The 52308-nt window shown below is 30.0% G+C and carries 48 protein-coding genes, 5 riboswitches and 1 other annotated feature; of the genes, 8 read left to right on the top strand and 40 right to left on the bottom strand.

Annotation, left to right across the window (positions count from 1 at the left end):
- Window positions 1-35: 35 nt before the first annotated feature.
- From B3J31_RS12180 to B3J31_RS12140, 9 genes are all read right to left on the bottom strand, one after another.
- Window positions 36-551: a hypothetical protein gene (locus B3J31_RS12180; protein WP_346867816.1), complete on the bottom strand. Its 516-nt coding sequence runs from the start codon at window positions 549-551 to the stop codon at window positions 36-38.
- 1 nt (window position 552) lies between these two features.
- A complete protein-coding gene (locus B3J31_RS12175) occupies window positions 553-954 on the bottom strand; it encodes a DUF4430 domain-containing protein (RefSeq protein ID WP_346867815.1) in 402 nt (133 codons plus the stop codon).
- A 404-nt stretch (window positions 955-1358) separates the two neighbouring features.
- On the bottom strand, window positions 1359-2930 hold the full coding sequence (locus tag B3J31_RS12170) for a putative ABC exporter domain-containing protein (RefSeq protein ID WP_346867814.1): 1572 nt from the start codon (window positions 2928-2930) through the stop codon (window positions 1359-1361).
- Window positions 2930-3637 (bottom strand): ABC transporter ATP-binding protein, encoded by a 708-nt coding sequence (locus B3J31_RS12165; RefSeq protein ID WP_346874019.1) that lies wholly within the window; start codon window positions 3635-3637, stop codon window positions 2930-2932. The genes B3J31_RS12170 and B3J31_RS12165 overlap by 1 nt, the downstream gene beginning before the upstream one ends.
- A 240-nt stretch (window positions 3638-3877) precedes the next feature.
- Window positions 3878-4858, bottom strand: a complete 981-nt coding sequence (locus B3J31_RS12160; protein ID WP_346867812.1) for a cation transporter — start codon at window positions 4856-4858, stop codon at window positions 3878-3880.
- A gap of 275 nt (window positions 4859-5133) precedes the next feature.
- Window positions 5134-6408 (bottom strand): hypothetical protein, encoded by a 1275-nt coding sequence (locus B3J31_RS12155; protein WP_346874018.1) that lies wholly within the window; start codon window positions 6406-6408, stop codon window positions 5134-5136.
- 38 nt (window positions 6409-6446) lie between these two features.
- Window positions 6447-7502 carry an HD-GYP domain-containing protein gene (locus tag B3J31_RS12150; RefSeq protein WP_346874017.1) on the bottom strand — a complete coding sequence of 352 codons (1056 nt, stop codon included), beginning with the start codon at window positions 7500-7502 and terminating at the stop codon, window positions 6447-6449.
- A gap of 685 nt (window positions 7503-8187) precedes the next feature.
- Window positions 8188-8364, bottom strand: a riboswitch (cobalamin riboswitch).
- Between the two features lie 168 nt (window positions 8365-8532).
- Window positions 8533-10200, bottom strand: coding sequence for an ABC transporter permease subunit (locus tag B3J31_RS12145; protein ID WP_346874016.1), 1668 nt, complete (start codon window positions 10198-10200; stop codon window positions 8533-8535).
- A gap of 25 nt (window positions 10201-10225) precedes the next feature.
- Window positions 10226-11170, bottom strand: coding sequence for an ABC transporter ATP-binding protein (locus B3J31_RS12140; protein WP_346874015.1), 945 nt, complete (start codon window positions 11168-11170; stop codon window positions 10226-10228).
- Between the two features lie 460 nt (window positions 11171-11630).
- Between B3J31_RS12140 and B3J31_RS12135 the strand changes: the two genes are divergently transcribed.
- Entirely contained in the window at window positions 11631-12053 is a 423-nt protein-coding gene (locus tag B3J31_RS12135) for a hypothetical protein (protein ID WP_346867807.1), read from the top strand.
- Window positions 12054-12544: 491 nt separating this feature from the next.
- Window positions 12545-13972 (top strand): alanine/glycine:cation symporter family protein, encoded by a 1428-nt coding sequence (locus B3J31_RS12130; protein ID WP_346867823.1) that lies wholly within the window; start codon window positions 12545-12547, stop codon window positions 13970-13972.
- A 150-nt stretch (window positions 13973-14122) separates the two neighbouring features.
- Here B3J31_RS12130 and B3J31_RS12125 read toward each other — a convergent pair whose 3' ends face one another.
- A complete protein-coding gene (locus B3J31_RS12125) occupies window positions 14123-14689 on the bottom strand; it encodes a folate family ECF transporter S component (RefSeq protein ID WP_035133778.1) in 567 nt (188 codons plus the stop codon).
- A gap of 57 nt (window positions 14690-14746) precedes the next feature.
- Window positions 14747-14842, bottom strand: a riboswitch (THF riboswitch).
- A gap of 132 nt (window positions 14843-14974) precedes the next feature.
- Complete coding sequence (locus B3J31_RS12120) at window positions 14975-15118, bottom strand: hypothetical protein (RefSeq protein ID WP_156964350.1); 144 nt, start codon at window positions 15116-15118, stop codon at window positions 14975-14977.
- A 194-nt stretch (window positions 15119-15312) separates the two neighbouring features.
- Between B3J31_RS12120 and B3J31_RS12115 the strand changes: the two genes are divergently transcribed.
- Complete coding sequence (locus tag B3J31_RS12115; protein ID WP_346867806.1) at window positions 15313-16239, top strand: DUF6414 family protein; 927 nt, start codon at window positions 15313-15315, stop codon at window positions 16237-16239.
- A 186-nt stretch (window positions 16240-16425) separates the two neighbouring features.
- Here B3J31_RS12115 and B3J31_RS12110 read toward each other — a convergent pair whose 3' ends face one another.
- Both B3J31_RS12110 and B3J31_RS12105 read right to left on the bottom strand, forming a co-directional pair.
- A complete protein-coding gene (locus tag B3J31_RS12110) occupies window positions 16426-17280 on the bottom strand; it encodes a DegV family protein (protein ID WP_346867805.1) in 855 nt (284 codons plus the stop codon).
- Between the two features lie 119 nt (window positions 17281-17399).
- Entirely contained in the window at window positions 17400-18788 is a 1389-nt protein-coding gene (locus B3J31_RS12105; RefSeq protein WP_346867804.1) for a PLP-dependent aminotransferase family protein, read from the bottom strand.
- A 204-nt stretch (window positions 18789-18992) separates the two neighbouring features.
- Between B3J31_RS12105 and B3J31_RS12100 the strand changes: the two genes are divergently transcribed.
- Window positions 18993-19766, top strand: a complete 774-nt coding sequence (locus B3J31_RS12100) for an ECF transporter S component (protein WP_346867803.1) — start codon at window positions 18993-18995, stop codon at window positions 19764-19766.
- 136 nt (window positions 19767-19902) lie between these two features.
- Here the strand turns inward: B3J31_RS12100 and B3J31_RS12095 are convergent, their stop codons facing one another.
- From B3J31_RS12095 to B3J31_RS12035, 13 genes are all read right to left on the bottom strand, one after another.
- Window positions 19903-20094, bottom strand: a complete 192-nt coding sequence (locus B3J31_RS12095) for a hypothetical protein (RefSeq protein ID WP_150844735.1) — start codon at window positions 20092-20094, stop codon at window positions 19903-19905.
- 28 nt (window positions 20095-20122) lie between these two features.
- Window positions 20123-21112, bottom strand: coding sequence for a dipeptide ABC transporter ATP-binding protein (locus B3J31_RS12090; protein ID WP_346874014.1), 990 nt, complete (start codon window positions 21110-21112; stop codon window positions 20123-20125).
- Window positions 21090-22112 carry an ABC transporter ATP-binding protein gene (locus tag B3J31_RS12085; RefSeq protein ID WP_346874013.1) on the bottom strand — a complete coding sequence of 341 codons (1023 nt, stop codon included), beginning with the start codon at window positions 22110-22112 and terminating at the stop codon, window positions 21090-21092. Before B3J31_RS12085 ends, B3J31_RS12090 begins: the two co-directional genes overlap by 23 nt.
- Before the next feature lie 9 nt (window positions 22113-22121).
- Window positions 22122-23039, bottom strand: coding sequence for an oligopeptide ABC transporter permease (gene opp4C / locus B3J31_RS12080; RefSeq protein ID WP_150844738.1), 918 nt, complete (start codon window positions 23037-23039; stop codon window positions 22122-22124).
- Window positions 23040-23053: 14 nt separating this feature from the next.
- Window positions 23054-24037 (bottom strand): ABC transporter permease subunit, encoded by a 984-nt coding sequence (locus B3J31_RS12075; RefSeq protein WP_150844739.1) that lies wholly within the window; start codon window positions 24035-24037, stop codon window positions 23054-23056.
- A gap of 77 nt (window positions 24038-24114) precedes the next feature.
- Complete coding sequence (locus B3J31_RS12070) at window positions 24115-25842, bottom strand: ABC transporter substrate-binding protein (protein WP_346874012.1); 1728 nt, start codon at window positions 25840-25842, stop codon at window positions 24115-24117.
- Window positions 25843-26340: 498 nt separating this feature from the next.
- The gene (gene thiD, locus B3J31_RS12065) at window positions 26341-27120 is read right to left on the bottom strand and encodes a bifunctional hydroxymethylpyrimidine kinase/phosphomethylpyrimidine kinase (protein ID WP_346866939.1); all 780 of its coding nucleotides are present in this window, start codon (window positions 27118-27120) and stop codon (window positions 26341-26343) included.
- Window positions 27121-27202: 82 nt separating this feature from the next.
- Window positions 27203-27844 (bottom strand): thiamine phosphate synthase, encoded by a 642-nt coding sequence (gene thiE, locus B3J31_RS12060; RefSeq protein ID WP_150844742.1) that lies wholly within the window; start codon window positions 27842-27844, stop codon window positions 27203-27205.
- A gap of 72 nt (window positions 27845-27916) precedes the next feature.
- Window positions 27917-28025, bottom strand: a riboswitch (TPP riboswitch).
- A 270-nt stretch (window positions 28026-28295) separates the two neighbouring features.
- Window positions 28296-28757, bottom strand: a complete 462-nt coding sequence (gene ribE, locus B3J31_RS12055; protein ID WP_150841834.1) for a 6,7-dimethyl-8-ribityllumazine synthase — start codon at window positions 28755-28757, stop codon at window positions 28296-28298.
- A 202-nt stretch (window positions 28758-28959) separates the two neighbouring features.
- The gene (locus tag B3J31_RS12050; RefSeq protein WP_346874011.1) at window positions 28960-30162 is read right to left on the bottom strand and encodes a bifunctional 3,4-dihydroxy-2-butanone-4-phosphate synthase/GTP cyclohydrolase II; all 1203 of its coding nucleotides are present in this window, start codon (window positions 30160-30162) and stop codon (window positions 28960-28962) included.
- 27 nt (window positions 30163-30189) lie between these two features.
- A complete protein-coding gene (locus B3J31_RS12045) occupies window positions 30190-30846 on the bottom strand; it encodes a riboflavin synthase (protein WP_346866945.1) in 657 nt (218 codons plus the stop codon).
- On the bottom strand, window positions 30831-31940 hold the full coding sequence (gene ribD / locus B3J31_RS12040) for a bifunctional diaminohydroxyphosphoribosylaminopyrimidine deaminase/5-amino-6-(5-phosphoribosylamino)uracil reductase RibD (protein ID WP_346874010.1): 1110 nt from the start codon (window positions 31938-31940) through the stop codon (window positions 30831-30833). The genes B3J31_RS12045 and ribD overlap by 16 nt, the downstream gene beginning before the upstream one ends.
- A 321-nt stretch (window positions 31941-32261) precedes the next feature.
- Window positions 32262-32377, bottom strand: a riboswitch (FMN riboswitch).
- A 191-nt stretch (window positions 32378-32568) separates the two neighbouring features.
- On the bottom strand, window positions 32569-32799 hold the full coding sequence (locus B3J31_RS12035; RefSeq protein WP_150841831.1) for a hypothetical protein: 231 nt from the start codon (window positions 32797-32799) through the stop codon (window positions 32569-32571).
- A gap of 244 nt (window positions 32800-33043) precedes the next feature.
- On the opposite strand from B3J31_RS12035, the gene B3J31_RS12030 reads away from it, so the two are divergent.
- Both B3J31_RS12030 and B3J31_RS12025 read left to right on the top strand, forming a co-directional pair.
- Window positions 33044-33253, top strand: coding sequence for a cold shock domain-containing protein (locus B3J31_RS12030; protein ID WP_150841830.1), 210 nt, complete (start codon window positions 33044-33046; stop codon window positions 33251-33253).
- A gap of 212 nt (window positions 33254-33465) precedes the next feature.
- Complete coding sequence (locus B3J31_RS12025; RefSeq protein WP_346874009.1) at window positions 33466-34248, top strand: 3'-5' exonuclease; 783 nt, start codon at window positions 33466-33468, stop codon at window positions 34246-34248.
- Window positions 34249-34251: 3 nt separating this feature from the next.
- Here B3J31_RS12025 and B3J31_RS12020 read toward each other — a convergent pair whose 3' ends face one another.
- The 6 genes from B3J31_RS12020 to thiS all read right to left on the bottom strand — a co-directional run bounded on the left by B3J31_RS12020 (window position 34252) and on the right by thiS (window position 38809).
- Entirely contained in the window at window positions 34252-35085 is an 834-nt protein-coding gene (locus tag B3J31_RS12020) for a deoxyribonuclease IV (RefSeq protein WP_150841828.1), read from the bottom strand.
- A gap of 159 nt (window positions 35086-35244) precedes the next feature.
- Window positions 35245-35835 (bottom strand): thiamine phosphate synthase, encoded by a 591-nt coding sequence (locus B3J31_RS12015; RefSeq protein ID WP_346874008.1) that lies wholly within the window; start codon window positions 35833-35835, stop codon window positions 35245-35247.
- Window positions 35820-36923 (bottom strand): 2-iminoacetate synthase ThiH, encoded by a 1104-nt coding sequence (gene thiH, locus B3J31_RS12010; RefSeq protein WP_346874007.1) that lies wholly within the window; start codon window positions 36921-36923, stop codon window positions 35820-35822. The genes B3J31_RS12015 and thiH overlap by 16 nt, the downstream gene beginning before the upstream one ends.
- 39 nt (window positions 36924-36962) lie before the next feature.
- Window positions 36963-37733 carry a thiazole synthase gene (locus tag B3J31_RS12005; RefSeq protein WP_346874006.1) on the bottom strand — a complete coding sequence of 257 codons (771 nt, stop codon included), beginning with the start codon at window positions 37731-37733 and terminating at the stop codon, window positions 36963-36965.
- A 1-nt stretch (window position 37734) separates the two neighbouring features.
- Window positions 37735-38541, bottom strand: a complete 807-nt coding sequence (gene thiF / locus B3J31_RS12000) for a sulfur carrier protein ThiS adenylyltransferase ThiF (protein WP_346874020.1) — start codon at window positions 38539-38541, stop codon at window positions 37735-37737.
- Window positions 38542-38614: 73 nt separating this feature from the next.
- Window positions 38615-38809 carry a sulfur carrier protein ThiS gene (gene thiS, locus B3J31_RS11995; RefSeq protein ID WP_150841825.1) on the bottom strand — a complete coding sequence of 65 codons (195 nt, stop codon included), beginning with the start codon at window positions 38807-38809 and terminating at the stop codon, window positions 38615-38617.
- A 215-nt stretch (window positions 38810-39024) separates the two neighbouring features.
- Window positions 39025-39123: riboswitch (TPP riboswitch) on the bottom strand.
- Window positions 39124-39268: 145 nt separating this feature from the next.
- Between thiS and B3J31_RS11990 the strand changes: the two genes are divergently transcribed.
- On the top strand, window positions 39269-39418 hold the full coding sequence (locus B3J31_RS11990; RefSeq protein ID WP_167402733.1) for a hypothetical protein: 150 nt from the start codon (window positions 39269-39271) through the stop codon (window positions 39416-39418).
- 85 nt (window positions 39419-39503) lie between these two features.
- Here the strand turns inward: B3J31_RS11990 and B3J31_RS11985 are convergent, their stop codons facing one another.
- Entirely contained in the window at window positions 39504-40397 is an 894-nt protein-coding gene (locus B3J31_RS11985) for a LysR family transcriptional regulator (RefSeq protein WP_346874005.1), read from the bottom strand.
- 120 nt (window positions 40398-40517) lie between these two features.
- On the opposite strand from B3J31_RS11985, the gene B3J31_RS11980 reads away from it, so the two are divergent.
- Window positions 40518-41708, top strand: coding sequence for a coenzyme F420-0:L-glutamate ligase (locus tag B3J31_RS11980; protein WP_150841823.1), 1191 nt, complete (start codon window positions 40518-40520; stop codon window positions 41706-41708).
- Between the two features lie 122 nt (window positions 41709-41830).
- Here the strand turns inward: B3J31_RS11980 and B3J31_RS11975 are convergent, their stop codons facing one another.
- The 7 genes from B3J31_RS11975 to B3J31_RS11945 all read right to left on the bottom strand — a co-directional run bounded on the left by B3J31_RS11975 (window position 41831) and on the right by B3J31_RS11945 (window position 52036).
- Window positions 41831-43483: a glutamine--tRNA ligase/YqeY domain fusion protein gene (locus B3J31_RS11975; RefSeq protein WP_346874004.1), complete on the bottom strand. Its 1653-nt coding sequence runs from the start codon at window positions 43481-43483 to the stop codon at window positions 41831-41833.
- Between the two features lie 380 nt (window positions 43484-43863).
- Window positions 43864-44118: a binding site (T-box leader), on the bottom strand.
- 69 nt (window positions 44119-44187) lie between these two features.
- Complete coding sequence (locus B3J31_RS11970; RefSeq protein WP_346874003.1) at window positions 44188-44601, bottom strand: hypothetical protein; 414 nt, start codon at window positions 44599-44601, stop codon at window positions 44188-44190.
- A gap of 143 nt (window positions 44602-44744) precedes the next feature.
- Window positions 44745-48239, bottom strand: a complete 3495-nt coding sequence (locus B3J31_RS11965) for an AAA family ATPase (RefSeq protein ID WP_346874002.1) — start codon at window positions 48237-48239, stop codon at window positions 44745-44747.
- Window positions 48226-49452: an exonuclease SbcCD subunit D gene (locus tag B3J31_RS11960; RefSeq protein WP_346874001.1), complete on the bottom strand. Its 1227-nt coding sequence runs from the start codon at window positions 49450-49452 to the stop codon at window positions 48226-48228. Before B3J31_RS11960 ends, B3J31_RS11965 begins: the two co-directional genes overlap by 14 nt.
- A gap of 16 nt (window positions 49453-49468) precedes the next feature.
- Window positions 49469-50032: a histidine phosphatase family protein gene (locus B3J31_RS11955; protein ID WP_346866927.1), complete on the bottom strand. Its 564-nt coding sequence runs from the start codon at window positions 50030-50032 to the stop codon at window positions 49469-49471.
- 204 nt (window positions 50033-50236) lie between these two features.
- Window positions 50237-51730, bottom strand: a complete 1494-nt coding sequence (gene panF / locus B3J31_RS11950) for a sodium/pantothenate symporter (protein WP_150841817.1) — start codon at window positions 51728-51730, stop codon at window positions 50237-50239.
- 15 nt (window positions 51731-51745) lie between these two features.
- Window positions 51746-52036 carry a DUF997 family protein gene (locus B3J31_RS11945; protein WP_150841816.1) on the bottom strand — a complete coding sequence of 97 codons (291 nt, stop codon included), beginning with the start codon at window positions 52034-52036 and terminating at the stop codon, window positions 51746-51748.
- Window positions 52037-52308 lie beyond the last annotated feature (272 nt).

Raw genomic sequence — 52308 nt, 5'->3', positions numbered from 1 at the left:
AAAGTTCTTTTTTATATTTTTAAATCTATCTATCCTCAAAATTTAGTGCCTAAATTATATTTTGCTACTAAATTCTTCAATAAATTATATATCCTTTTTCCAAGCATTAACATAATAAAATAATTACCTACCATATGAATTAAATCATAGGGTATTCCATTTATCCAATAAGTTAAAGCAAAGGTTGTAGATACTGTAAAGATATATGGTATTGAATACAGTGCTCCAAAAAACATTCCAAACACACCGGATATTATACTCCAGCCTAAAAAATTTTCTTTAATTATTTTTCTAAATAACAGCACTACTAGTACTAGCATAGGCCAAACAATCCAGTATCCAAACCACCAAGTTCCCATTCCACTAACAAGACCTAGCAAAAAATTAAATACCACTACAACTACCAACGCTCTTCTGCCTAATACTAAAGTATATATTACCAGTAAAAAGGATACTGGTTCTATATTAGGTATTCCACTCATCATAACTTGTAACACAAGCATTAGCGCTCCAAGTAATGCCAATATTATCAAATCTTTAGTTTTATACATATTACCAACCTATTGTAAGTATAAGTTCTATCTTATCACCATCTTTTATAGCAGTATCATCTATACCAGTTTGAGAATTTTCTCCATTTATTTTTAGATTCCACCACTCTTGCTTGTTAGCATCAGCATTTAGTCCATCTACTCCAGTTATAAATCTAGTAGCTTGAGATGTATCAGCTACAATTATCTTCATTTCATCTAGTGCCTTTCCTAGAGTTTCTGCATTGGTTTTATGTGTATAAGTTTTTTCATGCTTATCCTTTTCACTTAAAACAGTAACTTCTATAGTTTTATCTCCCTCAACTTTTTGCTTTGCATTAAAGTTTTTGTAGATAAAAAATCCACCAATTGCAATAATTATAACTATTAAAGAAATTATTATTGACTTCATATTTTTTTTCATAGCTTCTCCTCCTAATAAATAAAATAACTCTCCTTCGTTAGAGAAAGAGAGATTTTCATGACTACTATTAGCCTTATCTCTATGTAAAAACTCCATTTCCATGCTATCATATATGTTTTATAAAATCAATGTATTCTGATTCAAATCCTAGTATGCATATAAAATATTTAATATGCATACTAGGATTTGATATTTTATAAATACTTGATATTCTTAAAACTTTTCATAAATATACATGTATCACATAAATAAGTACTGTACTATTCTATTCAGATTACATGGTTATTATGATAAAAACTTTATTATAATTATACTTTCATACTTTTCAAAATAGTTTTTCACAGAAATCTAACATTTATCATATCTTATATATACCTGAATAAATTGAACAATTATAAATTTACTTATACTAAATTCTGTTCTATATCATTTAATATATTCTGACATGACAATATAATTATAAAAGATATAAACAAATTCCATAAAAATGTAACTAATATTGAAATTACACCAACATCAAATATACTTGCTACAATTACAGAACCTATAATTCCTGGTAGTGCAATTATTATCAATGCTAGTATTGTTAAAAACATTAATAAGCCTTTCCCTGTAACCTGTTTGAATATTTTTTGAGACAATACATCTCCTGCTATAAATAACATTCCAAATCCCAATCTTGCTATTATGCATACTAATATTTCTATAGGTGAAGAACCTAATATGATTCCTGCAATAACAAATAGTATAATTCCATCTATTAAACACTTTATTAAGTTTTCAGAAACTATATACATCAATTTTTTAAGTGGACTTTCAGGAATTAAATATACGTAATGCATTTTTAGTTCTCTAACCCAGCGCCCTGCAAAAGTCATAAATAATTGAATATATGTGGCCATAGCAAATGTAGCTATTATACTTCCTATGTCCTTCATTGTTAATGTAAATATGACCACAACTACTATTTGAATTAAAGTAGTATTGTCTAAAAAGAATTTTCCTGCTCTCCTATTTTCTAACATATGCTTGAAAAAGAATACAGAAGCTCCTCTTCCTTTATTTATTCCAACATTTTTTAATTTTATCTTCTTAGTATCTTTAACTTCTACTATTCTGCCTTCTTTTGCATCTTCCACGCGTTTATGCATAGTTTCTGTAGCTTGAAGTACGTCTTCATAATATTCATTTTTACTTTTCATAAGAATAACTATAGTTAATACTATGCCTATAAGTGTTGCTATAATGTACATTAATGCATTAGAAGTTTCACCTATCAAAATCCCATAAATTACTCCTTTTATCCACCCTACAAAAGGAATAAATTCTAGATAACTTACATTTATCCCATTAACTATAGCTCCTATACCTCTTCCACCTTCTTTTATGTTAAATAGAATAGAAATTATTAAAGGTAATACTAGGAAATAAATTAAAATCTTTACTGCTTTCTTTTTACCTTCATCTCCGCTAGTAATTGAATAAATAGCCATAGATATGATACTACTTATGAAAACTAACATGAAATATCCTAGGAATATTACTATTACACCTAGCGGATTTACTCCATACCTCTGTTTAAGTACACCAGCTTGAAAGAGTATAAAGATGGATATAAATAAAGATGTACCTAACTGTCTTATAAGTCCATATATAAGTACTTTTTTAGATGATATAGGAGAAACAAAGAGCAAGTTTACATCAGACATTTTAAAAAATGTAGCTCCTGATGATAATCCTTGGATGATTTGAGTTGTAAATAAAAACATAAATAGTGCATATATTATTGCTCCTAGCTCCGCCATTGGACTTAAGCTATTTACATCAACATCATTAGAAGTTTTAGCTGAGGTTATAAAAACAAAAACCATTAAAGCTATCAAAATTATATATCCTATTAATTTACCAGGATGATTTTTCAAGTCCTTTATTTGATTTTTTAAGGTTGTTCTCCATAGATAAATAATTCCCTTCACTACTGATCACCCTTTCCTTCAGTGATGTGAAAGAATAATTCTTCTAATCCTTCATTAGATTTTTCAGCATCTTCTTTTACCCTTGTAGCAGCAATTTTTCCATTCATGATGATATGTGCTACATCCCAGAATTCCTTCACACTATCAATCATATGAGTACTTATTATCATTGCTACACCTTGATTTTTTAATTCCATTATCAATTCTTTTAATGCTTTAATTCCATGAGGATCAAGACCTACTAAAGGTTCATCAAAAATTATAACCTTAGGTTTTGGAAGTAATGCACAACAAATACTTACCTTCTGCTGCATTCCTTTAGAAAGCTCTTTTCCAAACTTTTGTTTTTTATCATCTAGTTCAAATATCCTTAACAGTTTTTCAGCATATTCTCTCCAGTCAGTAAGATTATAACCTCTTGCAATAAATTCTAAATGCTCTTCCACTGTTAACATATCATATAGTACAGGTACTTCTGGTATATATCCAATTATTCTTTTTGCTTCTATGGATTTATTATCAAAACCTTCTATTGATATATTTCCTTGAAATCTTAATAGTCCACATATACATTTAATAATTGTAGATTTTCCAGCACCATTAGGCCCTAAAAGTACTGCTATCTCCCCATCACCCACTTGAAAACTTATATTATCATTAGCAACAAATTTTCCATATTTCTTCGTGACATTATTTATAACTAACATGAAAATCACCATCCCTTAAAGTTTAATTTTATACTAGTTTTTTACTAAGTATAGTTATCCACATCTGCACTTGAGTTTAATTACCAATATTAACATTTTATACAATAACCATTGTAATTACAAGTATAGATAATAAAATACTAACAATTCATTCTAATACTAACTTAATAAAATGACTTTGTTAAAAATTTTATTAATAAAGTAATAGGTTTTAGAAGCTTTTCTTCTAAAACCTATTACTTACATTGACATTGTTAAATATGTTACATAACTAGCCACTATTGCCATACTAGCTAATACATAAGGTAACGAACTTGATACCTTATGTATCTCCTTTGCTTGCTCCTTTTTTATCTTTAACATACCATAAGCAACTACAGTACATATAAATCCAAATATTATTAATAAGTATCCTTGGCTGGATTGTTGATAAATAGATCCTTTTATATATAGTATATCAGCTAAAAACAATATGCAAAAATTAAATAAATTACTTCCTACAATGTTTCCAATCATAGCATTAAAATTACCCTTTTTAGCTAAAGATATAGAAGATGTTAATTCTGGAAGAGAAGTTGCAACTCCAAGGAACAATGCCCCCGCCAAGGTAACCCCTAGGTTTAACTCCTTTGCGATCATATCTGTTACTATAGTAATACCTATACTAAACACAATTAGTCCTATGCTTAAAAGTGTAAATCTCACATATATTTGCTTTACTGTAAGATTACAATTACTTTCTCCACTATCTTCTGCAGATTCATCTCCAGACATAGCCTTAACACCAAAGACATATAATATCATAATTGCTATAGAAAATATGCTTACACTAAAAAATGAAAATTCTCTTCCAATATAATTAGCAACAAACACTATTGCATAAATTACCATTAAAAGTTTCAGTGTATTCCTATGGCTTGATGTTACTACAGAGCTTTTGAATCTCTTAACTCCTACTAAAACTAATACCCCTAAAATAGTTAGGTTAAATATATTACTACCAAGAACATTACCTGAAACTAATTGTACTTCATTTAGAAATAAAGTAGATGAAATACTAGTAAATAACTCTGGAAGTGAAGTTACTGCTGCTAACATAACACCTCCAATAAAAGCTCCTGACAAATTTGTTTTTTTATCAAGCTCGTCTACATAATAAGACAATTTAATTGAAAAACCAATTACAAATGCAGCAAAAATTCCATATAAAGCGTATATCATTTTCATTCCTCCTCTGTATTTTAACAAAATAAAAGAGACTCATATTCTAATATAAGAATATAAGTCTCGTATTTTAAGATTAAACCAGAATATTAAATATCCAGGATGTTGACCTAATCCCATGAAGTCATTTAATACTTCCTGCTAACTACTCCCTTAATATATAAATTATTATATTATAACCTGTACAACGTTCTAATCATACCATTTTTTAAAAGTTATATCAACTAATTTTTTTAGATTTTGTGAATTAAATTTAACCTTTTATAAATCTTTTATTGAATTAAGTAGTAAATTATTTCTTCTAATGAAATGCCATGATAAGATTTTTTAATATTTTCAAATTTCCTTCGTAAATTTCCCTTAATATTTTCAATATATGATATGGTAAAAGGTAAGTATTTAGAAATTTCTTTTACATATTCCTTTGAAAAATAATTTTTGTTCATAACAACAGCAAAGATTGTCATTAAAATACAATTATCTTTTATTAGTTTTTTCAAATCTTCAATATTTTCCCCTTTAAAACAGGTTGCATCATCTAATACATGGATAGTTAGATTAATAAGTTTATTAACGATATTATCTAGATGATATTTTCCTGCTAGTTGAGACATTATAGTCATGTGTTTATTCTCATAATCTATCTTTACATCTTGCAAATCATCGCATAATTGAAGCAGAAATCCATACCCATAGGTAAAAATCTCCTCCTCTTTGTTTAAGCTTCCATTTATAAGATAACCATCCACAATAACAGATGCTCCTCCCTTTTCAATAGATATATCTAGCATATCTCTTTCATAGGGGTTACTTATTCCTTCTTGCTGAATAAGGCTTTTTACTTGTCCTTCATGAATTAATAATAATCCTTGAAAAACCTTGGGATAATCATTTCTATTAAAAACAGATTCTATATATTCAACTAACTTAAACACTTGCTTTTCATGAAAATTTCTTCCCTCTACCTCTTCACCACATAGTCTTTTATAAAACCTGTTATTAAATTCTTTCTTTTCTTCTATTGATATATCTAAATTATCTAAATAATTATCAGTATAGGGATATAACATACTATATCCAAAAATAGCCATGGTAAATGAAATATCTATATCCTTCATCTTTTGAAGAAGACTAACAATCCACACATTTCTCATAGCTTGACCAATATCTTCATAATTCATTTCATTATCAAAAACCTTGCACTGATTTATAAATACTTTAGTGGTTGCAAAAAACTGATCCTTCATTTTTTTATCTATGGTTCCTAGCTTAAATAATTCTTCTCCCAATATCATATTTTCAAGATAAGAGTTACTACTTTTCTTCCACAATTCTCTATTTTCTTCTTCAGAAGGAAACCTTTCAATAATTTTGATAAATTCATCAATAAATTTCTCAAAATTTTTCTCATACTTTTTCTTTCTAATATATCCATTAGCTTCTAAGGGAATATCTACAGATGTAGGCATACTCCACCATATTTCTCTATATAAATTTTTTAAAACCTTAATATTTTCCATATAGCTTTCACCTACATTACTATTCATTCTAATCATCTCCTTAGATACCATTTACTTTACAAATACTACACTATAGTACTTATGATTGTTAAATTTATAATATTCTTTAAATCAATCTCATAAGGACTAATTTTATTATTGTATTCATCCTTCACAATTCTTACTACTGGTCTATCTGGGAACCCATTATTTTGACTTACCACATACCCAAATAAATTATTTGATAAATATACAGGACATCCTAATGGGTAAACTGCAAATGTATCTTTAAACAACTTAATTATTTCAGGATCAAAACTTGTATATGTCTCTGCTAAAATTAATTCATAAGCTTCTCTAGGGTCAAATTTTTTTCTATAGCATCTATCTGATGTTATGGCTGTAAACACATCACATATAGAAATGATTTTTGCAAATTGGGATATTTCATTATCTTTTAATCCATAAGGATAACCTGTACCATTATACTTTTCATGATGTTCTATTACTCCACCTATTATCTCTTCATTTATTATAGGATTACCAAGTAGTATATCTCTACCGTATAATGGATGCATCTTAATTTGCTTGAACTCATCTTCAGTTAATTTATCTGCTTTATTTATGATTCTACTAGATATTTTTGTTTTTCCTATATCATGAAATAGAGATGCTATGGCTAAATCACGTAATCTTGATTTTGAAAGATTCATATTTACTCCTAGAAAAATTGCCATAATACTAGTATCCACAGAGTGTATGTATGTATAATCATCATATAATTTTACTTCATATAAATTTAGATTTATGTAGTTTTCACTCTGTATATATTCAACTAAATCATCAACCATATTTAGAGATTTACTTAAAGATTTATTATCATAATTTATTAAGTCACTAAACATATTAGGTATGGTTTGAAGTATATTCTTTTTTAAATTTATAAGTTCACTATCATCTTTTATATCTTTTAAGTCATCGTCTTGTACATATAGAAAAAATATCCCTTGTTGTTCAATACTATTTTTTACTTGATCAGTAATTATAATACCTTTTTTTAACAAAGTCTTACCTGAGCCTGTAATAATGTCCTTAGCAAGTATTTCATTTCCCTGCAAATCCTTAAGCAATGTTAATTTCATATAATCCCTCTCCATAAACATAATTATCTGTATTTTCTTACTTTATCATATCATATCTATAAATTATATGATACTTTAATTTGATTATTTATACATATACTGTATATTATGAAAATAACTTGATAAACCAATGTTGGTAGAAAAAATTAAGACTATATCATAAATTTTCGATATAGTCTTAATGTCTTTTATATTTAATCATATATTTATTCAATTATAGGGTTATAGGATGTAACCACTACAAACTATAGTGGTTACATCCCTGTGTGAAATTAGTTGGTTTTATCAAAACCACTAAGAGGGACATAAGTAGAAAATTTATATTTATATTGACTAAAGTTTTGGGATCAAAACTTTAAGTTAATAACTAAAGTAACAATTAAAATATAGTTACTTTATTTGTATATTTTATATAGGAGAAAGCCACGCCTTTGTAGCTTCATAGTTTATTTAAACTGTAAAATAGCTTATATATTCTACAATCCACTTCCTTGTAGATTCTCCTAGCCATATAAAATACAATAAAAAAAGATAGATATCATTGATACCTATCTTGGAATATACTAAATTTAAATAAGTGAAAGCTTTTTCAATTTAATTTATAGTTTAAACCTATAAATATAAATACTATTTTTTACCTAAACCATCACTGGATAAATCTTTTAACTCTTCCTCAGAAAGTATCAAATTTCATAATCCCATGGCAGGTCTCCTGGCTTGTGAATCATACTTCTTAGCGCCTTCCCAAAATAAATTAGTGGCTTTTGCTAAGTCGTCCTCACTTACAGTTACTGGGATAGCTTTGGATTTTCACCAAATTCCCTATTAAGTACTTAGTACACCTATCGGACTCTATATATTAAATTTTATTTTTAATCTAATAAGTTTAAAATGTAAGTCGTAGTTATTTTATAAAATTAACTTTCCATTCGCCTTACAATTATTATTCTACTGAACTAGATTAATATTGTCAACCCCACTTTTTTAAATAAATATATAAATATTTTTACTTAGAATTTCATTATATAAATTAATTCATTACATCTCTCTTTTGGAACACTAAGAATGAAGCTATAATTAATATTATAGCAAATACAATCAATTGAATTGCCCCCATAGTTGAACTTAAAACTATACTATATTCACTTTTAAACATTTCAGCATATTGGGAATTTGTAATGAAAGTTGATAAATTCATATAGGGTAATATAGTTTTACCTACCCATCTCATACCTAAATTTGCCATAATCATTGTAGCAACTGAGCTACCTAAATATGCTACAGTAGTAAGACCAACTGCTAAAGCTGTATTTTTTATAATAGTTGATATAGCAAATACTAATGCTATTATAAATATTAAGCTAATGCTTGAGAATAAAAGCTTAGGTATAATTGAAATTATAAAGTTTTGCTGGACTATACTTTCTCCACTGAAGGATATTACTTTTGTAGCAAGGCCTCCAAAGCCATTTACAATTCCACTTGATATAATATTTAATATAACTGTAGTTAATAGTACTCCATATCCTATAATAAATACTGATACCAATTTAGATATCAAAATTTTCCATCTAGATACTGGTCTAATCATAAGCAATCTAACTGTACCTGTAGAATACTCTGAAGAAACTATACCTCCTCCAATGATTATGCATAATATAATAGCAACACTAACATACATTAAATAAGTCGTATCAACAGAATTTCTAATATCATTATCAAATTTGACTTGTGGAATATCATTTTCAAGACTATACCAATCAAGAACTATAGCCTGTTCTATAGACTTTGTTTTCTTTTCATAGTCTTTTTTGTACTCCTCATAAGTATATCCTTTTGCTATTTTCTCGCTATTGTATTGTGTAAATTCAGTTTCACTAAGCAGTCTCTCACCATTTTCATCAATTTTATAGGAAATATCCCTAATAGTGTTGTTTTTCCAATTCTTATTGTCATAAGGAATTTTATTATTATATCTATATTCGGTTGCCTTAAGTCTTTTCTCCAAAGCATCAAGCTGAATTTTAGAATTCTCTAGAGATGTAACAAAATTTTTATTATTAGGATTTTTCTTCACTTCATCTTCTGATGTATTAATAGTTGACTTTAGATTTTTAATTTCCTCCTCAGAAGATTTAATATTCTTCTCCAAGTAAACTAAGTAATCATTTTTTATAACAGAATCATATAATTCCTTACTTTCTTTATTTTTAGAATCTATGGCCTTTTGAATATTTTCTTTACTCATATCAATATATTCATTAAACATATTTACATCAAATTCATGTATATTAAAAAATAATTCTTCACCTACTAATCCATCTAAAATTCCTGATAGAATAATAGCCTCTTTTGATTTGTTAGAAGCCTCTCCAGCTACTTCGTTTCTCCAATCATCCCAAGAAACATTATTATCTATTAAAATTTGTGACTTTTTGATATTTTCTTCAAAAATTTTCTTCTGAATGTCTTTATTTTTCTTACTTGAATCAATATTAGTTATTTCTGTTTGTTGCCATTGAATTTCCTGATTATAGCTGTTTATATACCATTTTGACTCATCTCTATTCTGTAAAAATTTTAAAACTACTGGTAACATTATGCTAGCTAAAAGTATTAAAATCACTATTACTTTAACACTAGTTTTTTTATATTGTTTTATCAATTCATTTTTTATTAGTCCACATACTTTACTCATTAAACTCTGCTCCTTTTTTACTATATTACACTATTTGCATTTTAGATCCTGTTGTTACCTTCATAAATTCATCTTCAAGAGTGTTATTAATAGGCTTAATAGTGTAAACTAATATATTCTCCATAATTAAAGCTTTATTAACATTGGCAATTTCATCACGAGAACAAGAAATTAATATTTTATTTTCTTTGAAGTCTACAGTAATCTCGTCAGATATTTTGTTATAATCATTCTCTATAATTTTTCTCGCTAAACTATAATTACTTACTTCTAATTCATAGGTTATCAAGCTTTCGATATTTTGCTTTTTAATATCTTTTAATGTTTTAATATCTATAATTTTTCCATTATCTATTATTCCAACTCGATCACACATAAGCTCCATTTCACTAAGTAAGTGACTAGACACTAAAACTGCTAGTCCCTCTTTTTCTGCCAAATGTCTTAGAGTATCACGTAACTCTTTAATTCCCATTGGGTCTAATCCATTAGTAGGTTCATCTAAAATTAAAAGCTTAGGATTGTGTAACAATGCTTGAGCAACACCAAGTCTTTGACGCATTCCAAGAGAATATTTTTTCACTTTATCATTAATACGATTTTCAAGTTTCACTAATTTTATAACTTCATTAATACGTTCTTTAGAAATATTACCATGCATTCTACCATATATCTCTAAATTTGTACGTCCTGTAAGATATCCATACATCTCTGGATTTTCAATAATACCCCCTACTTGAGAAAGAGCTTTTTCAAAATTTTTCTTTACATCATTATTACTAATTAAAATATCTCCTTCGTCAATTTTTAAAAGTCCTGTAATCATCTTAATAGTAGTAGTTTTACCTGCACCATTTGGTCCTAAAAATCCAAATATTTCTCCTGAGTTTATTTCAAAACTGACATTGTCAACTATTTTACGATTACCCATAATCTTAGTAACATTTTTTAATTCTAGAACTTTAGACATTTCCTCACCTCATACTCTTTGATGATGTTAGCATACAATACCTTTAATACTTTGAAAATAAGTTTCCTCTAATTGTAAGAAAGATGTAATAATCACTTAAATTTTTCTATCAAAAGTAATAATTTCTTAAGAATTAAATTCTCATATAAGTAACATTTATAAATAACATCTAAATAATTTTTTTAAAAGCTTTACTCTTTCAGCCATGACATTTTAACCGAGTTTCATACTTTAATTGACTAATTTTTAAATCTATATCATAGATATAATAAATATTTAACATTTTAAAAGTCCTATTTCATAAAATATTAAAACTCTTTCCTCATAAATCACTTTAAATAAGTTATCCTCTTGTACTATAATATAGTACAAGAGATATGTAGAAATTATATATTAAAACATATTTTGATATTTTAATGTTTCAATAACAATTAGTTATAATATATTAAGAGGTGATCAAATGAATTTTTTCAACGAATCCTATGGAATTGACTTATTTTCATTATTTCTTATTCTAGTATCATCTATATTAAATTTATTTTCTATTACTCGTCTTTTAGCGGGAGTTATTTTATTTTATGCATTATACAGAGTTTTCTCAAGAAATGTTGAAAAGCGTGAGCAAGAACATAGAAAGTTTTGTATGTATGCCAATAGATTTTTAAGTAAATTTAATAAAGCAATTCCTAGCAACCTACCTGTGTTCCACTTTGGTGATTGTGCTCCTATGTTTAGTAATTTGAAAAGATGGTTTAATGAAAAGAAAAATTATAAAATAGTTAAATGTCCAAAGTGTGGACAAAGGCTTAGATTACCTAGAGGTAAAGGGAAAATTACTGTTACTTGTAAGCGATGTTTCTATGAGTTTAAAATGAAAAGCTAAAACCTAATACAATTCCACAGACTATCAGTATGAATTATGTACTGGTAGTTTTTTCTTAACATTTAACTTTTTTACATTTATCTTTAATTAAATTTAATTTTCAACAAATATTATTGATTTTCTTTGTAGTTCCATATAATATATAAATAATACGATAAATTATTCGGGAATTTTATTTCCTATAATTCTTGTATTTTAAGAATTATTGTAATTTTTCATAAACAGAGTTCTTTGCTTCAGAGGGAGTTTTTACTCCCTCTGAAGGTTACTAACAGAATTCTTAGTATCAGTATTTTCGATACTTAGAATTCGTTGTCCTTTAGGGGAAATCGTTATCCAGGGTCGTAGCCGCTCTTTACTCCCACTTTGAAGAAGATGGGAGTATTAGAGCGGGTAGTCATCGGATAAACTTTTATAATTAAATAAAAAATTAGATAAGGAGATGAGTTATGGATTTTTTAATTTCTACAAAAGATGTATTAATTAATTTTATGAATTTTTTAACTGACAAGGTTAACACTATTAACACCTTTATGTGGTCTTACGTACTTATTGTTTTACTTATCGGAGTAGGAATCTACTTCTCATTTAGAACAAAGTTTGTTCAATTTAGATTTTTTAAAGAAATGTTTAGACTTTTAATTCCTAATGATCAAGATAATAAAGATGGAGTTTCATCCTTCCAAGCCTTTTGTATAAGTACAGCTTCTAGGGTTGGTACTGGTAATATTGCAGGTGTTGCCATGGCTGTGGCAGCTGGTGGTCCTGGTGCAGTATTTTGGATGTGGCTCATTGCTTTAATTGGAGGGGCTTCAAGCTTTGTAGAAAGTACCCTTGCTCAAATTTATAAAACAAAAGACAAGGATGGAAACTTTTTAGGGGGACCTGCCTACTACATTGAAAGAGGGCTCGGTAAACGTTGGCTTGGTGCAATTTTTGCCATCTTAACTACTTTATGCTTTGGACTAGTATTTAATGCAGCTCAATCTAATACAACAACTTTAGCATTTACAAATGCCTTTGATATTAACCCTGTGATAATGGGTGTACTTTTATCCGTTTTAACTGCCCTAGTAATCTTTGGTGGGGTTAAGAGAATTGCAAAAGTTTCAGAGGTTATAGTTCCAATCTTTGCAACTGCTTATATTTTAGTTGCAATTATAGTTATAGTCCTTAACTTCAAAACTATTCCTAGTATATTTGCATTAATATTTGAAAACGCTTTTGGTATAAAACAATTTGCAGCTGGTGGCCTTGGATTCACAATAATGCAAGGTATTAAAAGAGGACTGTTCTCTAATGAAGCCGGTATGGGTAGTGCTCCTAATGCAGCAGCTACAGCAACAGTTTCTCACCCTGTAAAGCAAGGACTTATTCAAACCCTAGGTGTTTTTACTGATACAATAGTAATCTGTACATGTACAGCCTTCATTGTGTTAATTTCCGGTAATTATGCAGGAACTACTTTAACGGGAATTGAACTTACCCAAAGTGCACTTAGTTCACAAATTGGAGTAATTATTGGGACTTATTTCTTGGCTATATGTACTTTCTTGTTTGCTTTTAGCTCTATAGTAGGTAACTATTACTACGGACAAACTAACATTGAGTTCATAAGTAATAATAAAGGGATACTTAATATATTTAGATCCTTTGTGGTTCTTACTGTATTTATTGGTTCCCAAGCTTCTATAGACTTGGTATGGAATCTAGCAGATTTATTCATGGCTTTCATGGCAGTTATAAATCTAATAGCTATATTATTCCTTGGAAAATATGCATTTGCTGCTCTTGATGACTATTCTCGTCAGAAAAAAGCTGGCAAAGACCCTATTTTTAAGTCATCAACAATTCCAGGGCTTAAAAATACTGAGGCTTGGAATGATAACAATGATATAGCTGACGAAGAAATAGGTTAATATAAATTTAAGACTCAATTAACTGTTTAATAGTTAATTGAGTCTTTTGGTTTAAATCTAACAATTAATATGTACTTTAATTATAAAAAATTAAAACCTTGATATTCTTTTAAGGGAATTTAAAAGAATATCAAGGTACATTTCTATATGTTATTTAAAACTTGGAACTCTTCTTGTCTTTTCAGCTGTTTTTAATACACTATATAAAACTATAGTTTCTATAGGTAACAGTATAAGACTTTTTACTATACGTACTGAGTAAGCAACAAATATTCCTTTTCCATACATAATGGATAACCATATTGGTGTAAGTACTAGGTTTATTACAATCATTATTACTAATCTAGTAATAAAAATTCGCTTTATACTTACAGGCTTTTTATATAATATTAAACCTGTTATAAAACCACCTAGGAATTCATTGAAAGTAAATCCAATGAAAAACGGACCATTAGGACGTATCATATACTTAATTACATCTGTAACTACTCCTACAAATCCAGTGGCAACAGGTCCATAAAACAAAGCACTTATTCCTACTGCAATAAAGGAAAATCCAATCTTAAGAATAGGGCTTAATTGAATAGATAATGATCCAAGAATAATGTTAATGGCTGCAATTAATGCTAGTCCAGTTAATGATGAAGTCTTTTTTAAATGTGCTGAGGACTCCTTTAATAAACTCAGCATGTCATCTTTTTTTTCTGAAAAAATCATAAAAAAACCTCCTTTTTATAATAGCTACATAAAAAAGGAGAATTCCTATTAATATGTAGCAGTGGGAATCGAAGTAAGTACCGCAAGTTTCCTTTTCGTCTGGTGACAATTCCCTGTTCACCCAGCACTTAACGCACGAACTTCTAATCTGCCTCATAATCATAGTATATCATACTTAAATTCTTTTTCACACATTTTTTTTAAATTATATATACAAATATACAAATATTATCCACACAAATATTTAAATATAGATTTAATTACCGAAACTGAATAAAGCCGAGATTAACTCTCGGCACTTTTGTTCTCATAGGCTATTAAAACTATTTTACTATTTTCATCCTTTGACATACTTTGTTCAAGATCAGTTAACCTTCTTCTTTCTTCATCTGTTACATTTGCAAATTTATATTCATTGAATGATTGCATAATATCACCTCCTGTGCAGATAGTATTAGCATTTGTATAAGAAATATGTGTACTTTGATTAACATTTTCTATAATTAATCTAAGTTCTATGGATAATTTTAACACTACTTATAAGCATATATTATAAATTCATATTCACATTAATATGAATTTATAATATATTAACTATATATCAATAATAGGATAGATATAAAATGCCAGCTGAATTATTTACACCAATATATCTAAATCAAGATGAAATTCAAAATCTATCCTCAATACTAATTGATGGATATTTCGAAAGTATAACCATCAAGCAAATTAGCGATAACACTGTTACAGGAAGATATCAGCATAATAATAAAAGCCAATTCTCCAATGACTATAAAAATACCATAGGTGATAAAGATGATAATACCGTCATAGGCAATAGCTGCTACAATTATGGTGATATTTTTAGATATTTAGAGGGTAGAAATTTTGATAGAAATGATGTAACTCTAAAAAGAGTATATGCTTCTTTTAGCTATTACAATAATTTAAGAAATAAAATGAATACCTTGGGGATTATAAAATATATTAATAATTCAAGCCCTTCAATTAATAATATTTATTCTGGAGATTACGTAGATTTAACAGGATGTTTACAAGTTAATACCATTTCTAACTGCATAGATAACTGCATATTTATATTAAGCAATTATGGAACTTCACATTTGGATAATCTATTTGATACTAAACATATCGGCCCATTAACCTATACAATGATATGTGAATTACTAAAAACCATACAGAAAGAATTAAATAAAGGAGCTACCTTTGATATAATAATTAACTGCTTAGGAGTTAACTGTGTTTTACCTATAAATTCCACATATACATCGAAACATTCTTATATATATGATGATGCTTCTTGCGATTGTTGTATACTTGGTAAAGTATCCAAGGTGGCTTACACTCCTTCTGAAAGTATTGGAATGCTTAGAAAAACAGGCTTAGATCCCTACTATACAAAACTTCTTAATTCTTTCATTCCATATTTTCACTTCTTAAACAATAATGGTTTTTTAATTCCCGGGGAATTTATAACTAGTATAAATGGTCCTGCCCTCGAAATCATTCCATTAAGTATTTGCATGTAAAAGCATCATATTACTATAAGTAGAGTTCTTAATGTTTTGATGACATTATTAAATTTCTTAGACTTTCAATCCTTACAAATTATTATCATTTATAATAAATATAGTAGTATTTCACGCTATAGGCACTAATTGTATAAATTTTACTAAAATAAAATCTCATGAGTTTATACCCATGAGATTTTTTTGTTACTTTTTCTTTATATAAAATATAGCTATGGCACCTGCCCCTGAATGTGTACCAACTGCTGTACCAATTTCATTGATAAATATTTTATTTATACCTAGTTCAGCTTCTATTAACTTAACTGTTTCATTGGCAGCTTCTAAATCATTTGCATGAGAAACAACTATATCATATTGAGGATCTAACTCTCTAGTATTCATTATATCTATTACATGCTTTAAAGCCTTATTCCTACCTCTCGCCTTTCCACAAGGCTCAAGAGCCCCATCTTTCACTGTTATAATTGGCTTAATTCCAAGAACATGACTTACAATAGCTTTTCCTGTAGATATTCTTCCTCCCCGTTTTAACATGTCTACAGTTTCCATTACAATTAAAGTTTCTAATCTTCCTACTAAGTCATTTATTTCATCTAAAATTTTATCTACCGTATATCCTTTATCTCTCATGTCTGCTACTACAGTAACTAAATATCCAAAGCCCCCAGATGCTACAAGTGTATCTACAACAAAAATATTTTCACTACCCTCTTCTAAATGCATCTTTGCTATATTGGCTGAGCTATTTGTACCAGATAATTTGCTAGAACAAGTAAGACAAATAACCTTATTTCCACATTCTAATTCTTTCTTAAAAAATTCTTGAAACTCATAAGGAGTAACTTGTGAAGTTTTAACTGTAGTTTCTTTATGCTTTATAGCTTCATAAAATTCCTTATTTGATAAATCTACCTTATCCTTATATACATGTCCATTTAAATCAACTAACAGTGATAGAAATTCTATATTTCTCTCTCTCATAAATTCTGCAGTTAAATCTACAGAACTATCACATACTATTGTTATATTACTTTTCATGATATACCCTCCTGAATACACTTTAATAATAAAAGTGTATTCGGATTATATCATCTATTACTTCTCAATACAACAAAAACTCAAAAAAATTATGAGCATAATTACCATGTAATTTATGGCTATTTTTTCTTGAAGAATTCTTTTTTTAATAGTCTTAAAGCATCTTGGAAATTTTCTTCAGCAACTCCCGAGCAAGATAGCAATAATCTAGGATAGTCATTCTTTTCTTCTGCTTCAAAGGTACGCAGTAAAACACCTACATCTGCACCTCGTTTTGCTAGTTCTTCTGAAGATAAACTACTTTTTACTTCTAGTTGTACTAAAAATCCCCCTGAACCTGGTATAGCTGTTGCTTTCTCTTCAAATACATTATTTATTGCTATACAGAGTTGTTGACTTTTAGCCATATACAGCTTTCTAGCTTTCCTAATTTGTCTTCCAAGATAACCATCACTAATAAATTTACCTAAAGCAATTTGTTCAGTTTTTGATGCCGTTTGATTGTAGACTCGCCCTCTTCTTTCATATACTTCTGTTAATTCTTTAGATAGTACCATAAAACTAATTCTTAAGGACGGCATTAATAATCGTGAAAATGTTCCCATATATACTACCTTATCTCCTCCATCTAATCCTTGTAGAGACGGTACTGGACGAGTATAGTATCTAAACTCACTATCATAATCATCTTCAATTATTAAACAATCTTCCCTTTGTGCAAAGGCTAATAATGCTAATCTAATTTGTATTGGCATTACATCACCCCAGGGCGTTATATGAGAAGGTGATGTATAAATCATTTTAATTTTATCCTCCTTAAATTTAGATAAATCTCTATTGATATTCTTATAGGTTAAAGTTTTAAACCCTCTATCTTCAAATACAGCCTGTCCCTGTTCAAAACTAGCTCCTGTAAAAGATATAGGCGATCTAACTCCTGTTAATGAGCACAATATTTGTAACAAACTTTGCACACCTGCTCCAACTACTATCTGCTCCGGAGTACAAATCACTCCCCTTCTATCAGCTACATACCTAGATAACGCTACTCTTAAATCATATTCTCCTTGTGGATCCCCATAGGATAAAAGCCTTTCTTCATTACGAAGTGCACTCTTTATGTATCTACTCCACAAATCAAAATCAAAACTCTTATAATCTACTGCATAGGTAGCAAAGTCATATAATGGTTGGTTTTGTATTATGGATTTATTATGTTGTAATTTTTCTACCTTTTGGATATCCTTATAATTTAATTCACTTACAAAAAAGCCACTGCCAGGACGTGATGCAACATAACCTTCAGCTACTAACTGCAAATAAGCAGCTTCAACCGTTGTCCGACTTATCATTCGCTCTTTTGCACATCTACGTATAGACGGAAGCTTACTTTCAGCCTTTAGAGTTCCTGTGGAAATCAGGTTTCTATAATGATTATATAGCTGAATATATAATGGTGTGTTTGGTGAATCCTTTGGGTTAATAATATCTCTTTTAACTTCATTCATAAAATTCTCCTTCAACTGTCCCTCTTAAAATTATGTATTTTGTGTATTTCAACAACGACAAACCCAATGTATATTATATATAAAGACACCAAAATATTCAATTAATTCTAAAAGAAAATAATAACTTCACATTACTTATTTTCTAAATTTGTTATTATACAAATTATTTATAATAATTTAAATCAATAGTATGGAGGTATATTAATGGAAACTAAACCACACTCTAAAATTTCTACTCGTACCATGGTTCTAATTGGACTTTTTGCTGCTTTATGCTACGTGGCATTATTTTTTAAGATACCTATTCCCTCTCCTGTAGGAAATCCATTCTTGCATATGGGAAATATGTTTGTTATATTAGCAGCATTATTGTTCACTGGTACCATTGGTGGTCTTTCTGGCTCTATAGGTATGGGATTATTTGACTTAATGAATGGTTATGCATCAAGTGTTCCTAAAACTGTGATTTTGAAGTTTGGTATTGGAGCAATTGTAGGAAGTGTTGCCGCAAGAGGAAAAAATAAAAATGCAAAGTCACCTATAAAGTGGATAAGCATTGCTTCTGGAATTTTAATCCTAATTGGTACAGTGCTTTTCGTTACTGCTACTTCTTTAGGTAATGAAATTGTAGTAGCAGGTATCGAGAAAAAACTAGTAATTAATCCAGTATTGTATATTTTTTCTCTTGTTCTTGGGTTAGGCTTAGCTTTGGTATGTACTTTTGCCAAAAAATTATCTATTGAAATTCAATATGCAGTATTAGGTGCTGTAGCTGGTATAGCTTTTAATTTAGTTGGTGAATTTTTATTTGGAGTATTTAAATTACTTCTTGTTGGAAGTGGATTCCTACCGGCAATATTAAGTTCTGCTGTGAGTTTACCTGCAACACTTATAAATGGCTCCTTCTCAATCTTTGTAGCTGTTGCCCTATATGTTCCATTATCTAAATCACTATCAAATAAAAAAGTTAATTTTTAATTTGATAACCAATAATTTCACATATGGACTCTGGTATTTGATTATCAGGGTTCTTTTTTTGTTATATAAATAACAAAAAAGTCAAGGCCTATACTAAGCCTTGACTATATTATAGAGTAGATGGGGATTATTCATACTACCTATAAAACATGATAAATATTATAAGTGCAATTACTGCAAATACAATCAACAAAACTGGGACAATCACCGATGCTGTGGCTAAAATTAGGGCTAGTAAATCATTTTTCTCTAACTCTACTTTACCAATCATCTCGGGATTTACTTCTCTTTTCTTAAATACTACTTTATATGCCTCTTTCATCTTCATAGCATATCATCTCCTTTTATGTCCTTTACTATATCTCTCCTGCAAAATGACAAGCACAGAAGTGTCCCTTTTCTATTTCTCTAGTTTCTGGTACCTGTTCCTTACATATCTCCTTAGCAAAAGGGCATCTAGTATTAAATTTACAACCCTTAGGCAGGTTAACATTACTTGGAATTTCACCTTTTATTATACTCATATCACTTTTATAATCTGGATTTGCTACAGGTATAGCTGCTAGTAATGCCCTTGTATATGGATGTATTGGATTATTATATAAATCTTCCTTATCTGCTAGCTCTACTATAGAACCTAGATACATTACTCCAACTCTATCGCTAATATGCTTTACTACACTTAGGTCATGGGATATAAATAAATATGCCAATCCCATTTTTTCTTGTAAATCCATCATAAGATTAAGTATCTGTGATTGAATAGAAACGTCAAGAGCTGATACTGGTTCATCACATACTACAAACTTTGGTTTAAGTGCTAATGCTCTTGCTATTCCTATACGTTGTCTTTGTCCACCAGAAAACTGATGAGGATATCTATATATATGGTATGGAGAAAGTCCACACTGTTCAACTATTTCTAATACTCTTTTATTAAGTTCTTCACCTTTCTTATATAGCTTATGCTCCACTAAAGCTTCACTAACAATTGAATGTACATTCAGTCTTGGATTTAAAGAACTATATGGATCTTGAAATATAATTTGCATATCCTGTCTTAAAGGTTTCATCTTTTTTTCATTATATTTTACAATATTTTCATCTCTATATAGAATTTCTCCTCCAGTTGGTTCATAGAGCTTTATTAAAGTTCTACCTAATGTAGATTTTCCACATCCTGATTCTCCAACTAACCCTAAAGTCTCCCCTTCATATATTTCAAAGGAAACATCGTCCACAGCTTTTACACAGAGTTTCTCTCCAGTGGCTGATTTACCCTTAACCGGGAAATATTTTTTAAGATTTCTTATTTCAATAATCTTATTTCTTTCCTTTTCCATCATGGATTCCCTCCTCATTATGATGTTTCTCATCTATTGCTTCATTATATAGGAAGCATCTTACCTGATGTTCATCTGAAATATTAGTTATAGCAGGCATCTTGCATTTACATTCAGCCTTGGCAAATTCACATCTTGGTTCAAAATAACATCCCTTAGGAAGGTGAAATGGATTTGGTACTACTCCATCTATAGAGTATAGTCTTTCCTTATCTTGATCTAGACTTGGTATTGATGCTAAAAGTCCCTTAGTATAAGGATGCTTTGGATTATCAAAAAGTTCTTTAATCGGAGCTGATTCAACCACTTTTCCAGAATACATAACAATTACATGATCTGCCATTTGAGCTATTACCCCCAAATCATGGGTAATTAGCATTATAGCTGTATTGGTTTTTTCCTTTAAATCATTCATTAGTGTTAGTATCTGAGCTTGTATTGTTACATCAAGAGCAGTAGTAGGCTCATCAGCAATTAGTAATTTGGGCCTACATGCAAGAGCCATAGCTATCATAACTCTTTGACGCATTCCACCACTTAATTGATGTGGATAATCTCTTGCCACTTGTTCTGGCCTTGGTATTCCAACAAAGGCAAGCATATCAATAGCAATTTTCCTTGCTTCTTTTTTATCTAACCCTTGGTGAAGCATTACTGCTTCCATTATCTGATCTTCTATTCTAAATACAGGATTTAAAGAAGTCATAGGCTCCTGGAATATCATAGATATATCATTTCCTCTAACTTTTCTTATATCCTTATCCTCCATGGGTACTATATCTTTACTATCAAATTTAATAGTCCCATCTACAATCTTACCTGGTTTATCTATAAGCTTTAAAATAGACATTGATGTTATACTTTTACCACAACCAGATTCTCCAACTATACCAAGAGTTTTTCCTGGTTCTACATCAAAGGAAACTCCATCTACAGCTTTTACAATACCATTATCTGTATAAAAATATGTTTTTAAATCTCTTACTTCTAATAAATTTTCCATATATCACACCTACCTTATCTCTTTTGGATCAAAGGCATCTCTTAAGCCCTCACCAAGAAGATTTATACTAACAACGGTTAATATGATTAAAATTCCAGGCGGTATCCAAAGCCATGGATTATTCGTAAATATAAATGAGTCTCTAGCTCTTTCAATCATATTTCCCCAGGTTGGTGTTGGTGGAATTACTCCTAATCCTAGGAAAGAAAGTCCTGCCTCTGTTAAAATTGCACCTGCCATTCCAAGAGTAGCATTAACTATGATATATGCAAGGGTATTAGGTAAAAGATGTCTTACTATCTTAGATCTATTAGATATACCTAATGCCTTTGTAGCTACTATAAAATCTTGTTCTCTAAGAGATAAAATTTGTCCCCTAACCATTCTAGCAAGACCTGGCCAAGATATTATGGCAAGAATAAACATAACCACATACATCTTCTGGGTACTACTTACCCTCCACATCAATGCAAAGGACAAGGATATCATTAATGGCATAAATGGAAGTGAACTAACTACTTCTGTAAAACGCATAAGAATGTTATCTACCCATCCACCATAGTATCCTGCAATTCCGCCTATAGTAGCACCAATGAGTACGGTTATACCTGCAGTGACAACTCCAATAAACATAGATATCCTTCCACCATAAAATACTCTCATAAGTACATCTCTACCCTGTTCATCAGTTCCAAGCCAATGCTTTGCTGATGGTGGTTTAACTTTATTAACAAGTTCAAACTCATTTAAATTATAAGGTGATATTATAGGAACTAATATTACTAACAAAACTATAATCCCAAATACTATACCACCTGCAAGAGCTATTTTATTCTTTCTAAATCGCTCCCATGCAACCCTCCATGGTCCCATAGCTTGAAGGTCTTGTTTCTTTTTTTCAGCTTTAGCCTTTTTTACTTCTAACATAATAAACTAACCTCCTATTCTACTTTTACTCTAGGATCTACCAATGCATAGGACATATCTGATACCAGATTTCCTAAAACCATTAGGACTGCATAGAATGTATTAGCTGCCATTACAACCCAAATATCTCTACCCATAACTGATGTATATAGTATATTTCCAATTCCTGGCCAAAGAAGTACTGTTTCTAATAATATTGCTCCTCCAAAGAGAGATGGAATATACATTCCTACAAGAGTTACTATTGGTATTAATGCATTTCTAAAGGCATGACGATAAATAACTACCTTCTCTTTTAATCCTTTAGAACGTGCTGTTCTAATATAATCTTGATTAATTACTTCAATAACACTATTTCTAACATATCTTATAAGCCCAGCTAGACTTAAAATAGTTAAAATTATTACTGGTAAAATCATATGTTTAGCTACGTCTATTACTTCAGCCATGAAGCTATCATAACCAACTGCTGCCATTACTGGAGTTCTCATACCATTAAGTGGTATTGCTCCATTACTCGGTACTGCGATAAAGAAAATCATAAGTAATGCAAAGAAAAATGAAGGCATTCCTACTCCAACTAAAGAAAACACAGTCCAAAAATTATCAAATGCTCCATATTTCTTTACTGCAGATTTTATTCCTACTGGAATTGCAATTGCAAAGGCCAATACCATAGATACTATATTTAATATAAATGTATTCCAAATATAATCTCCTATAACATCACTTACAGGTTTTCTAAATTTTAATGAAGAACCAAAATCTCCTTTTAAAGTTCTTCCCAACCAATTAAAATATTGTGTAACAGGTCCTTTATCTAATCCTAATTGCTCTCTAATCATTTGTTGCTGCTCCGGAGTAGTCTTAGAACCTTGTCCTAAATATGCACTAACTGGATCTCCAGGCATTAGTTGTAATAATAGAAATAGTATTATTGTTATTATTAGCATAACTGGGATTAAATTAAGTAATCTTTTGCCTAAAAACTTTAACATTTCATCACCCCTAAACTTATTTTAATAACGCCCTGCAATTTTATACAGGGCGCCAATAGCCTATATGAAATTTAAAATTATTCTTCTATATAAGCATGTCTTAATGCTTTTACCCAATCACAGAATGGGCTTGTTTCTAGGCCTTTTATTTTCTTGTTATACATGTCAAAATAAGTATTGGCATATACAGGAACTATAGGTGCATCCTCATTAAGGATTTTAGCTATTTTATTATAATATGGTTTTGCTTCTTCCTTATCTACAATACTCTTAGCTTCATCTAACAACTTGTCAACTTCTGGATTACTATATCTTGCTGTATTATCTTTACCAGTACCAATATAATCTGAGTGAATTTCGGAATATAAGCTATCTGGATCTGGGGTAGTTATAGATGTTGCCATGAAGTATATACTCCATTTATCTACGTTTTCATCAGAGTTATAGATAACGTAATCTAATAATGTATTAAACTCAAGATATGCTATATTAAGTTTAATTTTTAAACCTTCGCCCCAGTCTCTTTGCCACATTGGAATAAGAGTATTTAAAATATCATGATCTGGCATAGCAGCTACATTAAGCTCCATAACCTTTCCATCCTTTTCACGATATCCACTTGAACCAACCTTCCAGCCTGCTTCATCCAATAAAGACTTAGCTTTTTCTAAATCAAAATCATACTCAGTCATTTCACTAAGTAATTTATCATCTATACCCCAAGAAACTTGAGAGAATGGATGATATTGAACTGATGCAAGTACATCTCCAGTTGCTTCGTCTTTATAGTAGCTATCTACAAATTCTTTAATATTAAAGCTATAATATAAAGCTTGACGTACTTTTTTATCTGCTGTTGGACCTGATTCACAGTTAAATTTAGTGTAACCATATCCACTTCTATCATAACTATTGAAAGTCATGAAATCCTTAGACTTAGCTTCATTTATTTTCTCTGGCTCAATAACTCCTGGAAGTAAATCTACCTCCTGAGATGTTAATTCAACTATATCAGTAGTTTGATCAACAAATTTGCATACTATATTTTCAATATAATATCCTTCACCATAATAGTTTGGATTTCTCTTTAGAGATACAAATTCTTTTTCCTGGAATTTTTCTAAAGTATATGGACCTGAACCAATCGGTTTTGTTGTTATAGCTTCTATGGATGATGTATCTCCAACCTTCCAATTTGCACCATAATAATGTTCTGGCATGATTGCCATAGTACAGTTAGCAAGATTTGTTCTTAGTGGCTCAGCAAAACTAAATTTAACTGTATACTCATCTACAGCAACTACACCTTTGAACTCTTCAGTCTTACCCTTTGAGTATTCCTTATATCCAACTAAATCCTTAACAACAGATCCATATCTACCAGTATAAGATTTATCTGATAAAAATTTATAAGTGAAAACAATGTCATCTGCTGTTACCTTTTCACCATCAGAGAAAGTCATATCCTTCTTCAATTTGAAGGTTATTTCCTTAGCATCGTCTGAAAATTCCCAACTTTCAGCTGCTGATGGTTGATATTCTCCATTAACATCCATTGTAATAAGTGAATCAAATACCATGTCAATTATAGTAGCATCATATGCAGATGAATAATATCCTGGGTTAAAGTTACCAGATGCCTCTGTTATTCCAGCAACTAAAGTACCCCCAATTTTCTTCTCTGCTTCTCCAGTTTTTGGTGTATCCTTTGATGTGTCTTCTTTTTTCTCTTTATCACCACATCCAACTAATGAAAAAGCTAAAATACTTGACAACATCAAGGCCATTAATTTTCTTTTCTTCAAAACCTATTCCCCCTTAAAATAATTAAGTTATAAATAAATACAAAGATATATTTTAAAAATATATACTTGTATAAATTCCTATCCCCATAGTTAATACAATTTTAAATTTAATTAAGCTGATTATTGCATTTTCATGTCATGTATTTAATTTCATATATTGTATATTTATTGCTTTTAAATATATATATTACAGTTTTGTAAATTCATTATCATAATAATACATATATTTTTTACTTTTGTAAATACCTTTTTGGAAATTTTCAGAATTTTCTTTATATTATTTAGGATTTAAAAATATTCGGTATTCTAATATTTCGTTAAATACAATACTTTCATAATATTATATATATGGAATTTACATACATTATTTCATCTTCCTAAAAAAATAAGAGACTGTTTTTTAAAACAATCTCTACCTTTACATATTATTCATATATTAAAACTTTACATTTATTGTAAATTAGCTGAAACAACTTAATAAGTATACAATTACTACTATTACAAATTCCAACAGTGATTTAGAGGTCCATTACCTTTTCCAATATTTAAATTATCCCTTAAAGCACCGGTTATATATTTTTTTGCCCTTAAAATGCTTTCATCTATGCCGTAACCTGCTGCTAAATTACAAGCTATGGAAGATGATAAGGTGCAACCTGTTCCATGGGTATTTGAATTATCTATTTTCTCTTCATGATACCAAGTTATTTTCCCATTTTTATATAATAAATCGTCAGCACAATTTTCCAAGTGACCTCCTTTAATAAGAATTTTTCCTTTATACTCCTTTGAAATTTTTTCTGCTGCTTTTATCATATTTTCTTTACTTAAAATTTTAAATCCACAAATACATTCTGCTTCAGGAATATTAGGAGTAATCACATCAGCTATAGGTAAAAGTTTTGTAATCAAAGCTTCCATGGCATCCTCTGAAAGAAGTCTACTTCCACTGGTAGATATCATAACTGGATCAACTACAATATTTTTAGCCTTATACTCTAATAATCTTTCGATAATCTCTTGAATAATCTCCTTAGAGGATACCATTCCTATCTTAATGGCATCAGGGAAAATATCTTTCATAATGCAATGGATTTCTTTATTTAAGAACTCTCTTGGTACATTTAAAACATCATAAACTCCAGTGGTATTTTGAGCTGTTAAAGCTGTTATAGCACTCATTGCATACATTTTATGGGCTACGATAGTTTTTATATCTGCTTGTATTCCAGCCCCTCCACTGCAATCTGATCCTGCTATTGTAAGTATCTTTTTCATTATAAATCAATCCCCTCTATCAATGTATATATTCTATAAAGTATTTTCCATCTAAAATACACACCTATTTCCCATGTCTATTCTATTGAGTTAGCATACATTCAGTTAACCCTAGCATTTGCTTTGTTGCTAATAGCACATCTTCTTTAGAAAATATTGAAGACACTAAAGCAACTCCATGTATTCCTAAGCCTTTTAGGTTCATAATATTATTCTCATCTATACCTCCAATAGCCACCACTGGTATAGTTACAGATTTGCATATATTTTTAATAGTTTCAAAGGTTATTACTCTAGTATCTAATTTAGTTGAAGTTGAAAAAGCTGCTCCAACTCCAATATAACTTGCCCCATCTTTTTCTGCTTTAATAGCTTGTTCCACAGTTTTTGCTGTAACTCCTAAAATTTTATCTTTACCTATCAGTTTTTTCACTTCTGCTGCATCCATATCACTTTGACCTATATGAACCCCAGATGCATCAATATTTATAGCTATTTCCACATTATCATTAATAATTAAAGGAATATTATATTTATCTGTAATCTTCTTTATCTCTTTTCCTTCCTTTAGAAATTCATCATAGGATAAATTTTTTTCTCTTAGCTGAATTAATGTAGCTCCTCCTTGTAAAGTTTTTTCGATTTCTTCAGTAAATAATTTTCCATCTAACCAACTTCTATCCGTTACTACATATAACTTCATTTGACTTTTACTTATACTCATTTCATACACTTCCTTAACAGAATTTTGTAGAATCTAAAAAAATATGGGACATACCAAATAGTATGTCCCATTAATATTTTTAATGTAATTCCCTACGTTGGCATTATCCAAATCAGGTTATAGGTCGAAGCTACCTTTTGCTTCCTCTCAGCCTGTTATACAAGCTCCCTAAATATTTAATTTCTTAAAGCATAGCATTGATTACATCTTTTGTCAATTTTCTCTGCTTTCTGTGTAATTTAATTACACCCTTTAAATGAGAAATCATCTGAACCCCGCATGAATAAAACAACTATTTAAATAGTTTAATAGTTAAATAGTTAAATAGTTATATATATAACTATTTAACTATAAAAATATATAGCTATTTATATATTTTTATAGGGAATTTTATAATATACTGACTATTAAATTAAATAATTTTATTATATTTTCATAATCAAACTTTTAATTAGAAACTTTTTAATAAATTTGCCATTTCTATAGCTGTTACTGCTGCATCGTAGCCCTTATTACCTGCTTTAGTTCCGGCTCTTTCTATAGCCTGCTCTATAGTGTCCGTTGTTAAAACTCCAAAAATAACTGGTTTCTCTGTACTAAGAGATACTGATGCTATTCCTTTTGAAGCCTCAGCACAAACGTAATCGAAATGTGGTGTAGAGCCCTTAATAACTGCTCCAAGGCATATAATTGTATCATAATTTTCATTTTGAGCCATTTTTTTTGCTACAAGTGATAATTCAAAAGCTCCTGGCACCCATGCCACTTCAATGTTATCTTCTTCTACTCCATGTCTTTTAAGTCCATCAATGGCTCCACCTAAAAGTTTAGATACAATAAACTCATTAAATCTTCCTACTACTATCCCAACTCTTAATCCTTGTGCAACTAAATTTCCTTCAAATATTTTCATCATTATTCCTCCTAGATTATATTATAATTTATACTAAATCATAGATTTAGAGTAGCTTTCAATATGAAGCTCCTTTTCACTTCGTTCAAATGAGTAAGTGCGACTAACTAAATCATAGATTTAGAGTAGCTTCCAATATGAAACTCCTTTTCACTTCGTTCAAATGAGTAAGTGCGACTAACTAAATCATAGATTTAGAGTCTTACTTATAATTAAGTATGTGGTCCATTTTATTTTGTTTAGTTTTTAAATAAAATTCATTATCTTTATTGTAATTGATTTGGATTGGGACTCTCTCTACCACCTCAATATCATATCCATCTAATCCTTTAATTTTCTTAGGATTATTAGTCATAAGTCTAAGTTTTTTAGCTCCTAACTCTCTAAGAATTTGAGCTCCTATTCCATAATCTCTAAGGTCTGCTGGAAATCCAAGTTTAATATTTGCCTCTACTGTATCATATCCATGGTCTTGTAAATCGTAGGCCTTTAATTTATTTATAAGTCCTATGCCTCTTCCCTCTTGACGCATATATAAAAGTATCCCGCAGCCTTCTTCTTCAATTCTCCTTAGAGCTTCTGCCAATTGCTCTCCACAATCACATCTATTAGATCCAAGGACGTCTCCAGTTAAGCATTCAGAATGAAGTCTTGTTAAAATTGGTTTGTTCTCATCAATTTCTCCTTTAACTAATGCCACATGATGTTCTCCATTCAATTTATTAATAAAGCCATACATTTTAAAATTACCGTATTTTGTAGGCATATCTACCGCTGCTGCTCTTTCCACTAGTATTTCTGTCTTTCTTCTATATCTTACTAAATCTGCTATAGTTATTACTTTAATATTATGTAGTTTACCGAATTCTAAAAGTTCCTCAGTTCTAGCCATAGTTCCATCTTCACTCATAATTTCACAAATTACTCCTGCTGGCTTTAAACCTGCCATTTTGGCTAAATCCACTGCTGCCTCAGTATGTCCTACTCTTTTTAATACACCTCCATCTCTAGCTTGTAGAGGAAATATATGCCCTGGTCTTCTAAAGTCTTTTCCTATGCTATCTTCATCTAAAATCTTCTGAATAGTTAAAGCTCTCTCGTAGGCAGATATTCCTGTAGTTGTACTAATATGATCTACGGATACTGTAAATGCAGTTTCATGATTATCTGTATTTTTTTCAACCATGGGCTCAATTTTTAAATCTCTAAGTCTTTCTCCCTCCAATGGCATACATATAAGACCTCTCCCAAACTTAGCCATAAAATTTATAGCTTCTGGAGTAACCTTTTCAGCAGCCATTAATAAATCTCCCTCATTTTCTCTATCGGGATCATCAATAACTATAACCATCTTCCCTTCTTTAATATCCTTAATTGCTTCTTCAGTCGTGTAAAATTCTGACATATTTAACCCTCCCTATTTTATTTAATCTTATAAGAATCCATTTTCTTTAAGAAAGTCTTCATTGATGGAATCTTTTTTTTCTATTTTTTTACCACTTTGAAATGTTAAAAGTTTTTCTACATATTTACCTATAACATCACATTCAAGATTTACAGTATCTTCACTGGTTTTAGATAATAATATAGTTTCTTTTCCAGTATGTGGGATTATAGATACTTTAAATACCTTATCATCTACATAGGCCACAGTAAGACTTATTCCATCAATGGCAATGGAACCTTTTTCAACTATATACTGTAAAATGTTTTCCTTAGCCTCTATGGTAACCCATATTGCATTATCTTCCTTTTCCAGGGAAACAATTTTCCCAACGCCATCTATATGTCCACTTACTATATGTCCTCCAAATCTTCCTTTAGCACTTAAGGCTCTTTCTAAATTTACTTTACTTCCAACCTTTAGTTCCCCTAAATTACTTCTTCTTAAAGTTTCAGCCATAACATCAGCATCAAATATATTTCCATATATATTTGTTACTGTTAAGCATACTCCATTGGTACAAATACTATGTCCTAACTTTACATCCTCAATAACTTTATTAGCTTTAATTGAAAGTATGGAAGATTTTTCTCCCTTTTTTATTCCCCTAATTTCTCCTACCTCTTCAACTATTCCTGTAAACAAGGCTTCCATCTCTCCTTCATGTATCCTTCTATTAAAATATCTTCTCCTATAGTACCTACCCTTATACTCTCTACTCCATAGGCTTCTTCTAGAACTTTTATTCCCATTCCCTCTACTGGAGTTTTAGACCTTTCTCCTCCAATAAATTTTGGTGCAATGTAAATTTGAATTTTATCTACTATTCCAGCTTTTAGGGCTTCGAAGTTTACGGTTCCCCCTCCTTCAAGAAGAATACTATCAATGTTCATTTCTCCTAAAGTCTCCATTAATTTCTCCAAATTGACTTTTTCTTCTTCAGAAGGAATAACCACCACCTCTACACCCCTCTCAGTGTAAATAGATATTTTTTCCTTTGAAGCTTTTTCCGTAGTTACTATAATAGTTCTTGCCTTATTATCCTCTATAACTTTAGAATTTAAAGGAATTCTAAGAGAGCTATCTAAAATTATTCTTATAGGGTTTTTCCCTCCTAGTACCCTACAAGTCAACTCTGGATTATCCTTAATAACCGTATTAGCTCCAACCATTATTCCCATAAGGTCATTTCTCAAATTATGCACATTTTTTCTTGAAGCTTCTCCAGTTATCCACTTTGATTCCCCATATTGAGTAGCTATCTTACCATCTAGTGACATGGCAGTTTTCATGACTACAAAGGGTTTCTTTGTAGAAATGTATTTCATAAATATTTCATTTAAAGCAATACATTCCTTTTCTAAAACACCTATATCTACAATTATTCCAGAGTCTCTAAGCTTTTCGACTCCTCTCCCCGCCACTAATGGGTTTGGATCTAAAGCTCCAATTACTACTCTCTTTATTTTTTTCTCTATGATTTTATCTACACAAGGTGGTGTTTTCCCATGATGAGAACAGGGCTCTAAGGTCACATAAAGAGTTGCTCCCAAAGTATCTTCTTTAGCATCTTTAAAAGCATTAACCTCCGCATGGTTATGTCCATAGACCTGATGATATCCTTCACCAATAATAGTTCCATTTTTAACAATTACAGCACCTACCATTGGATTAGGATTAACCCTTCCCCGTCCCTTCTCTGCTAATGTCAAAGCCAATCTCATATAATTTTCATCCATAAAATCACATCCTTATTTAAATAAAATAAAAGCCCCAAGTATAATACCCTGGGGCTAAATTTTTATTCATATTTCTAGTAAAATTTAGTTTATTTTATAATTAATATTAATTATAAAATAAAAAATCTCTGAAATATATATATATTTCAGAGCACATAAACTAACAATTATAGTTATATTAACAGAGTTCTTAGCTTCTCTGAAGCTTTAGAAACCGTTATCCAGAGACGTAATAGCTCTTAACTCCCACTTTAGAGAAGATAGGAATATTAGAGCTGGTAGTCATCGGATAAAATAACTATAGCAATTACTATACTTACAAATAATTTTCTCACATCCAGACTTTACTGTCGGCCTTGGAATCTCACCAAGTCATGCCAAATTGGCTCGCGGGCTATACCGCCGGTAGGGAATTTCACCCTGCCCCGAAAATTGTTATTAACTTGTCAAACTCATAATATCATCTTACACAAATAATTTCAATATATTCTTACAAATCTTTTTAATTAAAATTTTATAAACGATATTTAGTGTTATTTATCCAATAATATTTCTCAGAAAATAAACCAGAGATATTGTAATATCCCTGGTTTATTTCATTAAATATTTTCTTATTTAATTTAAACTACTACATGTTCAATAAACTTAATATTTCTTGAACAGCTTGCTTAGCTTCTCTAGGCAATTTATCTATTGCTGCATCTTGAGCCTTTGGATCATTTATCTGGGCTATCCTAATTATCTCTTGTTGTAGTCCTGGTATATTATTTACTATATTGGCTGCATTATTAAATCTTGTTGCAAAATTAGGGTCATTCATTTTTCCCTTAATCTTAGTTATTAGCTCATAAGGATTCATTAAACTTTCCTCCCACCATCGAAATAATTCATTATAATTACATAATATTCAATAGTTGCTTAAAAGTTCTTATCTTATATTTCTTTAATTATAGTTTTAGCATTCCATAAAGCAATCAGTATCTATAATAGTAATTAATTTATTTATCTCTTTTAATTAAGATTTATTATTATTATGTTTAAAAATCATAAATTTTTCAAATACTACACTATAAGTTAATTTACTGTTTAAGGAGGAATAAATATTGTCTAGTATAACTGGTATTGTTAAATGGTATGATGAAGGAAAGGGTTATGGATTTATTTCTTGTAATGAGGGCAATGATGTATTTGTACATCATTCTCAAATAAAAGAAAAAGGAACTAATAAAGATTTACATGAAGGTGAAAATGTAACTTTTGATATTACCGATGGAGCTAAAGGACCCATGGCTGTGAATGTTCAAAAGCTATAACTTGAATTTAAAAGGTTATCTTAGGGTTAAATTATTTAATCTTAGGATAGCCTATTTTTATATTTTTTTATATAATAAAAGCTATATAATTGCTATAAATTCTGTTATCATAGATAGTTGTACGGTATTAGTTACTCTATATTGTTTAATAATTAATCAATACATAACCAATACTAATATAATTGATTTTATATGTTAAAAGTGGTGATATAATGAATTATATAATATTTGACTTAGAATTTAATCAAAAATATGAAGATAAAAAAGAACATTGTTTAGAAAAAAATCAATTTATAGAAAAGAGCAATAATTTAAGTCTCCCCTTTGAAATTATTCAGATAGGAGCTTTAAAATTGAATGAAAATTTCGAAAAGATATCCACATTTAATTTTTTAATTAAGCCAACTATTCACACAACTCTACATCCTTATGTGGAAAACCTTACTAAAATAAGTAATAATGATATAAATTCTTCAGAAACCTTTCCTAATATTTACGATAAATTTACTAAATTTATTGGTGAAGAAGAAGCAGTTCTCTGTGTATGGGGTATAGTAGATATAAAAGAACTTTTACGAAATATAAAATTTCATAATATATCTACTAGCTCTCTTCCACTTAAATATATCGACGTGCAAAGCCATGCATCAAAATATTTTAATAGTAAAAAAGGTATAAAAATTGGGCTTAAAAATGCAATTGAGCTTTTGGATATACCCCTTCATGGTGATTTTCATGACGCGAGTAATGATGCTTATTATACAGCAGAAGTATTAAAGAAGATTTTCAATAAAAATATAAAGCCTTTATTATATACTAACCCTTCTAGAAGTACCTCTTCTGTTAAAGAAAAAGTTGATATGAATGGCGTATTTGATCAATTTAAAAAAATGTACAAGAGAAGTCTAACTAAAGAAGAAAAGTCTATGATAAGCCTTGCTTATAATATGGGTAGAACAAAGCAATTTGTAATTATAAAGAAAGAAGACTCTTAGCTGTTAGCTAAGAGCCTTTCTTCTTAATATTTCTATTTCTTTGCCATATCCCTCAAGGTCGTTTGGGGTTTCAAGGAAAAATGGTAAGTTGCATAATTTAGGATGATTAATAATATTAGTAATGGCTTCAATTCCTAAAGAACCTTCACCAATTTTTTCATGTCTGTCCTTATGACTTTCAAAAGGATTTTTGCTATCATTTAAATGAATTGCCTTTAATTTTTCTAATCCAATTATTCTATCAAACTCTTCTAAAACTCCATCTAAATTATTAACTATATCATATCCAGCATCATATACGTGACAGGTATCAAGACACACTCCCATATGCTCCTTTAGCTCTACTCTATTAATAATTTCAGCTATTTCTTCAAAGTTTCTCCCTACTTCTGTCCCCTTACCTGCCATGGTTTCTAATAACACAGTAGTAGTCTGCTGCGGCTTAATAACTGCATTAAGCATATCTACAATATAATTAATTCCAACTTCTACGCCTTGTTTAACATGACTACCTGGGTGAAAATTATATAAATTATTAGGTAAGTACTCCATTCTTAATAAATCATCTGTCATCATTTCTAATGCAAATTTTCTAGTGTTTTCATCTGCTGAACAAGCATTCAATGTGTAAGGTGCATGAGCCAGTATAGTAGTAAATTTATTTTCTTCCATTATTCTTAAAAGGGCAGCAACATCTTTTTCATCTATGGCCTTTGCCTTTCCACCCCTAGGATTTCTAGTAAAAAATTGAAAGGTATTAGCTCCTATTGAAAGTGCTTCCTTTCCCATATTTTCAAAACCCTTGGTTGTAGATAAGTGACATCCTATATTTAACATTTTCATTACCTCCATCTTCTATTATTACAAAACTTCTAATTTTGTATTCTATTTCTATATCCCTTGTAATTTAAATTTCAATAATCTAACTTTAATACAATGATACTATAATAGAAGATATATTTGCAATGGATAATTTTTATTATTTAGAAATAACTATTAATGTTTTAAGGTTTTAACTAGGTCATATACGTCTTCACAATAAAAAAATGTAGACATTAATGCTACTCCATCAGCTCCTGCTTCTATAACCTTGGAAGCATTTTCTGTTGAAATTCCACCTAAAGCTATGATAGGACAAGTAACTACTTTCTTTAATTCTTGAATAAATTCAACGCCCTTAGGTTTTAATCCTTCTTTACACTTGGTAGAAAATATATGAGATGCTAGTATATAACTACACCCCTTTTTATCTGCCCTTATACCTTCTTCTAAAGAATGTACAGAAACTCCTACATTAAATTTCTTTTTATTATCTAAATTCATAAAATCTTTAAAAGATAGATGAACAGTTCTTTCCTTTACTTTTTCATAAATTTTCATATTAGAATTTATTATTATCTCAGTACTTCCAATTACTAGCTCCTTTATTTTATAATAAAGCCTTTCTAATTCTTCATAATCTAAATCTTTTTCTCTTAATATTATTCTATCCACACCAGCCAGTGAAGCTTCTTGCAGGGTTTTAAAATATTTTTCTTCACTAACTAAATGCCTATTTGTTATTAGGTAAATCAAATTCTTTCCCAATCCTTAAATATTGGTTGAAACCCTGCTTCTATTATCATTTCTTTTATTTCTTCTACTGAACCTTCATCATTTATGGAAAATTGTGATGTACCTTTAGTTTTCAATGCATGACCTCCAACCTCTGTAGACACACCTGCACTCATCTTGGTGATTCCTAAAGGTATAAGGTTTTTTCTCATTTCATGATCTTCTCGTGTAGAAACATTTATTCCACTTTGCTGTGCAAAGATTTTATAAGCTAACATAACTTGTACCATTTTTTTATCTTCCACTGGATTTAACTCCTTTAATCCTCCCTCACAAGGTCTGATTCTTGGAGGTGAATAAGTGACTTCTACATGGGGATATTTCTTTCTAATATACTCTCCATGAAGAGCTGTGAAAAAAGCATCTCTTCTAAAATCACCTAGTCCAAGAAGAGCTCCTATACTTATACTTCTCATTCCAGCTCTTGCTCCTCTTTCTGGAGTATCTAATCTAAATTTATAATTCTTTTTAGGTCCTGATAAATGAACTCTATCATAAATTTCTTCATCATAGGTTTCTTGGTATACAGTAAGACCTTCTGCTCCCACTTCTACAGTTTTTTTATAATCCTCTTCACTTAAAGGCTGTACCTCTAAGGTTATAGATGGAAAGTATTCTTTCATTACTTTTATAGCATCTACTATATACCTAGTTGGGGATTGAATTTGACTTTCTCCTGTTAATAGAATAATGTGCTTAAATCCTTGTTTAGCAACTGCTTCTGATTCTAATCTTATTTCCTCCAAAGTTAGCTTTTTTCTACTTATAGAATTTTCAAGATTATATCCACAATAAGAACATTTATTAACACAATAATTTGAAATATAAATTGGAGTATATAATAAAATAGTTCTTCCAAAGTGTCTTAAAGATAATTCTCTTGCCTTTACTGCCATATCTTCTAATACTTTTTCTGCTACTGGTGATAATAAATTAAGCAAGTCCTCATAATTTGGATTTTTTTCATTAATACTTCTCTCTACATCTTCTACTTTTACCCTACTCCAATATCTATTAAAGTCAAAATCCTTAAATTTTTCTATGGTACTATAAAAACTCATTTTTTCATCTCCTCAAATTTTCCGTTAGTGTAAAGTTTTTTACTCTCCTAAAAATCCTGTAAGTGGTGAGGATGCATTTCCACTTTTAGAAACAGTCCCAAATTTTGATAAATAAGCAAGTCGTCCACCTTCTACCGCCATACTAAAGGCTTTTGCCATATTAGCTGGATTTTTTGAAGAAGCTATAGCTGTATTAACAAGACATGCCGCTGCTCCCATTTCCATAGCTTCCATTGCTTGTGATGGCTTTCCTATTCCAGCATCAACTATAATTGGAATATCTAGTTCATCTATCATTATTTCAATAAGTTCCTTAGTTCTTATACCTCTATTACTTCCTATAGGTGCTCCTAAAGGCATAACCGCCGATGCTCCCGCTTCTATTAATCTTCTCCCTGCATATAAATCTGGACACATATATGGGAGTACTGTAAATCCTTCTTTAGCTAATACTTCTGTAGCTTTTATAGTTTCTTCATTATCCGGAAGCAGATACTTTGAATCCGATATAACCTCAATTTTTATCCAGTTACCACATCCCATAGCTTTGGCAATTCTTGCAATTCTAACTGCCTCTTCTGCATTAGTTGCTCCTGATGTATTGGGCAATAAAATAACATCCTTAGGTATATTAGATAAAATATCTTCTTCCTTATTATCTAAATCTATCCTTCTTAAGGCCAAAGTAATAACCTGTGAATTACTTTCACTCAAGACTTCCTTTATAAGTTTATTAGATGGATACTTACCTGTACCTACAAATAATCTATTTTTTAATTCTACTCCACCTATTTTTAATATATCTTCCATTTTAACTTTCCCCTTCTTTCAACATAATTCTAAGTGCCATATTTGCCATATGATTTGCACATATTGCCACCCTTGGTGCCATGAGTCCAGATCCTTCCTTAGCTTCATTTAATCCATCTCCACAAATATAAAATCTATTGTTTATCTTTTTAGTTTGTATATCATTAGAAGAATAAAAACCTGCCATACCTGATGATGCTATAAGGACCGATTCCTTAATTTTAGTTAATATCTCATTACACAACATCGCTTTATAATTTGCACTATCAAAAGCTTCTAACACAATATCTACATCTTCAAATAATTCTTTTATATTCCCTTTTTCTATTTTCTCAATTTTTTCATTTACCTCTATAAATGGATTTATGTCTAAGAGTTGTTTTTTTAAAGCAATAACCTTATATTCTCCTATATCTCTTATTAAGTATTGCTGTCTATTTAAATTTGATGGTTCTACCACATCAAAATCTATTATTCTTATAAATCCCACTCCTAACCGTGCTAAGGATATAGCAATATTAGATCCAAGTCCTCCTACACCTGCAATGGCTACTCTTGCCTTTGATACTTTTTCATATACCCCTGGTGTATGCCTTGCCATCATAACACCTTTAAGTTCATCTTTACTTGGAACTTGTCCTCTCTTTATAAAAACAATATTGTCACCTTCCTTTAATATCTTATCTTTAACTAAAGGAAATCCATTTAGTATCACCACATCACTACTAGGCTTAAGCCTATCCTTTAAACGAAGACAAGTTTCACCCGTATTAACTTCTTCTATGTTTTCATTAACTTTAATTTTAATTTTCTCTTTCAAACAAATCCACCACTCTATATTTTTCTCTAAAATTATTTTGAAATATATTTATAATTTCTCTTTAGCCTCCCCCTACAAAAGATATAACTTCTATAATATCCTCCTCTTTTAAATATATTTCCCAATAATTTTCTCTTGGTACTATTTCTTTATTTAATTCCACTACTACCTTTTCTTCATTAACATCTAACTTACTTAACAAACTGCTTATAGTAGTTATTCCTTTCATATCTATACTTTTTCCATTAACCTTCATATTTTCACCTTCTTTCAATACCTATGTACATTAACTAACTTATTTAAAAAAATAAAAAACACCTAACAAATGCTAGGTGTTGAAAATCTCAATAACTCATATAACAATATCTTCTTATTTAAGTTTAGATATTAATAATTAAAATTATATCTTTACTTAAGCTTTTATAAAAATACTAATTTTGCATAAGCAAGGCTTTTATTTTATATAAAAATAAGACTTATTATTTGCTTCCCTCCGATGGTACTAACCATATCAGGTTCTTAGAGTTAGGACTTTCCTTCTCAGCCAAATTGGCACCCCTAGCTATCTATTAAATTATATTTATTATAACATTGCAGATTTACAAATTCAACTATACCATTCAATAAATACCTAATTGTGATCCTATATATATGAATAGTTTTTTATAATAATCACAAAATAAGGTTGAACGAAATGTTGAAGGAGGTTAAATTTATGAAATTAGAAGATAACCCTGAGCTACGTGAAAAAGCTAAACAAATGCTTATAGATGGTGAATCCTATGATAAAATTATGGACGTAACTCATTTAAGATTAAAGGATGTAAAAAGAATTGAAAGAGAAGAAGTAAGTAGTCATTTTTAGTTAATACAAAATACCCTGTAAAGTAATGCTCTATTTTGTGTGTTAAGCTTTCAGGGTATATTCTATTTTTGTATATGTTTTTGTCCTATATGTCTATTTTATGCTCTAGTATTTCAATAAATTTTGTAGTTGCTGGAGAAAGGGACACACTCTTTAAAAAGCAGAGCCCTATACTTCTTTTAGGTATTTCTTCCTTTAATTTCACTTTATATACTATGCCTTTTTCTAAATATTCTTTTGAAAATTCTTTAATAACACAGGCTATTCCTAAGTTTGCCCTTGCAAATTCTAATAATAAATCATAGGATCCTAATTCGATTTCAGCAGTAATTTTAATTCCTTTAGATAACATATATTTCTCTATGTATTGCCTTGATATAGATTTAGATTCTAATAATATTAATGGTAATTCTGTTATTTCTTCAAGGCTAATAGGTTTAGAGCAACGGTTCTTGTACTTATTTCCACAGACAAATATATCATGAATATCCATACATTCTCTAAGTTCCAGTGCAGAATCTTCAATAGGAAAATTACAAATTGCAATATCTATTTCCCCTGACTTTATACTAGCACAAAGCTCTAAGGTTGTGGCATTTATTATTTTAAACTTAATATTGGGATATTCCTTGTGAAATTGTTCTAAATAGGGTAATAAAAAGTATCTTGATATGGTATCTCCTACACCTATTTTTAAATCTCCTATCATCATATTTTTAATTTTTAAAAGTTTATCTTCTCCAACATGTATCAAATTCATGGCAGAGCTAGCATATTCAAATAAAATTCGACCCTCATTTGTAAGTATAACTCCTTTAGAAGTTCTTGTGAAAAGCCTTATATCTAATTCTCTTTCTAATTGCATAATAGATTGACTTACTGCGGGTTGAGTCATGTATAACTCTTTAGCAGCTCTTGAAAAACTTTCATGCTTTCCCACCATACAAAACACCTTATATAAATCTAATTTACTTATCATATAAGCACTCCTTATATCTACTATTTAATCTATTTATTTTACTTATACCACTAAAATGGTGTATATTACAAGAGTAGGTTTTAAAAAATAATGTAATTTTACATAAAGGAGATGTTATAATTGGAAAGAGTCGTTGGAACTGTTGTTAGAGGACTTCGTTGCCCAATCATAAACAAAGGAGATAACATTGAAGAAATCGTTGTAGATAGCGTGCTAACTGCTGCTAAAGTTGAAGGTTTCTCAATTAATGATAAAGATGTAGTTACTGTAACTGAATCTGTAGTTGCTCGTGCACAAGGAAACTATGCTTCTATAGACAATATTGCTAAAGATGTAAGCTCAAAGTTTGGTGAAGATACTGTAGGAGTAATATTCCCAATATTAAGCCGTAACCGTTTTGCTATATGCCTTCGTGGTATTGCAAAGGGTGCTAAAAAAATTGTTTTAATGCTTAGCTATCCTTCTGATGAAGTTGGTAACCATTTAGTAGACTTAGATATCCTAGATGAAAAAGGAGTTAATCCTTGGACAGATGTTCTAACTGAAAATCAATTCCGTGAACACTTTGGATTTAATAAACATCCGTTTACCGGTGTTGATTATATTGAATATTACAAATCTCTAGTTGAAAGCTATGGAATAGAGTGTGAAGTTATATTCTCAAATAATCCAAAAACTATATTAGATTATACAAAGAGCGTACTTACTTGTGACATTCACACTAGATTCAGAACTAAGAAAATACTTAAGGCAAATGGTGGAGAAAAGATTTATAGTCTTGATGATATTTTATCTTCATCAATTGATGGTAGTGGATTCAATGAAGCTTATGGACTTTTAGGCTCAAACAAATCTACAGAGGAAACAGTTAAACTTTTCCCTCGTAACTGCCAACCAGTAGTTGATAATATACAAGCTATGATTAAAGAGAAAACTGGAAAAACCGTTGAAGTTATGATTTATGGAGATGGAGCATTCAAAGATCCAGTAGGTAAGATTTGGGAACTTGCAGACCCAGTTGTATCACCTGCATATACTCCAGGACTTGAAGGTACACCAAATGAAGTTAAGTTAAAATATCTTGCTGATAATAACTTTGCTGATTTAAAAGGTGAAGAACTTAAGTCTGCTATCTCTGAATATATTAAAAATAAAGAATCTGATTTAGTAGGTGCTATGGAATCACAAGGTACTACTCCAAGAAGACTTACTGATCTTATAGGTTCATTATCTGACTTAACTTCTGGAAGTGGAGATAAGGGAACTCCTATAATCTTCATCCAAGGTTATTTCGATAATTACACAAAATAATACATGAAAAACTAATGTAATTTCTTATCCTACTTATATAAAAATAGCCCAAAGGATTTTCTTTATCCCTTGGGCTATTTTCTATACTTTATTTTTAATAGATTTTTCTTATATACACTGACTTACTTTTTATAAGAGCTCTTCAAAGATACAGTTCTATTAAATACTAGCTTTTCTTTAGATAATCTAGTATCTCTTATAAAGTATCCATGTCTTATAAATTGAAATCTACCCTCTTTGTTTAGTCTAAGAGCTGCTGGTTCAACAATTGCATTTTTCTTTACTTCTAAAGAATTCTTATTTATATATTCAAATAAATTATCCCCTGATGGAGCATCATTAAATAAATTCTCAAACAATCTAACTTCACAAGGTACTCCATACTTTGCACTTACCCAGTGAATTGTTCCCTTAACTTTTCTTCCAGTAAAACCGCTACCACTCTTAGTCTCTGGATCATAGCTACATCTAAGCTCTACTATTTCACCAGATTCATTCTTTATTACCTCATTACATTTTATAAAATATGCTCCCTTAAGTCTAACTTCTCCATCTAATACTAATCTATTATATTTCTTAGGTGGATTTTCACTAAAATCCTCTCTTTCAATATACAATTCTTTAGTAAAAGGCATCTCTCTCTTGCCTAAGTCTTCATTTTCACCATTATTTTCAATGGTTAAATACTCTAAATGTTCTTCTTGCAAATTTGTTATTACAACTTTTATTGGATCAAGAACTGCCATAACAGAAGGTACCTTTAATTTCAAATCTTGTCTTAATGAATTCTCTAGCATAGCAACGTCTACCAAAGTATCAGCCTTAGCAACTCCAATTTCTCTTAAAAAGTTTAAAATTGCCTCTCGTGTATATCCTCTTCTTCTCATTCCCTTTAAAGTTGAAAGTCTTGGATCATCCCATCCATCAACTTCTCCACTAGCTACTAACATCTTTAAATATCTCTTACTTGTAACTACTCCACTTAAATTCATTCTTCCAAATTCAATTTGTCTTGGTTTTGGATTATCTAAATCTAACTCATTTAAAACCCATTCATAAAGAGGTCTATGATCTTTGAATTCATTAGAACATAAGGAATGAGAAACCCCTTCAATATAGTCTTGAATTGGATGAGCATAGTCATACATAGGATATATGCACCATTGAGTACCAGTTTTATAGTGTTGTGTATAGGATATTCTATAAATAACTGGATCTCTCATATTCATATTGGGACTTGCCATATCTATTTTCGCTCTTAAAACAGCTTCGCCCTCTTTATATTTACCAGCCTTCATTTTATCAAATAACTCTAAGTTTTCTTCAATAGTTCTATCTCTATAAGGACTATTTTTACCTGGTGTTGTTAAAGTTCCCCTATACTCTCTTACTTCATCGGGAGTTAAATTACATACATAAGCCTTTCCCTTTCTTATTAAATATAAAGCATAGTTATATATTTTTTCACTGTAATCTGAACCATAAAAAAGTCTATCCTCATAGTCAAACCCCATCCACTTCATATCTTCAATAATAGCATCTACATACTCATGGTCTTCTTTACCTGGGTTAGTGTCATCAAATCTTAAGTTGAATTTTCCATTATACTTTTTAGCAATTCCATAGCTTATATTTATTGCATAAGCACTTCCTATATGGAGATATCCATTAGGTTCAGGAGGAAACCGAGTATGAATTTCATCACATTTCCCCTCATTAATATCTTCCTTCACTAGTCTATCTACAAAGTTTAAAGAATCATTTTCATTACACATATCCACTTAGTAAAGCTTTTTTCAAGCTTTACTAAATTCACCTCCAATTTATATATAAATTTTAATTTTAAGATTTTATAGTTTTTCACTTAACCAAATATAAAATTTGGAGTGACGTTGCTAAAGCAACTTTCTCGCTTTGATCTTGAGGAAACTCCTTCTCACATCTTTAGCAATATGAAACTCCTTCTCACATGCGTTCCAAGGAGTAAGTTTTACTTAGCTAAATCAAAGATTTAGAGTAATGTTGCTAAAGCACCTTTCTCGCTTTGCTCGTAAAGAAACTCCTTCTCACATGCGTTCCAAGGAGTAAGTTTTACTTAGCTAAATCAAAGATTTAGAGTAAAACTTAAAAACTCCCACCCTAGGACTGTTATAGTCCTTAGGGCGAGAGTTATATCTTCGCGTTGCCACCTAAATTCATAGATATGTCACCATATCAATCTTATCAAGTACGGTATTAAAAATACTTATACTCTAGTCCTGTAACGTAGACCTACGTCATAGCATCATCTTTAAAGAATCCGTATGAAGCTCAGAGCCTTGTTTCGATAAGTACTTCTTTACTCCTTTTCAGCACCTGGAGCTCTCTGTAAAAGAAATTAAATATCTACTTTTCTCATCATAGCTATTATTGATATTATTATCTATATTATACAAATATATTTAATTCGTCAATATAAAATTAAGAATATATTTTTAGTTTATTCGTGTAATCCAAATCCACTTATTATTAAGGTAGCCCAATCTTCATTTTCTTTTTCAATCCACTTATATTCTATATCCAGTTCTTTAAGCCAAGCATTAAGCCCATAACTTTTTTTGCTTACATTTGGAGACTTTCTTCCAAAGATTTCTTTTATAGTCTCAAGTAATTCAGCTTGTGCTTCTTGACCAAGAGGTCTATCAATTACATTGCTTATCTCTATACAACATTGTGCATAGGATGAATGATCTTCAAAATGCAGCTCATTAGCAAGGCCTATTCTTTTTTCATTTAATTCTTTAATTACCTCATTAATTTCATCAATATTTGATAAATATTTCTTAGCTACTCCCATAGAATCAATATCATTATCTAGTCTATTTATTTGCTTTTCTAATCTTTCATATCTCATATCTTTTTCTCACTTTACATATTTATTTTGCCATACATAGAGTTTGTATTTAACCAATAAAACTTCTTGTCTTAAGTTGCATTCTCATTTACATTTCTCTTAATGCCAATAATCTATTATAACATTAAAAATCATTGTTGCAATTAACTTCTTTCAATCTTAACTTTACTTCCACCTCTACCTGATTCCGCTGGCGTAATTACTAATTTTACTGGTACCCTATTTTTTATAGATTCTACGTGACTTATTATTCCTACCTTAAGTTTATCATTATGAATTCTCTCTAAAGAACTCATAACTACTTCTAGTAAATCATCATCTAGTGTTCCAAAGCCTTCATCTAAGAAGAATAGCTCTAAGGGTGCTGTTCCCTTAAGTTGAATTTCTGAGGATAATGCTAAGGCTAAAGCTAAGGATGTTAGGAATGTCTCTCCTCCTGAAAGTGTGGATGCATCTCTTGAGGCTCCTCCATTTTTATAGTCTCTTATTATGAATCTCCCCTGCTTATCTACTTCTAAACCATAAGTTCCACTAGTAATTTCCTTAAGTCTTTTAGAGGCTTCCATGGATACATATTTTAGTCTAGTAGCAGCTACAAACTCAACAAACTTTTTACCCTTAAATAGCTTTTCTAAATCATCAAGAAGAGCTAATTTATGATCTAATTTTTCTTTTTTATCTAACAATTCCTTTAACTCCAATAGTTTTTTCTTTATATAATTAACTTCTTCTGAACATCTTATATTTACTTCTGTAAAAACCTTTATTTCCTTTTCTTTTATAGCTTTTTCTTCTTGAACCTGCTGCCAAGCTTCTTCACTTACTTCTCTTCCATTTATCTTTATAAGTAAACTTTCAATAGCCCCATTAACCTTGGATATGCTGTTATTATACTCTTCAATAAATGTCTTTAATCTCTCTATTTCCACCTTAGAAATTACATTATCTTTAACCTGCTCTATATCTTCAAAACTTTCCTTCCTTAAGCAATCTTTTAAGTAAGTTCTTTCTTCTTCCTCTCGTTTATCTACCTGTCTAACCTTACTTATGATTTCTATTAAAGCTTCATTACAGCTTTTAAAGTCTTTTTCCATGGATTCCTTTTTCTTATCATAACCATTAAAGGAATCTTCTATAGTCTTTATTTCTTCCTGAAGCTGCATTAATAAGTCCTTGAGACTATCGAGATCTCCTACCTTAGCTTTTATTTGAAGCTCCTTCTCCTCTGCACTTTTTTCTTTTTCTATAAGGGCAGATTTTTCTTTAGCTAAGTTTTCTCTAAAAGAATTTATGCTTATTTGTAGGGATTCCTTGCTATCTATTAGATCATCTAATCCCTTTCTATACTTTCTTATGTTCTTTTCTAACTCTTCTCTTTCTTTTTCTATCCTTAATATTTCTTCATTTTTTTCTTGAAAACTTTCTACATTGATAGAATTTTTTATGTTATTTATATCATTTTCTAAAGCACTACTAGACAGAGTATTTTTATTAAATTCTAGCTCTACATCCTTATATTGCTTTTCCTTTTCTTCTACTACTGATTTAATAGTATTTCTTTTACCTTCTAAGGATAGTTTTTCTTCTTTTAAGGTTTTTATAACAGTCTCTAAAACTTCTTTATCTTTATTATACTGTGAAAGTTCTTTATCTAGTACTTTAAATTTATCTTCTAATATTGCTAGATTCCCAACTTTAAAATCATCCCCTAAAGCTTTTATTTCTAGTTCTTTAGCCTTAATGTTTTCTTCTAAATTTAAGATTTTAGTGTTGTCCCTAGTAATATTCATTTCTATTTCCTTAAGTTGATTTTCAAAGTCATGCAGTTTTTCATTTTTTCCAGTTAAGTCTAGGTTTTCTATATGCCTTATATTCTCAATATGATGCTCTAAAGAACCACAAACAGGACAAGGTTCACCCTTATTTAAATTTTCTCTAAGCTCACTTGCTAAAGTCTCAACCTGTAGCTCTAATATTTCTGCTTTTAACCCTTTAATGGCCTCATCTATCCTAGACTTATTTTTCTCATATTTATTTACTGCTTCCCTTAAATTTTTAATAATTTCTTCTGAGCTTATAATAACTTCAGTTGCAATGCTATATCTTTTAGTCTTTTCTGTTTCCTCAGATATCCTTCTTTGAAGATTCAAAAGATCAGTAGATTCTCCTGGACAAGTATTAATTAGTTTCTCTAACTCCTCTTCCTTTTCTATAAGCAATGCTTCCTTTTTACTAAGTTCTTCTCTGCATAAATCCTCTTTTACGTGTTCTTCTTCCATAAACTTTTTAAGTTTTGTTAAGGTTAATCTATCCTTATCTACTAAAGCTTTTAAGTCTAAAAATCTTTCATTAAGTCTAATACCCCTTTGAACCTTTTCCTTTAATTCACTATCTATCTTAAGGGCTTCAATCTTCATCTCAGTTTCTTTTATAACATTTCCACCTTTAAGAATTCTTTTATCTAAAATATCTATTTCTCCCTGAGCTTTCTGTCCCTGCTCATTTAAACTTTTAACACTTTCTCTTAACTCACTAATATTAACTTTTAAAGCATCTAAATTTTTCTTTTCTATTAAAGCATCCTTAACCTTTTCTTCTTTTACTTTTAAGTCAGGTAATTCCTTATCCTTTTTCTTTCTCCAAAAATTCCACTTACTTTCTAGTTCATCTTTTTCTACTTTTAATTTTTCATGTTGGAGATTTAAGGCATTTTCCTTTTCCTTCGAGGCTTTTAAATCTCTTAGAGTATTTTCATAGCTTTCTATATAAGGTAAAACCCTAGCTGCACCTTCACCAATTTTTAGTTTTTCCTTATACTCTTCTATTTCTTCAGCTTTTCCCATTAGAGCTTTTTTCTTTTCCTCATAGTCTTTAATATCTAAGCTTAACTTCCAAACTTCTTCTTTTTCCTTAAAATCTTCTGCTAACTTCTTAAGTTCCTCATTACCTTTTTTTAGTATATCTGTTGAAGCTTTTAGTTCATCCTCTTTTTCTTTTAATGTATCCTCATTTATATTTTCATAACCCTTAAGCTCACCAGATAGCTCCTTGTATTTACTTTCTTCCTTTATTACTTCAGCCTTAAGCTTACTTGAAAGATTATCACCATACTTTTGTAAGTTAAATAACCTCTCAAGCATATCTCTTCTCGTTCTACCCTCTAACCTTAAAAACTCACTAAATTTCCCTTGAGGTAACACTACAGTTCTAGTAAAATCCTCTAAACTTAATCCTATAATCTCTCTACAAGCTGCAGTAACTTCCTTCACCTTATCTGCTAAAATTATGGGCTCCTCTAAAGTCATGTCTACTATCTTACATTTTCCTGATATAGGATTCCCCGTTTTCTTATCCCTTTTAAATTCTCTATCTACAACATATCTCTTAGGCTTTGCTCCTGAAATTTGAAAGGTATAACTTAAAGCTAGGCTATCACAATTAGTATTTATAAAGTTTGAACTTTTTCTTGAAACCTCTCCATATAAAGCTAAAGTTATTCCATCTAATACTGTAGATTTTCCACTGCCAGTAGGTCCAAATATACCAAAAAAGCCTTGCTCCGTAAGTTTTTCAAAATCTATAAATTGCTCTTCATTAAAGCTATTTAATCCCTTAATTTTAAGACTAATTGGTTTCATTATCTTCGCCTCCTTCTTCTGAGATTATAGACATAAGTAAATCAACCACTTCATCCTCTGCATCTACTCCTCTTTCTCTTTTATAAAAATCTTTAAATATCTCTTCAAAGGATTTTTCAGAAAGACTCCTAGCATTTTCATCCTCTTCCTCCACACCTATAATCTTAGGCATAATTTCTAGGATATCTCTTTTTAATGTCTTCATTTTCTTTATTTCATCTTCATTTATATATCTATCTGTAGAAATTTCAAGATAAACCCAACAATTCCTATCCTTATTTTCCTCACACTTTAAGATAGCTTCCTCTACTCCATTACATTTCCACACCTCAATGGGCTTATAAACCTTTATTTCCACCTCTTCTATAAGGCTATCTTCTCCAGCCTTCACATCTACTATAAAACATTTATTTTTAAAGCTAATTTCCTTTTTATTATAATGAAGAGGTGAACCTGAGTATCGTGCTCTTTTATTAGTTCCAGGGACTATTTGGGGCTTATGCACATGACCAAGAGCTATATATTGAGCTGACTCTGGAAAACAACTGCCATTTACTATGTAGCTTCCTCCTAGTTGTATGCTTCTCTCTGAACCACTTTCTTCACTTCCCATGGCAAATAGATGTGATACTACTAAATTTATAGTGTCTTCTCTATAATGACCTTCTAAAGTATGAAATAATTCATGTATTCTATCACTATAAGACATTAATTTTTCTTCTTCACTTTCCATGCCACTATACAATATTTCATTTAATCTTTTTTCACTGGGATAGGGTACTGTTAATATAACTGCTCTTTCTTCATTAACTTCAATTTCAATAAATCCTTCTCCAGATTCAATAAGTCTGTGTTTTCCATAGCTCCCTGGTTGAACTACAGTTTTTGGAGTTCCCACCATAATTATTCCATGATCCATAGCTAAAGGACCTGCTGCCACTAATCTCTCTGGATTATCATGATTTCCCGATATTACAAGGGTTAGCCTTTCACCATTTCTAGAAATTCTCTTTAAAGTATCATAAAACATTTTTTCAGCTCTAGCTGGTGGATTACTTGTATCATAGACATCTCCTGCAATAATAACCAAATCTATATTATTTTCTTCTACTATATTTACAAAGTCCTTTAAAAATTCTTCCTGCTCATCCATCCTACTCTGACCCTCTAGATTTTTTCCTAGATGCCAATCTCCAGTATGAAGTATTCTCAATTTTGTTCCTCCTCCATTAATCTATATCTATTTCTTTAAACCCTATAAATTCCTCACCCTTAAATTCCATAACAATAATCCAAGGCATAATACTTTTTATTCTATTAAACTCTTCATATCCAAAGGTTTTATTATAATAATTCAATATTGTACTTAAAGCTGTGCCATGAGTTCCTATTACTACATTTTTGCCTTTATTCTCATTTAATATTTCTTTTAATGCTGTTATATTTCTCTCTTGCACCTGTCTAAGGCATTCACCCTTAGAAAGCTTGTACTCAAAATCCTCCCATTGACATTTTACAAATTCATTAAAATCATCTATCCATTGATCTGCAATAGTCCGCTCTCTCAAATCATCCTTAGTTTTTACTTCTAAATTTAAAGTATTTGCTAACTTCCTAACGGTATCTATTGCACGTTTATATGGACTAGAGTAAATAGCATCAATCTCTTTATTTTTTAATACTTTCTCTACTTTTTTACTATCCTCTTGCCCTTTTTGAGTTAGTGGTCTAATTAAATCTTCATGAATTGAAAAATCTGGTTCACAATGTCTTACAAAATATATATTGGTCATTTTTCCCTACCCCCTCTAAATAAACTATAATTCTATATTATTCTATTATACCTTAAGTTATTTTGTAGTATCATCTTTAATTAAAAACTTACTAGTATTTTTTGAATACTATTTAAGATAGGAAACTAAAAAAGAGTTATATCAAAACAATATTAATTAAACATTAATTTTGTTTTGATATAACTCTAATCTCATTTAAACACTTTATTCTTCTATACCATAGAATAATTCTATTACATCTCTATCTGGTTTTTTCCCAATATAACTTCCCATTAAGAATGTAATTATAGCTACCACAAGAGCTGGCACTATAGGTTGAACTCCCATTGGTGCAAACTTTGTGATATAAAATATTATAAAGGAACCAACACCGCAAATCATAGATATTATAGCTCCCATAGCATTAGCCCTTTTCCAATATAACCCAAAGACCACTGGACAAAAGAAAGCAGCCTCTAATCCACCAAAGGCAAATAGATTAATAAAAGTAAGTAATGATGGAGGTTGTATTGCAAGAATAAACACTATAAGCCCTATAATTGCTGTGGACCATAGACTCATTTTTGATATTTTCTTTTCAAAATCTTTACCTTCTTTTACATCATAATTTTTCATAATGTAGTTCATATATATATCTTTTATAATTGCAGCAGAAGATAAGATTAACATAGAGGATACCGTTGACATAACTGCTGCTAGTGGTGCTGCAAGAAATATTCCAGCAGCTACAGGATGCATAATATTAATTACTAAAGTTGGAATAACAGTATCTGAATTTGTAATTCCCTTTGGAAGAATTGCTGCAGAAAGTACTCCCGCTAAAAGCATTCCAAACATTAAAATAAAAAATACTACTGTTCCATAAATCATTGCATCATGCATGGATTTACTATTTTTAAACCCCATAGCTCTAACTGTATTTTGAGGAAGTCCAAGGGTTCCTACTCCTACTAATACCCAAAAGGACATAATGTATCCTTTACTAAAATGTTCACCAGATAAAGGGGTATTCCATACTGGATTAACTTCATTTAAAGTAGCTGAAATAGTATCCATTCCCCCGCCAACCTTTATAATAGAGTAAATAATCAGTCCTGTACCTATTATCATTATAATTCCTTGAATAGTGTCAGTAACAACTACTGCTTTAAAGCCTCCTATGGTAGTATATATAATTACTATTGTACCAAATAAAATTAGTCCTACCAAATAAGAAAATCCTGTAATAGATTGGAATAATACAGCTCCTCCAATAAACTGCGCCACCATAGTTACAATAAAAAATATTACTAAAGCAATAGATGCCATTATAACTACTGTGGGTGATTTATATCTTTTGTATAAATAATCTGTAACTGTTACAGCATTAATTTTTCTTGATATTATAGCTAGCTTTTTCCCTAAAATTCCCAAGGTCAAAAATGCTGTTGGAACTTGAGTTACTGCTACAAATACCCAGCTTAATCCTACAGAATAAGCAATTCCAGGTCCACCAATAAAACTGCTAGCACTAGTATAAGTTGCTATTAGTGTCATAGCAAGAACAAGCCCTCCCATGGATCTTCCACCTATGAAGTAATTATTAATAAATCCATTTTTAGAATTTTCTTTTGATGCATTTTTGCTAATCCAAACTCCTACAAATAAGTTTAATGCTAAATAAAGAATAATTGGTATTACAATTAACATTTTTTCCATACTACATTCCCCACTTTATTTTTCCTTATGATTATTCTTTTGTTCTTCATCATTTTCTAAATCCATATCCACAAATAAGTACTTTACAGTAAATGTTACTGCTACAATAAGTATTATTGGTCCTACAAAACTACTTAATACAAACCACAATGGTAGTCCCATTACATATTTATAAGTAGATGGATCTCCGCTTCCTAGCCCAAAGCCAGTAACATACCACCAAATAAAATAAAGTATATACAAAATAATAGAAATTATAGCTTCTTTATTCATTTGTCGATTCTTAGCTTTTTCTGATAATTTCATAATCTTACTCCTCTTGATTTCAACATAAATAAGTTTTCTAGAGCTGTACTATTTAGTAATAAGCTCTCATTTTAACAACATAGTAATATTATCACGTCACCATTGAGTTCACAATGGTTTTCATAATTTATTTTCCCCTAATATAGTATTTTAACTTAAATAAATATAAATCTTTTTAAAAAAATATTAAAAAACTATTGCATATTTATAAGTTATAGTTGTATAATTATGCAACAGTAATAAATTATTATAGATAGTGTAAAGTGTGGTAT

Origin of the sequence: Clostridium sp. UBA5988 (assembly GCF_002435615.1) — a bacterium.
GTDB lineage: Bacteria > Bacillota > Clostridia > Clostridiales > Clostridiaceae > Clostridium_J > Clostridium_J sulfidigenes.
Note: the sequence above shows the minus strand (reverse complement) of the source record. Positions and strands in the feature narration are given on the sequence as shown.

Coding starts and splice junctions, on each gene's coding strand:
- B3J31_RS12180 (WP_346867816.1), bottom strand. CDS start 551: ATGTATAAAACTAAAGATTTGATAATATTGGCATTACTTGGAGCGCTA.
- B3J31_RS12175 (WP_346867815.1), bottom strand. CDS start 954: ATGAAAAAAAATATGAAGTCAATAATAATTTCTTTAATAGTTATAATT.
- B3J31_RS12165 (WP_346874019.1), bottom strand. CDS start 3,637: ATGTTAGTTATAAATAATGTCACGAAGAAATATGGAAAATTTGTTGCT.
- B3J31_RS12160 (WP_346867812.1), bottom strand. CDS start 4,858: ATGATATACGCTTTATATGGAATTTTTGCTGCATTTGTAATTGGTTTT.
- B3J31_RS12155 (WP_346874018.1), bottom strand. CDS start 6,408: ATGAATAGTAATGTAGGTGAAAGCTATATGGAAAATATTAAGGTTTTA.
- B3J31_RS12150 (WP_346874017.1), bottom strand. CDS start 7,502: ATGAAATTAACATTGCTTAAGGATTTGCAGGGAAATGAAATACTTGCT.
- B3J31_RS12145 (WP_346874016.1), bottom strand. CDS start 10,200: ATGAGTAAAGTATGTGGACTAATAAAAAATGAATTGATAAAACAATAT.
- B3J31_RS12140 (WP_346874015.1), bottom strand. CDS start 11,170: ATGTCTAAAGTTCTAGAATTAAAAAATGTTACTAAGATTATGGGTAAT.
- B3J31_RS12135 (WP_346867807.1), top strand. CDS start 11,631: ATGAATTTTTTCAACGAATCCTATGGAATTGACTTATTTTCATTATTT.
- B3J31_RS12130 (WP_346867823.1), top strand. CDS start 12,545: ATGAATTTTTTAACTGACAAGGTTAACACTATTAACACCTTTATGTGG.
- B3J31_RS12125 (WP_035133778.1), bottom strand. CDS start 14,689: ATGATTTTTTCAGAAAAAAAAGATGACATGCTGAGTTTATTAAAGGAG.
- B3J31_RS12120 (WP_156964350.1), bottom strand. CDS start 15,118: ATGCAATCATTCAATGAATATAAATTTGCAAATGTAACAGATGAAGAA.
- B3J31_RS12115 (WP_346867806.1), top strand. CDS start 15,313: ATGCCAGCTGAATTATTTACACCAATATATCTAAATCAAGATGAAATT.
- B3J31_RS12110 (WP_346867805.1), bottom strand. CDS start 17,280: ATGAAAAGTAATATAACAATAGTATGTGATAGTTCTGTAGATTTAACT.
- B3J31_RS12105 (WP_346867804.1), bottom strand. CDS start 18,788: ATGAATGAAGTTAAAAGAGATATTATTAACCCAAAGGATTCACCAAAC.
- B3J31_RS12100 (WP_346867803.1), top strand. CDS start 18,993: ATGGAAACTAAACCACACTCTAAAATTTCTACTCGTACCATGGTTCTA.
- B3J31_RS12095 (WP_150844735.1), bottom strand. CDS start 20,094: ATGAAGATGAAAGAGGCATATAAAGTAGTATTTAAGAAAAGAGAAGTA.
- B3J31_RS12090 (WP_346874014.1), bottom strand. CDS start 21,112: ATGATGGAAAAGGAAAGAAATAAGATTATTGAAATAAGAAATCTTAAA.
- B3J31_RS12085 (WP_346874013.1), bottom strand. CDS start 22,112: ATGGAAAATTTATTAGAAGTAAGAGATTTAAAAACATATTTTTATACA.
- opp4C (WP_150844738.1), bottom strand. CDS start 23,039: ATGTTAGAAGTAAAAAAGGCTAAAGCTGAAAAAAAGAAACAAGACCTT.
- B3J31_RS12075 (WP_150844739.1), bottom strand. CDS start 24,037: ATGTTAAAGTTTTTAGGCAAAAGATTACTTAATTTAATCCCAGTTATG.
- thiD (WP_346866939.1), bottom strand. CDS start 27,120: ATGAAAAAGATACTTACAATAGCAGGATCAGATTGCAGTGGAGGGGCT.
- thiE (WP_150844742.1), bottom strand. CDS start 27,844: ATGAGTATAAGTAAAAGTCAAATGAAGTTATATGTAGTAACGGATAGA.
- ribE (WP_150841834.1), bottom strand. CDS start 28,757: ATGAAAATATTTGAAGGAAATTTAGTTGCACAAGGATTAAGAGTTGGG.
- B3J31_RS12050 (WP_346874011.1), bottom strand. CDS start 30,162: ATGTCAGAATTTTACACGACTGAAGAAGCAATTAAGGATATTAAAGAA.
- ribD (WP_346874010.1), bottom strand. CDS start 31,940: ATGGATGAAAATTATATGAGATTGGCTTTGACATTAGCAGAGAAGGGA.
- B3J31_RS12035 (WP_150841831.1), bottom strand. CDS start 32,799: ATGAATCCTTATGAGCTAATAACTAAGATTAAGGGAAAAATGAATGAC.
- B3J31_RS12025 (WP_346874009.1), top strand. CDS start 33,466: ATGAATTATATAATATTTGACTTAGAATTTAATCAAAAATATGAAGAT.
- B3J31_RS12020 (WP_150841828.1), bottom strand. CDS start 35,085: ATGTTAAATATAGGATGTCACTTATCTACAACCAAGGGTTTTGAAAAT.
- thiH (WP_346874007.1), bottom strand. CDS start 36,923: ATGAGTTTTTATAGTACCATAGAAAAATTTAAGGATTTTGACTTTAAT.
- B3J31_RS12005 (WP_346874006.1), bottom strand. CDS start 37,733: ATGGAAGATATATTAAAAATAGGTGGAGTAGAATTAAAAAATAGATTA.
- thiS (WP_150841825.1), bottom strand. CDS start 38,809: ATGAAGGTTAATGGAAAAAGTATAGATATGAAAGGAATAACTACTATA.
- B3J31_RS11990 (WP_167402733.1), top strand. CDS start 39,269: ATGAAATTAGAAGATAACCCTGAGCTACGTGAAAAAGCTAAACAAATG.
- B3J31_RS11985 (WP_346874005.1), bottom strand. CDS start 40,397: ATGATAAGTAAATTAGATTTATATAAGGTGTTTTGTATGGTGGGAAAG.
- B3J31_RS11975 (WP_346874004.1), bottom strand. CDS start 43,483: ATGTGTAATGAAAATGATTCTTTAAACTTTGTAGATAGACTAGTGAAG.
- B3J31_RS11970 (WP_346874003.1), bottom strand. CDS start 44,601: ATGAGATATGAAAGATTAGAAAAGCAAATAAATAGACTAGATAATGAT.
- B3J31_RS11965 (WP_346874002.1), bottom strand. CDS start 48,239: ATGAAACCAATTAGTCTTAAAATTAAGGGATTAAATAGCTTTAATGAA.
- B3J31_RS11955 (WP_346866927.1), bottom strand. CDS start 50,032: ATGACCAATATATATTTTGTAAGACATTGTGAACCAGATTTTTCAATT.
- panF (WP_150841817.1), bottom strand. CDS start 51,730: ATGGAAAAAATGTTAATTGTAATACCAATTATTCTTTATTTAGCATTA.
- B3J31_RS11945 (WP_150841816.1), bottom strand. CDS start 52,036: ATGAAATTATCAGAAAAAGCTAAGAATCGACAAATGAATAAAGAAGCT.